Origin of the sequence: Blattabacterium cuenoti (assembly GCF_014252435.1) — a bacterium.
GTDB classification, from domain to species: domain Bacteria; phylum Bacteroidota; class Bacteroidia; order Flavobacteriales; family Blattabacteriaceae; genus Blattabacterium; species Blattabacterium cuenoti_X.
In genome coordinates, this window is sequence record NZ_CP059220.1 from 57672 (window position 1) to 115342 (window position 57671).

The 57671-nt window shown below is 23.7% G+C and carries 53 protein-coding genes, 4 tRNA genes, 1 other RNA gene and 1 pseudogene (2 of these 59 cut by a window edge); 37 read left to right on the forward strand and 22 right to left on the reverse strand.

Annotated features, from left to right (window positions below; translation table 11 throughout):
* From H0H35_RS00250 to H0H35_RS00275, 6 genes are all read left to right on the forward strand, one after another.
* Positions 1-244, forward strand: partial view of a c-type cytochrome gene (locus tag H0H35_RS00250; RefSeq protein WP_185882974.1) — the end only. The gene continues 1079 nt to the left of window position 1, outside the view; only the last 244 of its 1323 coding nucleotides appear in the window; its start codon lies off the left edge, out of view; its stop codon occupies positions 242-244.
* Positions 245-267: 23 nt separating this feature from the next.
* Entirely contained in the window at positions 268-3222 is a 2955-nt protein-coding gene (locus tag H0H35_RS00255; RefSeq protein ID WP_185882975.1) for a 4Fe-4S dicluster domain-containing protein, read from the forward strand.
* Between the two features lie 12 nt (positions 3223-3234).
* Entirely contained in the window at positions 3235-4614 is a 1380-nt protein-coding gene (gene nrfD / locus H0H35_RS00260) for an NrfD/PsrC family molybdoenzyme membrane anchor subunit (protein ID WP_185882976.1), read from the forward strand.
* Entirely contained in the window at positions 4611-5162 is a 552-nt protein-coding gene (locus tag H0H35_RS00265) for a DUF3341 domain-containing protein (RefSeq protein WP_185882977.1), read from the forward strand. The genes nrfD and H0H35_RS00265 overlap by 4 nt, the downstream gene beginning before the upstream one ends.
* Positions 5159-5770 (forward strand): c-type cytochrome, encoded by a 612-nt coding sequence (locus H0H35_RS00270; RefSeq protein WP_185882978.1) that lies wholly within the window; start codon positions 5159-5161, stop codon positions 5768-5770. The genes H0H35_RS00265 and H0H35_RS00270 overlap by 4 nt, the downstream gene beginning before the upstream one ends.
* A 130-nt stretch (positions 5771-5900) precedes the next feature.
* Entirely contained in the window at positions 5901-7007 is a 1107-nt protein-coding gene (locus H0H35_RS00275; protein WP_238892339.1) for a hypothetical protein, read from the forward strand.
* Positions 7008-7025: 18 nt separating this feature from the next.
* Here the strand turns inward: H0H35_RS00275 and H0H35_RS00280 are convergent, their stop codons facing one another.
* From H0H35_RS00280 to tsaB, 3 genes are read right to left on the reverse strand one after another with little or no spacing between them, the layout of a single operon-like run.
* Positions 7026-7715 carry a potassium channel family protein gene (locus tag H0H35_RS00280; RefSeq protein WP_185882980.1) on the reverse strand — a complete coding sequence of 230 codons (690 nt, stop codon included), beginning with the start codon at positions 7713-7715 and terminating at the stop codon, positions 7026-7028.
* 19 nt (positions 7716-7734) lie between these two features.
* On the reverse strand, positions 7735-9498 hold the full coding sequence (locus H0H35_RS00285) for a TrkH family potassium uptake protein (protein WP_185882981.1): 1764 nt from the start codon (positions 9496-9498) through the stop codon (positions 7735-7737).
* A complete protein-coding gene (gene tsaB, locus H0H35_RS00290; RefSeq protein ID WP_185882982.1) occupies positions 9498-10136 on the reverse strand; it encodes a tRNA (adenosine(37)-N6)-threonylcarbamoyltransferase complex dimerization subunit type 1 TsaB in 639 nt (212 codons plus the stop codon). The genes H0H35_RS00285 and tsaB overlap by 1 nt, the downstream gene beginning before the upstream one ends.
* A 48-nt stretch (positions 10137-10184) precedes the next feature.
* On the opposite strand from tsaB, the gene nadE reads away from it, so the two are divergent.
* The 3 genes and pseudogenes from nadE (at position 10185) to cysS (ending at position 13156) form a co-directional block, all read left to right on the forward strand.
* Complete coding sequence (nadE, locus tag H0H35_RS00295; RefSeq protein ID WP_185882983.1) at positions 10185-11000, forward strand: NAD(+) synthase; 816 nt, start codon at positions 10185-10187, stop codon at positions 10998-11000.
* Positions 11001-11104: 104 nt separating this feature from the next.
* Positions 11105-11698 (forward strand): annotated as a pseudogene (folE, locus tag H0H35_RS00300) (GTP cyclohydrolase I FolE); the annotation flags it as partial.
* Between the two features lie 15 nt (positions 11699-11713).
* Positions 11714-13156, forward strand: coding sequence for a cysteine--tRNA ligase (gene cysS / locus H0H35_RS00305; RefSeq protein WP_185882984.1), 1443 nt, complete (start codon positions 11714-11716; stop codon positions 13154-13156).
* Here the strand turns inward: cysS and H0H35_RS00310 are convergent.
* Complete coding sequence (locus H0H35_RS00310; protein WP_185882985.1) at positions 13148-14302, reverse strand: trans-sulfuration enzyme family protein; 1155 nt, start codon at positions 14300-14302, stop codon at positions 13148-13150. The two genes, cysS and H0H35_RS00310, sit on opposite strands and share 9 nt — an antisense overlap.
* A 156-nt stretch (positions 14303-14458) precedes the next feature.
* Between H0H35_RS00310 and atpB the strand changes: the two genes are divergently transcribed.
* From atpB to ilvA, 15 genes are all read left to right on the forward strand, one after another.
* Positions 14459-15529, forward strand: coding sequence for a F0F1 ATP synthase subunit A (gene atpB, locus H0H35_RS00315; protein WP_185882986.1), 1071 nt, complete (start codon positions 14459-14461; stop codon positions 15527-15529).
* A gap of 15 nt (positions 15530-15544) precedes the next feature.
* A complete protein-coding gene (gene atpE, locus H0H35_RS00320; protein WP_185883166.1) occupies positions 15545-15772 on the forward strand; it encodes an ATP synthase F0 subunit C in 228 nt (75 codons plus the stop codon).
* Positions 15773-15782: 10 nt separating this feature from the next.
* A complete protein-coding gene (gene atpF / locus H0H35_RS00325) occupies positions 15783-16259 on the forward strand; it encodes a F0F1 ATP synthase subunit B (RefSeq protein WP_185882987.1) in 477 nt (158 codons plus the stop codon).
* Between the two features lie 19 nt (positions 16260-16278).
* Positions 16279-16800 carry a F0F1 ATP synthase subunit delta gene (locus H0H35_RS00330; protein WP_185882988.1) on the forward strand — a complete coding sequence of 174 codons (522 nt, stop codon included), beginning with the start codon at positions 16279-16281 and terminating at the stop codon, positions 16798-16800.
* Between the two features lie 20 nt (positions 16801-16820).
* Positions 16821-18407 (forward strand): F0F1 ATP synthase subunit alpha, encoded by a 1587-nt coding sequence (atpA, locus tag H0H35_RS00335; protein WP_185882989.1) that lies wholly within the window; start codon positions 16821-16823, stop codon positions 18405-18407.
* A gap of 10 nt (positions 18408-18417) precedes the next feature.
* Entirely contained in the window at positions 18418-19293 is an 876-nt protein-coding gene (locus H0H35_RS00340; protein WP_185882990.1) for a F0F1 ATP synthase subunit gamma, read from the forward strand.
* A gap of 22 nt (positions 19294-19315) precedes the next feature.
* Complete coding sequence (gene trpS, locus H0H35_RS00345; protein WP_185882991.1) at positions 19316-20314, forward strand: tryptophan--tRNA ligase; 999 nt, start codon at positions 19316-19318, stop codon at positions 20312-20314.
* Positions 20315-20390: 76 nt separating this feature from the next.
* A complete protein-coding gene (locus tag H0H35_RS00350) occupies positions 20391-20927 on the forward strand; it encodes a nucleotide exchange factor GrpE (protein ID WP_185882992.1) in 537 nt (178 codons plus the stop codon).
* Between the two features lie 30 nt (positions 20928-20957).
* Complete coding sequence (gene dnaJ / locus H0H35_RS00355) at positions 20958-22079, forward strand: molecular chaperone DnaJ (protein ID WP_185882993.1); 1122 nt, start codon at positions 20958-20960, stop codon at positions 22077-22079.
* 151 nt (positions 22080-22230) lie between these two features.
* Positions 22231-23406 (forward strand): tRNA 2-thiouridine(34) synthase MnmA, encoded by a 1176-nt coding sequence (mnmA, locus tag H0H35_RS00360; RefSeq protein ID WP_185882994.1) that lies wholly within the window; start codon positions 22231-22233, stop codon positions 23404-23406.
* A gap of 195 nt (positions 23407-23601) precedes the next feature.
* Positions 23602-25278 (forward strand): dihydroxy-acid dehydratase, encoded by a 1677-nt coding sequence (gene ilvD / locus H0H35_RS00365; protein ID WP_185882995.1) that lies wholly within the window; start codon positions 23602-23604, stop codon positions 25276-25278.
* A gap of 22 nt (positions 25279-25300) precedes the next feature.
* A complete protein-coding gene (gene ilvB, locus H0H35_RS00370; RefSeq protein WP_185882996.1) occupies positions 25301-26992 on the forward strand; it encodes a biosynthetic-type acetolactate synthase large subunit in 1692 nt (563 codons plus the stop codon).
* Between the two features lie 34 nt (positions 26993-27026).
* Positions 27027-27290: an acetolactate synthase gene (locus H0H35_RS00375; RefSeq protein WP_185882997.1), complete on the forward strand. Its 264-nt coding sequence runs from the start codon at positions 27027-27029 to the stop codon at positions 27288-27290.
* A 15-nt stretch (positions 27291-27305) separates the two neighbouring features.
* Positions 27306-28361 carry a ketol-acid reductoisomerase gene (gene ilvC / locus H0H35_RS00380; protein ID WP_185882998.1) on the forward strand — a complete coding sequence of 352 codons (1056 nt, stop codon included), beginning with the start codon at positions 27306-27308 and terminating at the stop codon, positions 28359-28361.
* Positions 28362-28411: 50 nt separating this feature from the next.
* A complete protein-coding gene (gene ilvA, locus H0H35_RS00385; RefSeq protein ID WP_185882999.1) occupies positions 28412-29683 on the forward strand; it encodes a threonine ammonia-lyase in 1272 nt (423 codons plus the stop codon).
* Between the two features lie 5 nt (positions 29684-29688).
* Here ilvA and H0H35_RS00390 read toward each other — a convergent pair.
* Positions 29689-29774, reverse strand: a tRNA-Leu gene (locus tag H0H35_RS00390).
* A gap of 89 nt (positions 29775-29863) precedes the next feature.
* Between H0H35_RS00390 and dapB the strand changes: the two genes are divergently transcribed.
* Together dapB and lepB are read left to right on the forward strand one after the other, a co-directional pair.
* Positions 29864-30577 (forward strand): 4-hydroxy-tetrahydrodipicolinate reductase, encoded by a 714-nt coding sequence (dapB, locus tag H0H35_RS00395; RefSeq protein ID WP_185883000.1) that lies wholly within the window; start codon positions 29864-29866, stop codon positions 30575-30577.
* A gap of 19 nt (positions 30578-30596) precedes the next feature.
* A complete protein-coding gene (gene lepB / locus H0H35_RS00400) occupies positions 30597-32069 on the forward strand; it encodes a signal peptidase I (protein WP_185883001.1) in 1473 nt (490 codons plus the stop codon).
* A 5-nt stretch (positions 32070-32074) separates the two neighbouring features.
* Here the strand turns inward: lepB and H0H35_RS00405 are convergent, their stop codons facing one another.
* The 3 genes from H0H35_RS00405 to H0H35_RS00415 all read right to left on the reverse strand — a co-directional run bounded on the left by H0H35_RS00405 (position 32075) and on the right by H0H35_RS00415 (position 35418).
* Positions 32075-32764, reverse strand: coding sequence for a rhomboid family intramembrane serine protease (locus H0H35_RS00405; protein WP_185883002.1), 690 nt, complete (start codon positions 32762-32764; stop codon positions 32075-32077).
* Positions 32761-34455 carry a DNA mismatch repair endonuclease MutL gene (mutL, locus tag H0H35_RS00410; RefSeq protein WP_185883003.1) on the reverse strand — a complete coding sequence of 565 codons (1695 nt, stop codon included), beginning with the start codon at positions 34453-34455 and terminating at the stop codon, positions 32761-32763. The genes H0H35_RS00405 and mutL overlap by 4 nt, the downstream gene beginning before the upstream one ends.
* Positions 34456-34794: 339 nt before the next feature.
* Positions 34795-35418, reverse strand: a complete 624-nt coding sequence (locus H0H35_RS00415; protein WP_185883004.1) for a tetratricopeptide repeat protein — start codon at positions 35416-35418, stop codon at positions 34795-34797.
* A 1173-nt stretch (positions 35419-36591) separates the two neighbouring features.
* Here H0H35_RS00415 and H0H35_RS02885 point away from each other — a divergent pair.
* Positions 36592-36717 (forward strand): hypothetical protein, encoded by a 126-nt coding sequence (locus H0H35_RS02885; RefSeq protein WP_262889570.1) that lies wholly within the window; start codon positions 36592-36594, stop codon positions 36715-36717.
* Between the two features lies 1 nt (position 36718).
* Here the strand turns inward: H0H35_RS02885 and H0H35_RS00425 are convergent, their stop codons facing one another.
* Positions 36719-37771: an A/G-specific adenine glycosylase gene (locus H0H35_RS00425; RefSeq protein WP_185883005.1), complete on the reverse strand. Its 1053-nt coding sequence runs from the start codon at positions 37769-37771 to the stop codon at positions 36719-36721.
* A gap of 82 nt (positions 37772-37853) precedes the next feature.
* On the opposite strand from H0H35_RS00425, the gene H0H35_RS00430 reads away from it, so the two are divergent.
* The 3 genes from H0H35_RS00430 to H0H35_RS00440 all read left to right on the forward strand — a co-directional run bounded on the left by H0H35_RS00430 (position 37854) and on the right by H0H35_RS00440 (position 39992).
* Positions 37854-38147 (forward strand): HU family DNA-binding protein, encoded by a 294-nt coding sequence (locus tag H0H35_RS00430; RefSeq protein ID WP_185883006.1) that lies wholly within the window; start codon positions 37854-37856, stop codon positions 38145-38147.
* 178 nt (positions 38148-38325) lie between these two features.
* Positions 38326-39891 (forward strand): Rne/Rng family ribonuclease, encoded by a 1566-nt coding sequence (locus H0H35_RS00435; protein WP_185883007.1) that lies wholly within the window; start codon positions 38326-38328, stop codon positions 39889-39891.
* 17 nt (positions 39892-39908) lie between these two features.
* Positions 39909-39992 (forward strand) — tRNA-Leu (locus H0H35_RS00440).
* A gap of 8 nt (positions 39993-40000) precedes the next feature.
* Here the strand turns inward: H0H35_RS00440 and H0H35_RS00445 are convergent.
* From H0H35_RS00445 to fabD, 3 genes are read right to left on the reverse strand one after another with little or no spacing between them, the layout of a single operon-like run.
* Complete coding sequence (locus H0H35_RS00445) at positions 40001-41266, reverse strand: citrate synthase (RefSeq protein WP_185883008.1); 1266 nt, start codon at positions 41264-41266, stop codon at positions 40001-40003.
* Positions 41267-41318: 52 nt separating this feature from the next.
* Positions 41319-42251 (reverse strand): GYDIA family GHMP kinase, encoded by a 933-nt coding sequence (locus tag H0H35_RS00450; RefSeq protein ID WP_185883009.1) that lies wholly within the window; start codon positions 42249-42251, stop codon positions 41319-41321.
* A 2-nt stretch (positions 42252-42253) separates the two neighbouring features.
* Positions 42254-43132, reverse strand: a complete 879-nt coding sequence (fabD, locus tag H0H35_RS00455; RefSeq protein ID WP_185883010.1) for an ACP S-malonyltransferase — start codon at positions 43130-43132, stop codon at positions 42254-42256.
* Positions 43133-43186: 54 nt separating this feature from the next.
* On the opposite strand from fabD, the gene H0H35_RS00460 reads away from it, so the two are divergent.
* Entirely contained in the window at positions 43187-43978 is a 792-nt protein-coding gene (locus H0H35_RS00460) for a TatD family hydrolase (protein ID WP_185883011.1), read from the forward strand.
* Here the strand turns inward: H0H35_RS00460 and fumC are convergent.
* Positions 43965-45350 (reverse strand): class II fumarate hydratase, encoded by a 1386-nt coding sequence (gene fumC / locus H0H35_RS00465; RefSeq protein WP_185883012.1) that lies wholly within the window; start codon positions 45348-45350, stop codon positions 43965-43967. The two genes, H0H35_RS00460 and fumC, sit on opposite strands and share 14 nt — an antisense overlap.
* 434 nt (positions 45351-45784) lie before the next feature.
* Here fumC and H0H35_RS02835 point away from each other — a divergent pair, with 434 nt between their 5' ends.
* On the forward strand, positions 45785-45871 hold the full coding sequence (locus H0H35_RS02835; RefSeq protein ID WP_238892380.1) for a hypothetical protein: 87 nt from the start codon (positions 45785-45787) through the stop codon (positions 45869-45871).
* A 9-nt stretch (positions 45872-45880) separates the two neighbouring features.
* Here H0H35_RS02835 and mnmG read toward each other — a convergent pair whose 3' ends face one another.
* Positions 45881-47752: a tRNA uridine-5-carboxymethylaminomethyl(34) synthesis enzyme MnmG gene (gene mnmG / locus H0H35_RS00475; protein ID WP_185883013.1), complete on the reverse strand. Its 1872-nt coding sequence runs from the start codon at positions 47750-47752 to the stop codon at positions 45881-45883.
* Positions 47753-47765: 13 nt separating this feature from the next.
* Positions 47766-48146: an rRNA maturation RNase YbeY gene (gene ybeY, locus H0H35_RS00480; RefSeq protein ID WP_238892343.1), complete on the reverse strand. Its 381-nt coding sequence runs from the start codon at positions 48144-48146 to the stop codon at positions 47766-47768.
* Positions 48147-48806: 660 nt separating this feature from the next.
* On the opposite strand from ybeY, the gene H0H35_RS00485 reads away from it, so the two are divergent.
* On the forward strand, positions 48807-49592 hold the full coding sequence (locus H0H35_RS00485) for a 3'-5' exonuclease (RefSeq protein ID WP_185883015.1): 786 nt from the start codon (positions 48807-48809) through the stop codon (positions 49590-49592).
* A 17-nt stretch (positions 49593-49609) separates the two neighbouring features.
* On the opposite strand, the gene htpG is transcribed toward H0H35_RS00485, so the two are convergent.
* From htpG to rpmB, 4 genes are all read right to left on the reverse strand, one after another.
* The gene (gene htpG, locus H0H35_RS00490; protein WP_185883016.1) at positions 49610-51445 is read right to left on the reverse strand and encodes a molecular chaperone HtpG; all 1836 of its coding nucleotides are present in this window, start codon (positions 51443-51445) and stop codon (positions 49610-49612) included.
* On the reverse strand, positions 51442-52389 hold the full coding sequence (ftsY, locus tag H0H35_RS00495) for a signal recognition particle-docking protein FtsY (RefSeq protein ID WP_185883017.1): 948 nt from the start codon (positions 52387-52389) through the stop codon (positions 51442-51444). Before ftsY ends, htpG begins: the two co-directional genes overlap by 4 nt.
* A gap of 164 nt (positions 52390-52553) precedes the next feature.
* Positions 52554-52736, reverse strand: a complete 183-nt coding sequence (gene rpmG, locus H0H35_RS00500; protein WP_185883018.1) for a 50S ribosomal protein L33 — start codon at positions 52734-52736, stop codon at positions 52554-52556.
* Between the two features lie 11 nt (positions 52737-52747).
* Complete coding sequence (gene rpmB, locus H0H35_RS00505; protein WP_185883019.1) at positions 52748-52975, reverse strand: 50S ribosomal protein L28; 228 nt, start codon at positions 52973-52975, stop codon at positions 52748-52750.
* A 66-nt stretch (positions 52976-53041) separates the two neighbouring features.
* On the opposite strand from rpmB, the gene H0H35_RS00510 reads away from it, so the two are divergent.
* The 3 genes from H0H35_RS00510 (at position 53042) to H0H35_RS00520 (ending at position 54217) form a co-directional block, all read left to right on the forward strand.
* Positions 53042-53761, forward strand: coding sequence for a YebC/PmpR family DNA-binding transcriptional regulator (locus H0H35_RS00510; RefSeq protein ID WP_185883020.1), 720 nt, complete (start codon positions 53042-53044; stop codon positions 53759-53761).
* 5 nt (positions 53762-53766) lie between these two features.
* An RNA gene (gene rnpB / locus H0H35_RS00515) (RNase P RNA component class A) lies at positions 53767-54112 on the forward strand.
* 15 nt (positions 54113-54127) lie between these two features.
* A tRNA-Ser gene (locus H0H35_RS00520) sits at positions 54128-54217 on the forward strand.
* A 27-nt stretch (positions 54218-54244) separates the two neighbouring features.
* Here the strand turns inward: H0H35_RS00520 and H0H35_RS00525 are convergent.
* The 3 genes from H0H35_RS00525 to rho form a co-directional block, all read right to left on the reverse strand.
* Positions 54245-55399 (reverse strand): DNA recombination protein RmuC, encoded by a 1155-nt coding sequence (locus H0H35_RS00525; RefSeq protein WP_185883021.1) that lies wholly within the window; start codon positions 55397-55399, stop codon positions 54245-54247.
* A gap of 37 nt (positions 55400-55436) precedes the next feature.
* Positions 55437-55509 (reverse strand) — tRNA-Met (locus H0H35_RS00530).
* Positions 55510-55570: 61 nt separating this feature from the next.
* Positions 55571-57136, reverse strand: coding sequence for a transcription termination factor Rho (gene rho, locus H0H35_RS00535; protein WP_185883022.1), 1566 nt, complete (start codon positions 57134-57136; stop codon positions 55571-55573).
* Between the two features lie 121 nt (positions 57137-57257).
* On the opposite strand from rho, the gene H0H35_RS00540 reads away from it, so the two are divergent.
* Positions 57258-57671 carry the 5' portion of a DUF4293 family protein gene (locus H0H35_RS00540; RefSeq protein WP_185883023.1) on the forward strand. Its footprint extends 3 nt past the window's final position, so 414 of the gene's 417 nt are visible here — the first part of the coding sequence; its start codon is at positions 57258-57260; its stop codon lies off the right edge, out of view.

Below are 57671 nucleotides of genomic sequence, written 5' to 3' on the forward strand. Positions count from 1 at the left end.
AATTAAAAATTTCAAAAAAGTAGATTTAATTTGTAATGCTTGTCATGGAAAAGTTCAAGAAATGGATCAAATAAAAATGACAGAAGATTTTACCATGGAATGGTGTATTACTTGTCATAGGAATGTATCGATTGATCAAAACAATCAATACTATAAAAAATATTTTTTAAATAAAAAAACAAATCCTGAAAAAATAACGGTAGATATGATTGGCGGGACTGAATGTGCTAAATGTCATTATTAATTCATTATTTTAATTAAATATTTATGAAATCAAATAAAAAAAAAGATATTGAAAACATAAAAAAATTTTTTAATATAAAAAGTTCTCGAAGAGATTTCCTAAAATGGATAGGATTTAGTACTGCATCAGTTACATTGGCAGCTTGCAAAGGTCCCGTTATTAAATCCATTCCTTATGTGACGAAACCAGAGCAAATAACTCCAGGTGTACCTAATTATTACGCTTCAACGATGGTTGATTCTTTTGATATGGGATGTGTTTTAGTAAAAACAAGAGAAGGTCGTCCTATAAAAATAGAACCAAATAAAAATTCAAGATATTTTAATACCACTTCAGTGAGAAAACAATCTTCTTTATTATCTATTTACGATGAAGAAAGATTAAAACATCCATATTTGAAAAATAAAAAATGTTCTTGGAACAAATTAGATAATTATGTTATTTCACATTTAAAAAATATTGATCAAAAAAATCAAGATATTTTTATTTTATCTTCTTCTTTTTCAAGTTTTTCTACAAAAAAAATATTTCAAGAATTTCAAAAAAAGTATAAAAAATCTCAATGGATTACGTATGATGCAATTTCATATTCTAAAGTTTTAAATGCTGCAAACAATATTTTTGGAACTCGCGCTATTCCTTTTTTCAATTTAGAACGAACAAATTTAATTATATCATTTGATGCTGACTTTTTATCAGATTGGAGTCCAGAAAATATAGAAAAATATTATACAAAAAATAGAAATCCAGAAAAATCGATGTCTCAACATATCCAAATAGAAAGTAATATGACTATTACTGGAGCTAATGCAGATATACGGATTCCAAAAAAACCTTCTGAGATTAAAAAAATATTAATTGAAGTTTATCAAAAAATTTTGTTTGGTTCCAAACCAAAAAATGATCATGCACAACAAATATCCAATTTAATAATTCAAAAAGGATCAAAAAGTGTTATTTTTGCAGATGGAGATCAAGAAACTTATGAATTATCTTTTTTAATTAACCAAAAAATTAATAGTAATTCTTTAAAAGAAAAAATTTTTATTTTTTTAAAAGAAAGCAATGATGAAAAATTTTATGAATTTCTAAACAAATTAGAAATGAATAATGTAGGAGCTTTATTTATTCATGATACAGATCCTATTTATAGTCTTCCTAAGAATATTCGAGATATATTCAAAAATAATATTAAAAAAATTCCATTAAAAGTTTTATTTTCAATGAAAAGAAATGAAACAAGTAATTTTGTAGATATTTTAGCATCAACACCTCATTGGCTGGAATCTTGGGGAGATGTCAACCCATGTTCAGATTATTATACATTAATTCAACCTACAATATCATCTATTTTCGATACTAGACAATTTCAAGATTCTTTAATGATTTGGTCAGATATCAAAGAAAAAAATTATTATGAATATCTCAAAAAAACTTGGGAAAAATATATTATACCCAAATCATTAGATCAATATTCTTTTAATAAAGCTTTATATTATGGTTTTCTAAAAACGTTTTCAAATAAAAAAAAAATCAATAATACAAAAGAAATAGTTTACAATAAATACAGAAAAAAAATAAATTATCCAAAAATTAAAAATCATAATAAATTTGAACTAAAATTATATACAAAAATAGGAATTGGAGATGGATATCAATATAATAATCCATGGCTACATGAATTTCCAGATCCTATTACACGTACAACTTGGGATAATTATTTAACAATATCGTATTTTGATGCAAAAAAAATAAAATTAAATAACTGGAAATCAATGGATGGATCTTTAAATGGAAATTGTGTAAATATCATCCAAGATGATGAAATTTTCATTCAAGATCTTCCTATTTTTATTCAGCCTGGACAGACTATAGGTACTCTGGGTTTAGCATTTGGATATGGAAAAAAAATGGGTAAATTTTATATTGGAAAAAATTCATATACAATTTATAAAAATTTTAATTCAATTCAAAAAAATATCAAAATTCAAAAAACATTGAAAATTCATAAATTTGCATGTGTTCAATTACAAAATACAACAGTAGGAAGAGATATTATTAAAGAAACAAACATAAATACTTTTCATACCAAAGAAGCAGATATATGGAATAAAAAAGAAAAAATATATACCCATGAAGGATTTGTTCCATTGGATAAAATTAGTTCATATTTAAATAAGAAAAAAAAAGAATATAAAGGACATCATTTTAACTTATCAATAGATCTTAATGCATGCATTGGTTGTGGATCTTGTGTTATAGCATGTCATTCGGAAAATAATGTTCCTATTGTAGGAAAAGATGAAGTATCTAAATTTCGAGATATGCATTGGATTCGTATTGATAGATATTATTCTCATAATAAAATGAAAAATAAAAAAAATTCTAGCTATGTAAAAGAAGATTCAGAAAATGAAATAATTCAATATCCAAAAGTATCTTTTCAACCTGTAATGTGTCAACATTGCGAAAATGCTCCTTGTGAACCTGTATGTCCTGTAGGAGCTACTACTCATGGAAAACAAGGACAAAATATGATGACTTATAACCGTTGTATTGGAACACGATATTGTGCTAATAATTGTCCATATAAAGTAAGACGTTTTAATTGGTTTAATTATTCGAATAATTCAAAATTTGATTTTTACATGAATAATAATTTAGGAAAAATGATTCTTAATCCTGATGTAGTTGTTAGAACTAGAGGGGTTATGGAAAAATGTTCTTTATGTATACAAAGAACACAATTCACGATAAATAATGCAAAAAAAGAAAATAAAATAATAAAAGATGAAGAATTTGAAACAGCTTGTAGTATATCTTGTCCAACTAAAGCCATTACTTTTGGAGATATTAATGATAAAACAAGTGTAATTTCTAATAAAATTAAAGATAAAAGATCTTATAAACTTCTTGAATTTATAGGAATTAATCCTAATGTAACCTATCTTATGAAGATAAGAAATAATAAAGAATAAAATAAATTCAATATGTTAGAAAATCGTCAAAATATAGTTATAAGAAAACGATTAATATTAGGAAATAAAACCATAAAAGAGATTACTAATGATATTCTATCTCCTATAGAAAAAAAACCTGGTACATTATGGTGGATTTCCTTATTATTTTCATTTTTTGCCTTTTTTTGGGGATTGTGTTGTATTATTTATACAATTTCTACAGGAATTGGAGTATGGGGTCTAAATAAAACAATTAATTGGGCTTGGGATATTACAAATTTTGTATGGTGGGTTGGGATTGGACATGCAGGGACCTTAATTTCAGCTGTTTTATTATTATTTCGTCAAAAATGGAGATTATCAATTAATCGATCTGCAGAAGCTATGACGATTTTTGCTGTAATACAAGCTGGGTTATTCCCTATAATTCATATGGGAAGACCATGGAATGCTCACTGGGTTTTACCTATTCCTAACCAGTTTGGATCATTATGGCCTAATTTTAATTCTCCATTATTATGGGATGTTTTTGCTATTAGTACATACTTTTCTGTATCAACAGTTTTTTGGTACATGGGGTTAATTCCAGATTTTGCTATGGTACGTGATAGAATAACAAACCCTTTTCAAAAGAAAATATATACTATTTTAAGTTTTGGTTGGAGTGGAAGTGCAAAAGAATGGCAAAGATTTGAAGAAATATCTTTAGTATTAGCAGGATTGTGTACTCCATTAGTTTTTTCTGTTCATACTATAGTTTCTTTTGATTTTTCTACTTCTGTTATTAAAGGATGGCATAGTACTATATTTCCACCTTACTTTGTAGCAGGTGCAATCTTTTCAGGATTTGCGATGGTACAAACATTATTAGGTGTTGCAAGAAAAGTTCTACATCTAGAAGATTATATAACGAGGGATCATATTGAATATATGAATATGATTATTCTTTTCACAGGAGGAATAGTTATTTTAGCGTATATTTCCGAATATATTCTTGCATGGTATTCTAGTAATATTTTTGAAAAATTTATTTATTTTTCTAAAAAAGCGTCTCAAGGACCATTTTGGTGGGCTTTTTGGGCTTTAATTATTTGCAATGTTATTATTCCTCAATTGTTATGGATAAAAACTATACGTAGAAGTTTTTTCTGTTCTTATTTAATAGCTTTTATTATAAATATTGGTATGTGGTTTGAAAGATTTGATATTATTGTGTTAAATCTCAGTCATGACTACCTACCTTCATCTTGGACTGGTTTTATTCCTTCATTTGTAGATGTAGGTATTTTTATAGGAACAATTGGTTTATTTTTTGTATTATATTTGCTTTATATACGTACTTTCCCAGTAATTTCTCAATCAGAGTTAAAAACAATATTAAAAGAACCTGAAAATTGTTCTAGTAAATGAATCATTATATGTTTTATATACAAATATTATATGATAACGAAAATTTACTTGTAAATAGTATTCAAAATTTATTAAATAAAAAGAAAAAAAATGTAAAAATACATAATGTTTATTCTCCATATCCTATTCATCATATGGAAAAATTAATCCATTTAAAAGAAACAAAATTATCATTTTTATCCTTTTTATATGGATTATTAGGTTTTTCCATTGCAAGTATTTTAACTTGGTACACTATGATTTTTGATTGGCCTCAAAATATAGGTGGAAAACCTTCTTACTCATGGATTCAAAATGTTCCCTCTTTTATTCCTGTAATATTTGAAGTATCAATATTTTTTTCTGCACATTTCATGTGTATCACATATTTAATTCAATGTAAATTATTTCCTGGTTCTATTTCAAAAAATCCAGATAAAAGAACTACTGATAATATGTTTCTTATAGAAATATATAGTGAACAAGAACAAAAAGTAAAAGAGTTAACATATTTTTTTAAACAAAACGGAGCAAAAGAAATAAATATAAAAAAAATACAAAATGTATGAAAAATTTATTTTTTATTTTTATAAAAATATGGATGTTTTCTTTTTTATTCATTTCTTGTAGTTCTTATAAAAAAAAAGTGACTCCTAGTAGAGTATATATGCCTGATATGTATTATTCAGATGCATATGAACCATATTCTGATCCAAATTTCGAATACAATAAAAAAAATAAAAAAATAGAAATTCCTATCTTTTCTAAAGAAAAAACATCTGCACTTATACCTGTACCACATACTATTTCTAGAGAAAATGAATATGAAAAAATTTCATATTTTATTTCAGAAAAAGGATTGAATTATTCTAAAAAAATCAATCACTCTCCTATTATAAATTCCAAAAATAATCAAAAAATAATTAATGAAGGAAAGCTTTTATACAAAATCAATTGTTCTATATGTCATGGTGATAAAGGAAATGGACAAGGTATATTAGTGAAAAATGAAAAAATTTTTGGAATACCAGATTATAAAGATAGGGATCTTACGGTTGGTAGTGTATATTATGTAATTACATATGGAAAAAATAATATGAATTCTTATGCATCTCAATTAAATAAAATTGATCGATGGAAAACATCTGAATATGTCATGTATTTAAAAAATAAATAAAAAAATGCGTCTATTTTTTCAAAAAGAAAAAAAAATAATCCGTTGTATTATTATATTGGGGCTATTATTGATTTTATTTCATAAATGTTATCGACTATTTTTTGATAGTGAAAAAAATTTTATTACTTTCTTGAAAGAAGAAAGTATTTGGTATGGATTTTACATTTCTATTTTTTATTTTATTTCTATATCTATAGGATCATTTTTATTTCTCACAATACAAAATGTTTCAAAATCAGGATGGTCTACTATCATTCATCCTATTATGGAGGAAATTTCTCATTTTATTCCCTATGGATTTACCATGATTTTTTTCATACATATGTTGTGTATTACCAATAATATTCATATGTTCCATTGGATGGATCCATTTGTATATGATATTACTTCATCGAAATATGATGAAATGATTGCGAGTAAAAGAATATTTCTAAATAAACCATTTTTTATCATCAGAAACATTATTTATATAATAATTATTAATTTTTTTTATTTCCAAATAACTAGATTATCTAAGAAAATGAATATATCGTTTTCTATAAAAAAATATAACAAAATATTTTTTATGTCCGTTTTGTTTATCATACTATTTTCTGTAATATCTATTTTTATGTCGTGGGATTGGATCATGTCATTAAACCCACATTGGTTTAGTTCATTATTTGAATGGTATGTATTATCCCATTTTTTAACTACTGGCATAGGAATGATTATTATAGTATCCTTATATCTAAATAAAAAAGGTTTTTTTCCACTATTTAATAATAATCACTTACATGATTTAAGTAAATATTTATTTTCAAGTAATTTATTATGGACTTATTTATGGTTTTCTCAATTTGTTTTATATTGGTATGGTAATATACCAGAAGAAATTTATTATTTCATCAAGAGAGAAAAATTATATTATTTTATTCATTTTTGGATTCTAATACCTAATTTTATCATTCCATTTTTTCTGTTGATGAGCAAAAAAAATAAAATTAATTCAAAAATTGTATTCACTGTATCTTTTATCACACTTATTGGCCATTATATCGATATTTATCATCTAATAGCTCCAGATATAAATCATAAAATAAATTTTTGGATACAAGATATAGGTTTCTTTTTATTGATAGGAGGAATATTTATTTATATATTGGTTCTCAATTTAGAAAAAAAAAGATATTGTCAATATCCTATAGGAAATCCTTTTTTTAAAGAAAGTAAAAATTATAAAAATCCTCATATATAAAAATAGTTTGCATTAAATTTATTTTATTTTTTTAACAAAATTCATGATTGACTTATTTGATCCAAAAATTGTTAAAACATCATTTTTTTCTATAGTTGTATCACCTGTTACTAACCCAATCACTTTTCTTGTTAAACTATTTTTTTTATATTCAGTTTTATTGATATCTCGTATGATTGTTATGAGAGATACAGAATAATTTTTTGTTAATTTTAAACTTTTTACTTTTTCTCCATTAAAAGAAGAAGGAGAAAATACTTCTGCAATAGAATGCTCATTATCTACTCTAAAATAGTCTAATGCATAATTAAAGGATATTTGTTTAGTCAATCTATAAGCAGCATCTTGTTCTGGATGTATTACGTCGTTAATACCCATAGCTTCCAATATAGTATCATGTATTCTTGATAATGATCGACTAATAATACGAAGATGTTTATATTTATTTTTTAAAATAGCAGTTGTAACAATAGATGAACCTTCATTTTCACCTATAGCTATAATACCTAAATTGGCTTGTTGTATTGGTAAAACGTCATAAGCTTCTTCATTATTTGCATCCATGCATACAACATCAGCAATGTGATCTCTTAATAAATTAACTTTCTCCATTTTATGATCTATTCCAAAAACTTCATGACCATTATCAGTTAAATTAATAGCTAAAGATCTTCCAAAATTTCCTAATCCAATAATTACAATTTTCATATTTTATGTTATGTGATCATCAATTAATAATAATATTTCCTTTTGGAAATTTATAATAATGATGATAATGAATTCTATTTTTTCTTAATAAACTAATCATAACATTAAAAATTCCTATTCTTCCCAATAACATAAGAAAAATTAATACAAATTTACTACCATTAGACAAATAAGGGGTTATACCTAAAGATAATCCAGTTGTTGAAAAAGCAGAAAATACTTCAAATGAAATTGATAAAATATCTTTTTTAGGATCTAAAAATAGAATAATCAAAATACTAATATAATTGACAATGAGAGATAACATAATAATTGAGAAAGATAAACGAATATCTTCATAAGATATTTCTCTTTTTTTTATTTCTAAACGATATTTTCCTTTAGATAAAGAAAAAATATTCATTAATGATAAAGCAAAAGTACTTGTTTTGATCCCTCCACCTGTCGATGCAGGTGATGCACCTACCCACATGAAAAAAATAGTAACTAGAATAGTTATTGGATTCATTGTATTCATATCCATAACATGAAATCCAGCTGTTCTTGATGCAGCTGAAGAAAAAAAAGAAATAACTAACTTTCCAAAAAATGAAGAATGTTCTGATATAGCATTACTATATTCACTGATATAATAAAAAATAGTTCCAAAAAAAAGAAAAAAAAAAGTTGTAATCACAACGATTTGAGTATTTAAAGTTACTATATGAACAGGATTTCGTATATTTTGATTTCTAAAAATTTTATAAAAATATTTTTTCAATATTAACCATATATATGTAAAAAAATTAAATAATATATTAAATCCTATTCCTCCTAATATCAATAATAAAGCAATAATCAAATGGAATAAATAATTAAATCTCACAGAATAAGAATAAAGCCCTTTACTCATAGTTGAAAAACCTCCATTACAAAAGGCAGATATAGAATGAAAAATAGAAAAAAATATAGGATTATTGATTTCTATTTTTAGATTATTACTATTTTTAATAGAAAAATATATTAATACTGTACCTAATCCTTCTAATAAAATGGTTAATAATACGACCTTTACTGCGAAAGAAAGAACATTATTTGTTGTTTTCATATTTAAAAAATTACTAATAAAAACAGATTCTTTAAAAGAAAATCCATTTCGAAAAAAATAACTAATAAAAGATGTGATAGTTAAGATACCTAACCCTCCTAATTCTATTAATATTAAAATAATTATTTTACCTAAATGAGTAAAATCTTTAGAAGTATCTAAGACTACTAAACCTGTTACACATACGGCACTAGTAGATGTAAATAATGCATCTATAAATGATATGTTTTTTTCAGTAGTAGATGCTGGAAGCATTAATAATATAGAACCTAAAAAAATAAGAAAAATAAAACTAGTAATAAATATGAAAATAGGATTATGTATTTTTATATATATTATTCGTACAAAATACGTAATACGAACTAACATATGTAAAATTAAACTTATGAATAAGTAAATTTTTTCGTCATAAAAATGATTTTCTTTTTTACAAAAAAAAGATAGAAAAATATGAAATAAAATAGGAATACATAGCATTATAAATGATAAAAAAGTCATAGATTTATAACTACTTGTATTTTGTTTTCCAAAAAAAATAATAATATGTAAAATACTTAAAAAGGATATAATTCCTATTAAAAATTCTATTGTAAAAATTTTATAATGTAATTTACTCCATCCTAAATAAATGATTATATAAATAAATATAATCGGAGTTGTAAAATCAAAAATATCTTTTATTCTAATTTTTCTCATTATAAATATATAGGAATATATTTTTCTAAATCAATAAATTCTTTTTTACAAAATTTAATGTAAGAAATAGCTGCCATATTTTTTGCAGATGGAAAATTACTAAAAAAGTATTTTTTTTGAAGTAATGAAACATTGTTTTCTGGAAAATTTATGTTTCCTATGTAATAAATGTTTTCATGATTTTTAGTTATTTGAAAAAAACTTTTTTCATATTTATTTATAGAAATCGAATTTATTCTTTTTTTAAAATTATTATATAAAGAAGTATAAAAAAATCCTTTTTTAGCATATATCATTGGAATAATAAATCCATTTTTTATATTTATTTCTTGAACTAAAATAGTTAATGAATTCATTGTCAACATAGGAATACCTAAAGAAATACAAAAACCCTTTGCAGAAGATGATCCTATTCTTAAAGAAGAATAAGAACCTGGTCCTTTACTGACACATACAGAATCTAATTTTTTAATATTAATATTAGAAATATCCAAAATATATTGAATAAAATTATGCAATTTTTCTGAATGTAAATATTGCTCTGAATGTTCTTCTATATAAGCTAAACATTTTCCATTTTTAGCAATACTTACAGAACAATTATTTGTAGAAGTTTCTAAATTTAGAATTAAAGACATAAAAAACAGTTTTGTTCAAGAAAACAAAATAAAACATTAATTGAAAAAATGATCAAAGAAAAAAAAATAATAAAACATATTGTATCCTGGTTAAAAAAATACATTAAAAAATCCAAATTAAATGGATTTATTGTTGGAATATCTGGTGGAATAGATTCTTCAGTCACCTCATATTTAACAGCTATGACTCAATATCCAACAATAGTATTAGAAATAATTATAGGGAAAAAAAAATACAAAACATTATCTCAAAAACATGCTGAATTTTTAATATCAAAATTTTCTAATGTTCGTTTTTTACAAAAAGATATAGATTCATTATTTGATTTTTTTTGTGAAAATATTATTTCTAATATTAGTCAAAACAAAAAAAACAAAAAAAATATGTTAGCATTGGCTAATTTAAAATCTCGTATATACATGTTAATTTTATACTATTACGCTAATATAAATAACTTTTTAGTAGTTGGAACTGGAAATAAAATAGAAGACTTTGGAATTGGATTTTTTACAAAATATGGAGATGGAGCTGTAGATATTCATCCAATAGCTGATCTTTATAAAAGTGAAATTAATATTCTTGCAAAAGAACTCAATATTATAAGGGAAATTCAAGAAGCTAAACCAACTGATGGATTATGGGAGGACCAACGTTCAGATGAAGATCAATTGGGAGCAAATTATAAAGATTTAGAATGGGCTATGATAAATGAAAATAAACAAAATAATTTTGTTTCTAAAAAAGAACATCGAATAATAAAATTATATAAAAAACTACATAAAAAAAATCAACATAAAATGATATCCATTCCTGTATGTAAAATACCATTTTGTTTGAAACAAGAAAAAATAAAAATAACATAAAATTTCTATAATAGAATATGGTTTTCGTAACTTTATTTTGGATCATGATTGTATGATCATAGAAAAAAAATCAAAAAAAGAATAGTGAAAATGTTTTTTAAAAAAAAAAAGATATCCTAATAGATGACGATGAAAAAAAAATTCATAAAATAGAAAAACATTTTTTTCAAATTATGAAAACATTAGGTTTAAATATGAATAATAATAGTCTTAAAAAAACTCCAAATAGAGTAGCAAAAATGTTTGTAAAAGAAATGTTTAGTGGATTAAACATCCAATCTTTATCTAATTTATCCGTATTTGAAAATGAATACAAATATAAACATATGTTAATAGAAAAGAATATTACAGTTTATTCTACTTGCGAACATCATTTTCTTCCTATCATTGGAAAAGCTCATGTTGGATACATTTCAAATGGAAAATTAATAGGATTATCTAAAATAAATAGAATTGTCAATTTTTATGCAAAAAGACCCCAAATACAAGAGCGTTTGACAATTCAAATTGTTAATTACCTCAAAAAAATATTAAAAACAGAAGATGTAGCTTGTGTTATAAATGCAAAACACTTATGTGTAAATTCCAGAGGGATAAGTGATATCGATAGTATAACTGTAACTACTGAATTATCAGGCTCTTTTCAAAAGAATATAAAAAAACAAGAAGAATTTTTCTATCACATTCGAATATCTTGAAAAAAGCAACGTACTATGTATCATAATGATTTAATCATATATAATTCTATAAATAAAAAAAAAGAAATTTTTCATCCTATTCATAAAAAATATGTAGGAATTTATGTTTGTGGTCCGACAGTATATAATCATATTCATTTAGGTAATTGTCGTACTTTTGTTTTTTTTGATGTTGTTTATCGGTATTTGAAACATTTAGGTTATCAAGTTCGTTATGTAAGAAACATCACTGATGTTGGTCATTTAGAAAATGATAGACAATCCTATCAAGATGATAAAATTATTAAAAGATCACGAATAGAAGGTCTTGAACCTATGGAGATTGTTCAAAAATATACTATTTCTTTTCATAATTTTTTGAGAAAATTAAATCTCCTTCCTCCTAATATAGAACCTACTGCAACAGGACATATTATAGAACAAATAGATATAATACAACAATTGATTTGTAAAAAAATAGCATATATATCAAATGGATCAATTTATTTTAGTTTAAAAAACTATACGAAATTATATACATATGGTATTCTTAGCAAGAATAAAATACAAAATCTTTTTAATAAAAAAACTCATTTCTCTAATGAAAAATACAGTTATCAAGATTTTTGTCTTTGGAAAAGATCAATTCATAATCATATTATGAATTGGAACTCTCCATGGGGTATTGGTTTTCCTGGTTGGCATATAGAATGTTCAACCATGAGCACAAAATATTTAGGAAAAATTTTCGATATTCATGGAGGAGGTTTAGATTTAAAATTTCCACATCATGAATGTGAAATTGCTCAATCAGTTGCTTTCTATAATGATGAAAATTGTTTTGCACGTTATTGGATGCATACAAATATGTTAACTTTCAATGGACAAAAAATGAGCAAATCTGTAGGTAATACAATAACATTAAAAGATCTCGTTGAAAAAAAAAATATTTCACCAAATGTAATAAAATTTTTTATTTTACAAACTCATTATAGAAATGTTTTAAATTTTTCTGAAAAAAATTTATTAAACGCAAAAAATGGATTAAATCGTATTATAGAATCTATCCAAAAACTACAAAGTTTTGATGAAAAAAACATGTTAGAAAATAATAATAATTTTAATGTATTTATATGGATTAAAAAATGTTATTATGCCATTAATGATGATTTTAATATCCCTTTATTAATTTATTACTTATTTCAAGCTACACGTGTTATTGATTCATTATCAATTGAAAATATGAACAAATATTATTTTAATTTTTTTAAAAGTTATATAATTTATTTTGTTTTTCATATTTTAGGAATTCAAAATGAAACAAAAAATAATTCAGATAAAAAATTACAAATACTTATTGAAAAAATACAACATATTCGACAATACTTCAGAATGCAAAAAAATTGGATCATTTCAGATAAAATAAGAGAAGAACTAGGTTCTATAGGAATTTTATTGAAAGATAAAAAACTATTTTAATTGTAAAAAAGAGTCTTCAAGATCTTTTATAAGATCTGAAACATTTTCTATTCCAAGAGATAAACGAATAAGTGAATCTTTGATACCTGATGAAATTCTAATTTTACTAGGTATAGATTTGTGAGTCATGGTAGCTGGATGACAAATTAAACTTTTTGTTCCTCCTAAACTTTCTGCTAATTTGAATATTTTAGTAGATTCAACTATTTTTTTTGCTGCATTAATCGAATCATTTTTGAGACTAAAAGAAACAATTCCTCCAAAATATCGTTGTTGTTTTAAAGCAACTAGATGATTTTTATGGTAAGATAATCCTGGATAATAAACAATATCTATAATAGAACTTCTTTTTTTATCTAAAAAAGTAGCAATTTGAAATGCATTGTGAGATTGTTTTTTAATACGAAGAAAAAGAGTTTGAATACCCCTGATAACTAACCAAGAATCCATAGGAGATAATACTCCTCCTGTTGCATTTTGAATATATTTTAAATTTTCGTATAATTTTTTATGTTTTACAGTAACCAATCCGGCTAATACATCTGAATGTCCAGATAAATATTTAGTAGCACTATGTATTACTATATCCGATCCTAGTTGAAGAGGATTTTGAATAACAGGAGATGCAAATGTATTATCAACAACAAGTAAAATATCTTGATTAATTTTTTTAGATTTTTTACTTATTTCTTTTATATCAGATATTTTTAAAGTTGGGTTAGTTGGTGATTCCAACCAAATCAATTTAGTTTTTACAGAAATTGATGATATGATTTTATGTATATCAGTTGTATCTACAAATTTAATTTGTATACCTAATTCTTTATATAGGTGTAACAAACGAAATGTTCCTCCATAAATATCATCTACAGCGATGATTTCATCTCCATATTTTAATATTTTGAATATAGAATCAATAGCAGCTAAACCTGAAGAAAAAGCTAAACTAGAATATCCATATTCTAAATTAGTAATCAAATCTTCTAATATTTTTCTAGTAGGATTATTCGTTCTTGTATAATCAAATCCTTTATGAACACCAGGTGATTTTTGAACAAAAGTTGAAGTTTGATATATTGGGGTTGAAATAGATCCAGTAAGAGGATCTGATAAAATATTTTGAATAATTTTTGTTTCTTCCTTCATTATAAAATAATTATCACAATATCAAATACAAATTTACTCTTTTACTATATTAACTCAAAACATGATGATAAAGTTCATATTTCTAATAATATTCACAATCCTTTATAAAAAAAATATTAAATTTGTTTAATACTTTCTTATTGTATATGTAAGTAAATGAACTTAAAAAAGTTAATTCAATTTCTATTGTTTTTATTTTTTATAAAATTTTTATTATTTGCTAATAATGAAAATCAGAAAGATAATAATATAAAGAAAGAAAAATTGAATATTTCTAATGTGATTACTGAACATCTAGGAGATTCCCATGAATGGCTTATAATCAATATAATGAATAAAAAAATATCAATACCTTTACCAATTGTATTATGGAACAATGGATTTGAATTTTTTACTTCTACTGCATTTTTTAAATCAAATGTAATAAAAGGAAAACATGGATATTATAAAATGTTTTCTGATAAAATATACAACACTAATAAAAACGGAAAATTATTGATAGATAAAAAAGGAATTCCATGTAATAGAAAACCTTTAGATTTTTCTATGACAAAAAATGTAGCATCCATATTTTTATCTTCTATTATTTTATGTTTTATTTTTTTGAAAATGAAAAAACGTTATAAATACAATCAAATAAGATGGAAATTAGGAATTTTTCTTGAAGCAATAATTTTATTTATACGTGATGAAATTGCCATTCCATATATTGGAAAAAAAAAATATAAAAAATTTTTTCCATTCTTATTAACATTTTTTTTCTTTATATTGATTAATAATATAATGGGTCTTATTCCAAATTTTCCAAATGTTACAGGAAATATTAATATTACACTTGCTTTATCTCTAATAATGTTTTTTGTGACTAATATTAATGGAAGTAAAAGTTATTGGAAACATACTTTTTTGATGCCAAATGTTCCAAAACTAATTAAGTTGATTTTAATACCTATTGAATTGATTGGCATATTCATACGTCCATTCACTTTGGCAATTCGTTTATTTGCTAATATTACAGCTGGACATATTATTATTTTAAGTTTTATTTGTCTTATTTTTATTTTTAAAAATATATTTGCAATTGGTTTTTCCATTACATTTAGTTTGTTTATATCTATATTGGAAATCATGGTTTCGTTTTTACAGTCTTTTATTTTTACAACAATATCTGCTTTACTAATTGGTATGTCTATTAAAAATTATGAAAAACAAATTCAACAAAAATAAAAAATATATATTATGATGGATATAGATTTAACTTATTCAGGAATAGCATCTATAGGAGCTGGTTTAGCTGTTTTAGGTGCTGGATTAGGAATTGGAAAAATTGGAAGTTCAGCTATGGAATCTATTGCTAGACAACCTGAATCATCCGATAAAATACAAAATGCTATGATTATTGTAGCAGCTTTGATTGAAGGAGCAGCTTTATTTGGAATAGTAACTGCATTATTAGCAGTTTTTAAATAAAAAATAAGTCATGGATTTAATATCTCCTTCTTTTGGATTGGTATTTTGGCATTTCATTATATTTTCAATATTAATATTGTTTTTATCTAAATACGCTTGGAAACCAATTATGGATTTTATTGAAAAAAGAGAAAAAAAAATCCGAATATCTATCGATAAAGCAGATAAATTAAAAGTAGAATTAGAACAAATACAAATCCAAAAAAATGAAATTTTAAAAAGTGCTTATATCGAAAAAACACATCTTTTAGAAGAAGCTATACGTATAAAAAAAAAAATGGAAAATGAAGGTTTAATCAAAAAACAAAAGATTGTTAATAGTGCAAAAAAAGTAATTGCAAAAGAAAAAAAAATAGCATTCCATCAATTGAAAAATGAAATAGGATCTATTTCTATTGAAATAGCAAAAAAAATACTGCAAAAAAAGTTAAATAAAAATAAAAAACAAGAAGAATTGATTAATTCAATTCTAGATAAATTTTATTAAAAATTTTTTTTAAAATACCATGTTTCTTGAAAAAATAATCAAACATTATGCATTCATATTATTTGAAAGTAGTATCATGTTAGATAAAAATTTTTATAAAAAAATAAAAAAAGTATATCAGATGTTTTCTCATGAAAAATTCATGAAAAAAATAATGTATAATGCATTTTTAACTTCTGATGAAAAGATATCAATTTTTAAAAACTCTAGTTTGAATCCTTTCCTTTTTCATTTTATAAAAATTTTAATTTTGCAAAAAAGAGAATTATTATTTTTAGATATTTTAAAACGATATATGATAATATATGAAGAAAATATACAAAATATAATACAATGTGTTATTATTACTTCTATTCCTATAAATGAAAAACTTCAACAAGTTATTCTAAAAAAAGTAGATTTTTATAAAAAAGTGACATTCCATGTAAAAAATAAAATTGATCAATCTATTATCGGTGGATTTTTACTAAGAATAGGATATAAAGAATTAGATTTTAGTATTAAACGTCAGTTAGTTATTTTTGAAAAAAAATTCAAGTGAAAAGTTATTAAATTAAATACATGTCAGATCTAAAATATTCCGAAATTGCGTCCATACTTAAAAAGAAATTATCTGATTTTCAATTTGAATCAAAATTATCTGAATATGGAATTGTAGTTCAAATAGGAGATGGAATAGTAAGAGCTTTTGGTCTTAATTCATCATTTTATGGAGAATTGGTTGAATTTGATTCCAATATTAAAGGAATTATTCTAAACCTAGAAGAAGATCATGTTAGCATTGTATTACTTGAATCATCGAAAAATATTAAAGAAGGTGATATAGTACAAAGAACGGAAAAAACTTTTACATCAAAAGTAGGAGAAGGAATGCTAGGACGTGTGATTAATGTTTTAGGAGACCCTATTGATGGAAAAGGACCAATATCTGGTGAATTATTTGAAATGCCTTTAGAAAGAAAAGCTCCAGGTATAATTTATAGAGAACCAGTAAATGAACCACTACAAACTGGGATAAAATTTATAGATTCTATGATTCCAATAGGTCGTGGACAACGAGAGTTAATTATTGGAGATAGACAAACTGGTAAAACTACAATAGCTATTGATACAATTATTAATCAGAAAAAATTTTTTAAAAAAAATAATTCTATATATTGTATTTACGTTGCAATTAGTCAAAAAGCTTCATCAATAGCAAGAATTCAAAAAATTCTTGAAAAAGAAGGAGCGATGTCCTATACTATTATAGTATTTTCTAGCTCATCGGATCCAGCTTCTATGCAAGTTTATGCTCCATTTTTTGGTACTTCTATTGGAGAATATTTTCGTGACACCGGAAGATCATCTTTAATTGTTTATGATGATTTATCAAAACATGCTGTTTCTTATAGAGAAATATCTTTATTATTAAGAAGACCACCTGGACGAGAAGCTTATCCAGGTGATGTTTTTTATTTACATTCTCGTCTTCTAGAACGTTCATCTAAAATAATAAAAGATAATAACATAGCTAAAAAAATGAATGATATTCCTAACTCTATAAAAGATAGAATAAATGGAGGAGGATCTTTAACTGCATTACCTATTATTGAAACCCAATCAGGGGATATATCTTCTTACATACCTACTAATGTTATTTCTATTACAGATGGACAAATTTTTTTAGAAAAAGATTTGTTCAATGCAGGAGTTCGACCTGCTATTAATGAAAGTATATCGGTTTCTCGTGTAGGAGGAGCAGCTCAAATTGATTCTATGAGAAAAATATCTAGTACTCTTAAACTAGATCAAGCTCAATTTAAAGAATTGGAATCTTTTTCCAAATTTGGATCGGATTTAGATTCATCTACTATGAAAATTTTAAAAAAAGGAAAAATCAATATGGAAATTTTAAAACAATCACCACATAATCCATATGATATAGCAGATCAAATTGCAATTATTTATGTTGGTATTAATAATTTATTAACAAGTATTCCTATTGAAAAAATTTCTTTTTTTGAAAAAGATTATCTTTTATTATTAAATGAAAAATATACAAATATTTTAGATTCTATAAGAATTGGAATATTAAATGAAAAAATCAAAAAAATACTAGAAAAAACCGCATTAGAAGCAATCAAAAAATATTTAGTAGAAAAATAATATTTATTTTATGTCAAATTCAAAAGAAATCAAAAGAAAAATTGTTTCAATGGACTCTGTTATAAAAACAACAAATGCTATGAAAATGATTTCTGTTGTAAAATTGAAAAAAATAAAAATTAAAATACGACATATTCAAATATATTGGAACCATATCAAATCTATATTTATAAATATTTTATTTTTTAAAAAATTAAATAAATCGTGGAATAATAGTAAATATTTTATAAATAAAAAGTTGAACAAAAAATTGTTCATTGTTTTTTCTTCTGAAAAAGGGTTATGTGGTTCATTTAATTCATCAATATTTGATCAAATTGATGATATCATTCAAAATAATCGTTGCATTCATTATCAATGTTCATTTATTCCTATTGGAAATAAAGTTATAGATTTTTTATCAAAAAAATATGAAAAACATATTTTTCATTCCATTGAAAAATTTTCATTAAAAAATGATACAAATTTTATTCAATCTATTATTAATTATTTTTTTCAAAATTTTCATTCTGTATATGTAATATACAATAAATTAAAAAATTCTTTAAATCAAAATACAATTGTAGAAAAAATACTTCCAATTTCTATTAGTGATTTCTTAATAAAAAAAGAAGATCATATACCACCTATTTTAGAACCTAATCAAGAATATTTCATAGATTATATGATACCGAAATTTATACAATTAAAGTTAAAAAAAATATTTTTAGATTCTTCTTATGCAGAAAATACTTTACGAATGATTTCTATGCATAAAGCTTCAGAGAACGCTTCTAATATAAAAAAAAAATTAATATTAGATTATAATAAGGAAAGACAAAACATTATAACTAAAGAAATACTTGAAATTATAGGTGGTCTAGAATCTTTAAAAAATAAAAATTAATAAAAAATTAATTTTAATTAATATGAAAAAGATATTAACAGGAATTCGAAGTACAGGTACACCTCATTTAGGAAATATTTTAAGTGTAATTAAACCGTCAGTATCCATTGCTAATAAAAATAAAAAATATTTTTCATTTATATTCATAGCAGATTTACATTCATTAATAAAAAAAGAAAACATAAAAAATATTAAAAATAATGTTTATCAAATAATTTCTGCATGGTTAGCTTTTGGATTAAATATAGAAAATTGTATTATTTATAGACAATCTGACGTTACAGAGGTGACCGAATTAGCATGGTATCTTAGTTGTTTTTTTCCTTATCAAAGACTTACTTTAGCACATGCTTTTAAAAATGCAATTCAAGAAAAAAAAAAAAGTCAAATCAATGTTGGACTATTTACTTACCCTATATTAATGGCTTCTGATATTTTACTTTATGATGCCGAAATTATTCCTATAGGATTAGACCAATTACAACATATTGAAATTACACGTCGCATAGCTGGTTATTTTAATCAAAAAATAGGTAAAAATGTATTTTTGATCCCTAATGCTTTTTTAAAAAAAAAAACGATGTTTATTCCAGGTACAGATGGAAAAAAAATGAGTAAGTCTCAAAATAATTATATTAATATATTTTCTCCATATCATGATTTAAAAAAACAGATAATGAATATTCATACAGATAGTAAATCATTAGCAGATAAAAAAAATCCCGAAATAAATACTATTATATCAATATACCAGTTAATTGCACCTTCAAGTAAAGTACTAAAAATGAAAAAAAAGTATATCAAAGGAGGTTATGGGTATTTAGAAGCTAAAGAAGCCTTATATGAATATATCATTCAACATTTTGCAAATGAAAGAGAAAAATTTTTCAATTTTATGAAAAAAAAATCTTTTTTAGAAAAAATTTTAATTTCAGGTGCTTATAAAGCAAAAAATATAGCTCATAAAAAGTTAGATATTATTAGAAAATGTTTCAATTTTAATTCTTTATTAAAAAATTAACTCAAAAAAAAGTCATATTGATATAATAATATTTTTTGGAAAAAATCAGTAAATTTATGTGAAATATTTTTATATTATGGATACTAATAATCAAAAAAATGTTGAAAAAAAAGATAATTTTTCCGAAAACAAATTAAATAATCAATGTAATAAAAAAAAAACGGAAAGTATTGAATTTTTTCAAAAAAAATTAGAAAAAGAAAAAGAAAAATTTCTACGTTTATTTGCGGAATTTGAAAATTATAAAAAACGTATTCAAAAAGAAAAATTTGATATTTTTAATATTATTCATGAACAGATTATTGTTGATATTATTCCTGTATTAGATGATTTTGAAAGAGGAATTAAAGAATTAAAAAAATATAAAGATAAATTTTTAATAAAAGGAATTTTACTTATACAAGAAAAACTTATAAAGGTTTTAAAAGAAAAAGGATTGGAAAAAATACAAACCAAAAAAGGAGATAAATTTAATACTGATTTTCACGAAGCGGTTTCTCAAATTCCTTCTGTTACAAAAGATTTAAAAGGAAAAATAATAGAAATTATAGAAAATGGATATTTATTAAAAGAAAAAGTTATAAGACATGCTAAAGTTATTACCGGAAAATAAGAGTATAAATAACGATAATTTTTTTTATTCATGATACAAAAAGACTATTATCAAATATTAGATATTTCTAGAAATGCTTCTTCTGATGAAATTAAAAAAGCGTATCGAAAACTAGCAATCAAATATCATCCAGATAAAAATTTAGATAACAAAAAAAAAGCTGAAGAGAAATTTAAAGAAGCAGCTGAAGCTTATGAAGTATTAAGTAATCATGAAAAACGACAACTTTACGATAAATATGGTCATTCTGGAATAAAAAATAGTAGTAGCGGTTCATCAGGAATGAATATGGAAGATATATTTGCAAATTTCGGTGATATTTTTGCTGATGCATTTGGAGATAGTTTTTCAAATTTTGGATTTGGTCGTAGTAATAGCCATCAATCAATAAAAGGAAGTAATTTGAGGATTCGAGTTAAACTTTCTTTAGAAGAAATAGCGAATGGAGTAGAAAAAAAAGTAAAAGTAAAAAGATTAAAAGTTGCAAGTGGAGTAAAATTTAAAAATTGTGTTTCTTGCAATGGTTCTGGACAAATTATACGTATTACTAATACTATTCTAGGAAGAATGCAAACCTCTTCTCACTGCCATATATGTTCTGGAACTGGAAAAAATATTGAAAATAAACCAAGAGGATCAAATCAACTAGGGTTAATTAAAGAAGAAGAATTAGTCAATATAAAAATTCCTGCAGGTATTACAGAAGGAATACAATTAAAAGTTACTGGAAAAGGAAATCAAGCTCCATTTGGAGGCATTTCTGGTGATCTTATTGTTTTAATTGAAGAAAAACCTCATTCTATACTGAAAAGAGAAGGACATAATCTTCATTATGATCTATATATATCATTTCCAGATGCAATATTGGGATCATTAAAAGAAATTCCAACTATAAATGGAAAAGCAAGAATCAAAATAGATTCTGGTACACAATCAGGAAAAACGCTTAGATTAAAAAATAAAGGATTACCTAATATAGATGGATATGGAAGAGGTAGTTTGTTTATACATGTTAATGTATGGACTCCCAAAAAAATCAATGAAGAACAAAAAGAATTTTTTGAAAAAATCAAACAAGATAAAAATTTTATTCCACACCCAAAAAATTCGGAAAAGTCTTTTTTCGATCGTGTAAGAGAAATGTTTTCTTAAAAAAGAAAAGAAAAATAATAACTCAAATAGTGAAAAAAATTATCAAATTTCTCAAAAAATCGATATATGAATAAAAATAAAAAAAAATATCCATTAAATAACTGATCATCATTATTTCAGTTTTGTTAATACTTCTATTTCTGAATAAAATATGAAAAAAGTAGTTGTAGCGCTTTCAGGTGGAATAGATTCTAGTGTAGCTGCTTTAATTCTCAAAAAAAAAGGATATCAAGTAATTGGTTTATTTATGGATAATTGGGATGAAACGAATTTGATCAATTGTACATGGAAAAGCGACAGCATTGATGCTATGATAATTTCTAACCAATTAAATATTCCATTTCAAATTATAAAAATGAAGAAAGAGTATAAAAAATATGTAGTAAATTATATTTACCGAGAATATCAATTGGGAAAAACACCTAATCCAGATATTTTATGTAATAAAGAAATTAAATTTCACTTATTTTTGAAATTATCTATTGATTTAGGGGCTGATTTTATTGCTACTGGACATTATGTATATAAAAAATCAACAATAAAAAATAACAAAAAAATATATCGTCTTTTCATGGGTATAGATTCAAATAAAGATCAATCATATTTTTTATGTCAACTGAGCCAATATCAATTAAAAAGATCTTTATTTCCATTAGGAAAATTAACAAAAGAACAAGTACGAAAAATTGCAAAAAAAAATGGCCTAAATAATTATAATAAAAAAGATTCTCAAGGAATTTGTTTTATTGGAAAAATTAATTTATCTCATTTTTTATCACAAAAAATACCATTAAAAAAAGGAGAAATCATATGTATAAGTGCTCATTCTCCAATATATCATCAAAAAGTTACATTTTCTTCTTTAGAAGAAAAATTGTTTTTTTTATCCAAAAAAAAACAATACAAAAAATCAGATGGAAAATTAATTGGATACCACCAAGGTGCACATTTATTTACTAAAGGACAAAGAAAAGGAATATCTTTAGGAGGATATTCATCTCCTCAATTTGTTCTCGATACTGATATCAAACAAAATATTATTTATACAGGATTGGGAAAAAATCATCCTGGTCTTTATAGAAAAATATTATTTATTAATGAAGAAAATATTCATTGGATAAGAAATGATCTGATTTTATTTGAAGGAGAAAAAATGAATGTATTTTGTAAAATTCGTTATAGACAACCATTACAAAAATCAATTTTACATAAGATGAAAAAAGGTATGTTTATCGAATTTGACCATTTACAATGCGCAATATCAGAAGGACAATTTGTTGTATGGTACATTAATAATGAATTAATAGGATCAGGGGTTATATCTTAGATAAAAAAATTATATTAATTTTTTTATTATAAAAATTTTTGAATAAACCATTCAAATTATAAAAATATAATTTTTTTTTATATTTTTGCATATTATATAATTTTTTTATTTACAACTCAATTTTAATCAAAATAATCATTTATTTTCTTCTCACTTGATTTTTTCAAAAAGGAATTTGAATTTACAAAATATTTCATGAAAAATAAGATCAATAATTCTAGTAAAGAAATAACAGAAAATTCTCAATTACCAGCTGCTCATGCTATGTTATATGCTATAGGAATGAAAAAATCAGATTTTTGTAAAGCTCAAGTAGGAATTGTTAGTAATTGGTACGAAGGAAATCCTTGTAATATTCATCTAAATCAATTATCAAAAAAAATCAAATCTTCAGTAATTTCTAATGGATTAATAGGTATACAAATCACTACTATTGGAGTAAGTGATGGTATTACTATGGGAACATCAGGAATGAAATATTCTTTACCATCAAGAGAATTAATTGCGGATAGTATTGAAACTGCAATACAATCCCATTTTTATGATGGAGTCATAGCTATTCCTGGTTGTGATAAAAATATAACAGGAGTATTATTGGGAATACTTAGATTAAATAAACCGTCTATTATAGTATATGGAGGTTCTATTTCTTCTGGTTCCTATCAAGGAAAAAAATTAGATATAATTTCTTCTTTTGAAGCCTTAGGTAAAAAAAAATCTGGAAAAATTACTGAAAAAGAATATATAAATATAATAAAAAAATCTTGTCCTGGACCAGGAGCTTGTGGTGGAATGTATACAGCAAACACTATGTCTTCAGCATTAGAAGCTATGGGGATAATGCTTCCATATTCATCTTCTTTTCCATCTACAAGTAAAGAAAAAAAAGAAGAATGTAAAATAGTATCTTATTATATAAAAAAATTATTAAAAAAAGGAATCAAACCCAAACATATAATAACTAAAAGATCTATTGAAAATGGTATAAAGTTAGCTATTTCTTTAGGAGGATCGACTAATTTAGTATTACATATGTTAGCTATATCTAAAGCAGCAAATATTGATTTTTCTTTAACCCATTTCCAAAAAATCAGTGAAAAAACTCCAGTAATTGGAAATTTAAAACCAAGTGGAAATTTTTTAATGGAAGATATACATAATCATATTGGAGGGATGCCTGTTATTATCAAATATCTTATTCAAAAAGGTATTTTATCAGGTCATTGTTTAACAATTACTGGAAAAACATTGTATGAAAATGTAAAAAATGCTCCTGATTTAGATTTTAATAAACAAATTATTTATCCTATAGAAAATCCTATTCAAAAAAATGGACACATTAAAATTTTATATGGAAATATTGCAACAGAAGGATCAGTTGCAAAAATAACAGGAAAAGAAGGTAAATTTTTTCGTGGAAAAGCTATAGTATTTAATTCAGAAGAAGAAGCGAATCAATATATTATAAATAATCAATTATTTCCAAATACAGTAATTGTCATTAGATATGTTGGACCTATCGGTGGACCAGGAATGCCGGAAATGTTAAAACCGACATCATATATTATGGGATCTGGTTTAGGGAAGAAAATTGCTCTCATTACAGATGGTCGTTTTTCAGGTGGATCTCATGGATTTGTAGTTGGACATATCACTCCAGAAGCACAATTAGGTGGAACAATAGCTATAATTGAAAATGGTGATTCTATAGAAATAGACGCAGAAAATAACGTTATAAATCTTGAAATAGAAGAAAATGAAATAAATAGTAGAAAAAATCGATGGAAAGCACCATTATTAAAAATCAATCAAGGATATTTATATAAATATGCAAAAATGGTATCCTCTGCTTCTCAAGGATGTATTACTTAGAGGTTAAATTATTTGTAGTGATATGAAAAAGTTAATTTCTGGTTCTGAAATAGTAATAAAAACGCTATTAAATGAAAGTGTAGAATACATTTTTGGATATCCAGGAGGAGCTATCATGCCTATATATGATTCGTTACATGATTATATTAATCTAGTTTCGCATATTTTAATGCGCCATGAACAAGGTTCCATTCATGCAGCACAAGGATATGCGCGCGTTACTGGTAAAGTGGGTGTATGTTTTACCACATCAGGACCTGGAGCTACAAATTTGATTACAGGGTTAGCTGATGCTTTAATAGATAGTACTCCTATAGTGTGTATTACAGGACAAGTATTTTCTCATTTATTGGGTACCGATGCTTTTCAAGAGACAAATATTATAGACATTTCTCTTTCTGTTACAAAATGGAATGTGCAAGTATTGAGAGCTGAAGATATTTGTGCATCCATTCAAAAAGGATTTATTATAGCTAAAAAAGGACGTCCTGGACCCGTTTTAATCGATATTACTAAAGATGCTCAATTTCAAAAAACTAAATTTAGTTACAAACCTTTTGACCAAATCGAATATTTCAAACCTTATCCATGTATAAAAGAAGAAAAAATAAAAAAAGCAGCACATTTAATAAATAATGCCAAAAAACCTTTAATTATTACAGGGCAAGGAGTTGTATTATCTAATTCAGAAGATGAATTCAAAAAATTTGTTGAAAAAACTGGTATTCCGGTAGCAAGTACTCTATTAGGATTGGGTTCTTTGAATAGTACGCATCATTTATATGTTGGCATGTTAGGAATGCATGGAAATTATGCTCCTAATATATTAACAAATCAATGTGATCTTATTATTGCAATTGGAATGAGATTTGATGATCGTGTAACAGGAAATATAAATAAATATGCAAAACAAGCTAAAATTATTCATTTAGAAATAGATTCTTCTGAAATAAATAAAAATATATTATGTCATATACCAATTATAGGAGATTGTAAAAAATCTTTACAAAAACTAATCTATTACGTTTACAAATCTAATCATGAAAAATGGGTTCAAAAATTTTTTTTTCTGAAGAAAAAAGAAGAAAAAATCATAATTCAAAAAGATCTAAATCCAATAAAAGGAAACATTTCTATGGGAGAAGTTTTAAAGTGGATTAATTTATACAAAAAAAAAAATGCAATTCTTGTAACTGATGTTGGGCAACATCAGATGATCGCTTCTAGGTATTTTAATTTTACTTACAAAAAAAGTCAAATAACATCTGGAGGTTTGGGTACAATGGGTTTTGCTTTACCTGCTTCTATAGGTGCAAAAATAGGTGCAAAAAAAAGACAAGTTATTTGTATAGTTGGAGATGGAGGAATTCAAATGACAATTCAGGAAATGGGTACTATTTTACAAAATAATATTTGTATAAAAATTATTTTATTAAATAACAATTTTTTAGGAATGGTTCGTCAATGGCAACAATTATTTTTCAATAAACGTTATTCTTGTACAAAATTGATTAATCCAGATTTTGTAAAATTATCAAATGCTTATAATATTAAATCTGAAAGAGTAAAAAAAAGAGAAAACTTAAAAAAATCAGTGAAAAGAGCTTTATATAACAAAAAATCTTTTCTGTTAGAAATCGTGGTAAAAAAAGAAGATAATGTTTTTCCTATGATACCTTCCGATTCGGCTGTAGATGAAATTCGTTTAACATAAAAAAAAGAAAAAATTTCATAATCATATATCTATAATGAATAATAATTCTCAATTTAGAATAAGAATATTAGGAGAAAATAACATTAGATTATTAAGTAGAATACTGATTATTGTAAATAGAAAAAATTTAAAAATCAATTATATAAATATGGAAAAATATGAAATTATTCAAAATAAATGTAATCGATATATATTAGATTTAGAATGTAAAAAGACAGAAATCATTCAATTAAAAAAATTAACTGAAAAACTAATCGGAATAATAGATGTTTCTTTTTTAGAAAAAGAAAAAAAATAATTAATTATAAAAAATATGAAAATTAAATTTGGATCTGTAGAAGAAAATATTATTACAAGAGAAGAATTTCCAATACAAAAGGCTAAAGAAATATTAAAAAATGAAATTATATCTGTATTAGGATATGGAGTACAAGGTCCTGGACAATCTTTAAATTTAAGAGATAATGGATTTCAAGTTATTGTCGGACAAAGAAAAAATTCTTCTTCGTGGAGGAAAGCTTTACAAGATGGATGGATTGAAGGAGAAAGTCTGTTCTCTTTAGAAGAGGCTTCTAAAAGAGGATCTATAATCATGTACTTACTATCCGATGCTGGTCAAATTGATTTTTGGCCTAGATTATATCAATATCTTTTTTGTGGTAAATCTTTATATTTCTCACATGGATTTGGATTAACTTTTTTTAATCAAACAAAAATAAATCCTCCTAAAAATATAGATATTTTTTTAGTAGCTCCTAAAGGTTCGGGTACTAGTTTAAGACGTTTTTTTAAAGAACAAAAAGGAATTAATTCTAGTTATGCTATTTATCAAGATTATAGTGGAAAAAGCTTAGAAAAAGCTTTATCAATTGGTATCGGTATTGGTTCTGGATACTTATTTCAAACAAGTTTTAAAAATGAAGTTTATTCTGATTTAGTAGGAGAGAGAGGGACTTTAATGGGTGCTATACAAGGTATATTTTCAGCACAATATCAAATATTGAGGGAAAAAGGACATTCTCCTTCAGAATCTTTTAATGAAACGGTTGAAGAATTAACTCAAAGTCTAATGCCTCTTGTTTCAGAAAAAGGTATGGATTGGATGTATACTAATTGTTCTACTACTGCACAAAGAGGTGCATTAGATTGGTGGAAACAATTTAGAGATGCAACATTACCTATATTTCATAAATTATATAATGAAGTATCATCAGGAAAAGAAGCTAAAAGAATTATTAAATCTAATCTTGATGTAAATTATAGACTAAAATTAAAAAAAGAATTAGAAGAACTAAAAAATAGCGAATTATGGTCAGTAGGAGATATCATTCGAAATTTAAGACCAGAAAAAAAACATGATAAAAAATAATGTTTGAATAATACAATTTTATTACTAGTGTTCATTGGTTTTTTAACAAATTGAAAAATATATTAAAAGGATATTATCCTTCTTGTGAAAATATCATCAAAGCTAAAAATTTATTAAACAATATAATTTATGAAACTCCATTACAAAAAAACTTTTTTTTATCGGAAAAATATAAAGCTAATATTCTCTTAAAAAGAGAGGATTTACAAATTATTCGTTCTTATAAAATCAGAGGAGCGTATAATAAAATAAAAAATCTTTCTCAAAAAAAAATAAAAAATGGAATTATTTGTGCTAGTGCTGGAAATCATGCTCAAGGAGTAGCTTATTCATGTCGTGCATTAAAAATATATGGAAAAATTTATATGCCTAATACTACTCCTAAACAAAAAATTGAAAGAGTAAAAATGTTCGGAGAAAATTATGTTGAAATTATTCTTACTGGAGATACTTTTGATGCGGTACACGATGAAGCAATCAAAGATTATAAAAAAAATAACAAAGTATTTATTCATCCTTTTGATGATGTAAAAATAATTGAAGGCCAGGCTACTGTTGGATTAGAAATCATCCAACAAATAAATAAAAAATTAAATATTGATTATATTTTTATTCCTATTGGAGGAGGAGGTTTAATATCCGGAGTTGGAAGTTATTTTAAACAATTCAGTCCTAATACTAAAATTATAGGAGTAGAACCAATGGGTGCTCCTTCAATGAGTTGTTCTATCAAACAAGGAAAAATAATAGAATTACAAAAAATAGATAGATTCATAGATGGAGCATCTGTAAAAAAAGTAGGAAAACTAAATTTTAGTATTTGTAATCAAATATTATATGATATCAAAACAGTTCCTGAAGGAAAAGTATGTACTACTATATTAGATTTATATAATTTAGAAGCTATAGTAGCAGAGCCAGCAGGAGCTTTATCGATATCGGCTCTGGATTTTTATTCTAAAGAAATAATAGGAAAAACAATAGTATGTATATTGAGTGGAGGAAATAATGATATTACTAGAACAGAAGAAATAAGAGAAAGGTCATTACTTTATGAAGAAAAAAAACATTATTTTATAGTACAATTTCCACAAAGATCAGGATCATTAAAAGAATTTGTTAATAATATTTTAGGAAAAAATGATGACATAACTTATTTTACATATTCTAAAAAAACTTCCAAAGAAGAAGGTCCTGCTATAATAGGAATTGAATTAGCCAATAAAAATGAATTTTCATCTTTGATAAAAAAAATGAAACTATATAGAGTTCATTTTCAATATTTAAATAAAAATCCTGATTTATTTCGATTACTTATATAAGTATATACCCACGACTGGATTCGAACCAGCATATCTTATTTTAGATACCACTCCCTCAAAGTGGCGTGTCTTCCAGTTTCACCACGTGGGTATTCAGAACAAATATAAAAAATTATATAATTTTTTAAAATAAAAATTAATTTATATTTGAATTTATTAATAAAAATATACTAATGTATTATGAATATAGCAATTATAGGATATGGAAAAATGGGAAAAGCAGTGAAAAATATAGCAAAAATGAGGGGTCATAGTATATTATTATGTTATGATCAGTCTCCACATAATCATATATTAAAAAATATAGATGTAGTCATTGAATTTAGCCAACCAGATTCTGCTTTTAACAATGTTAAATTTTGTATAGAAAAAGGTATTCCTACTGTATGTGGAACTACAGGATGGTTAGATAAAATTGGTGATATTAAAAAAATATGTAAAGAAAAAAAGGGTTCTTTTCTTTATTCTTCGAATTTTAGTATTGGAATGAATATTGTTTATGAAATTAATAGAAAATTATCAAAACTTTTATCTTTATATTCTAATGAATATAAAATAACTATAGAAGAAATACACCATAAAAATAAATTAGATCAACCAAGTGGAACTTCTATTTCATTAGCAAATGATATTATTAATAGTCATATGAAAAAAAATTGGATTTTAGGAAAAAGTAATAATCATGATTGTATTTCGATAATTTCAAAAAGGTTTTCAGAAGAAGTAGGAACACATACTATAACCTTTCATTCTAACATAGATGATATTAAAATACAACATAAATCATTCAATAGGAATTCTTTTGCTTTAGGAGCAGTTATAGCAGCTGAATGGATTAAAAATAAAATAGGTTTTTTTTCGATGAAAGAAGTTTTAAAAATAAATGGTAATTAAATAGAACGTTATTTTTTTTATGATTCAATATCTTATTTTCAGTGGTATTTTTCTACTTATTGAAAATATAATTCATACGTTAGGTACATTCCGACTTTATAGAAAATTTGGAATTAGTTTTTGGAAGATTTGTATTCCTATTTATAATATTTTTATACATATAAAAATATATAAAAAATCTATATTTTGGTTATTTTTGTTATTTCATCCTTTAACAAGTATTATTTTATTTATCACTATTTGGATGGATTTAATTCGTTCTTTTGAAAAAAAAAAATTCAACATTTTTATTTTATGTTTGTTATCTATTAGTATATTTTATATTTACTATATTAATTTTATAAAAAATACAAATCCTATAAAAATAAAAACAGGGTCCCATTTTGGATTTTTTTTTTCTTTAATTTTATCATTTTTTACTCAAACTTATATAATTCAACCTTTTATTATTCCTACTTCTTCTATGGAAAAAACATTATTAGTAGGTGATTTAATATTAGTTAGTAAAATTCATTATGGATTAAGACTACCAATTACTCCTATTTCTATTCCATTTATTCATAATCAATTGATAAATAATATGACATCTTATTTATCTTTTTTTCAATGGCCTTATTTTCGTTTTCCTTCTATAAATCCTATTAGGCGAAATGATATGATTGTTTTTAATTTTCCAAAAGATATCAAACATAATATTATAGATAAAAAAGATCATTATGTCAAACGTTGTGTAGGTCTTCCTGGAGATTTATTGTTTATGAAAAATGGAATTTTATTCATTAATAATAAAAAAGAAAAAGAAATAGTCAATCAACAACAATCTTATACAATACAAACATTTCATAGACCTCTAAATATAAAATTTTTGAATCATAAAATGGATATTAAAGATTTGAATCTAGTATGGAATAAAGATGATATGTATTATTATCAAATAATGTTAACTAAAAATAGTGTGATTCAAATGAAAAGAATATTTAAAAATACAATTTTTATTCAAAAAAATATAATACCATGTTCTTTTCAAGAACAAAATATATTTTTTAATCCAAATTGGAATATAGATAACTATGGTCCATTGTATATTCCTAAAAAAGGAGATTTAATAGAGTTTAAATCCAAAAATTCTCATATATATAATGAAATATCTCATTATGAAAAAATTCAATATGTAAATATTAATTCAAAAAAATATTGTCGAGTACAAAAAAATTATTATTTTGTAATGGGTGATAACAGACATAATTCTTATGATTCACGCTATTGGGGTTTTGTTCCAGAAGATCATATAGTAGGAAAACCAATTTTCATATGGTTAAGTATTGATTGGAATCAAAATAACCCATTGTACTTACTAAGTTGGAAAATACGTTGGAATCGTACAATGAAAACAATAGAAGAAAAAAGTTCCTATTTACCACTATTTTTTTTATTTTCTTCTATGATTCTTTTATATTTTACATTTGTTCCTGAAAAAATAAATAAAAAATAAAAAATTTATTTTTTATAAAAAAAACATCCGATTAAATAACCAGATAAAAGACCTCCAATGTGTGCAAAATGAGCAACACCTGGTGCTAAATCAAAAATAATGGAAATTAGACTTCCAAAGATGAAAATTATAATAGCTTTTCTAATTGATATTGGAAATGGAAAAGGTATAATAAAAATTTTTTGTTCTGGAAAATATTTTGCAAAAGCTCCTACTACACCACTAACAGCACCAGATGCTCCCATCATAGGAGAGTACATATAACTATAAAAATTCATCTTTCCATTATCATATAAATAAGTTAAAATTTCTTTTGTTTTCAATAAATTTAAAATATTTATAAAATAATACATTGCTCCAGTATTAAAAAATATTTGAAAACATGCTGCGAATATACCGGATAAAAAATACAAAAATAAAAATTTTTTTACTCCTAGTACTGTTTCTATCTGTCCTCCAAACATAAATAAAGCTATCATATTAAAAAATATATGCAAAAACACACGTTTAGAATGTAAAAACATATGAGTTAATATTTGATATAATTCAAATCTATCATCAATAGGATGATATAATGAAAATATATCTTCTATTCTATAATGAGGAAAAACAATGCTAGCTGTAAACACAAGTATATTAATACTAATTAAATGTTTAACAGCATATGAATTAAAATTTGTTGTAGAACCATTCACTTTTCAAAAAGTTTTGAAAAAAAATTTTTATTAAAAATAAAATAAACTGGTTTTCCAGAAAATGTATATAATGGATTATCACAAGAGAATAATTCTTTGATTAAAGATTTTCTTACATGAGAATGACATTTTTCCTTATACTTTATCGAGGCCGATTCAGTAATAGACCGAATAATGATTTTTTTATTATTATGGTCACCTTTAATAAAATTATTTTGTAATATATTTTGAAAAATTTCATTTAACATATTTTTTTCTATTTTTTCAGGTATTGAGTATAAATAAACAGATTTATTCCAAAAATACAAACGAAAACCAAAATTTTCTAAATCATCTTTAATATTTTTTAATATAAAAATTTTATTGTATGTATTCCCTATTTCAATAGGAAAAAATAAATGTTTACTTACAATTTTTTTTTCTTTTAAAAAAAATTCAAATAATATGTTTTGACTAGCTCTATATCGATCTAATAATATCATGATGTCCTTTTCGTAAGTAAATATCATATATCTTTTATTTATTTGAAATGATCGTATTTTTGTTTCATCCAAAATAAAATTTGATATTGATTTATTTATTAAAATATTGTTAATAAAAAATTCATTTATATGAAAATGACTATTATAATTTATACAATTTTTTTCAAAAAAATTATAATGAAAAGCAATATTAGAATGATTCAATTCTAAATTATGATTTATTTTATATTGATTAAACAAATTTTTTTTTATTTCTCTATAAATTTCATCACTTATTATTTTTTCATTTTCTAATTTCACTTCTTTTTTAGAAGGATGAATGTTCCAATTTACTAAAGTTGGATTGATATAAATGAAAATAAAATAAGAAATTGTTTTAAATTTATTTAAAAATCCATCATAAGAACGAATAATGTGATTATGTATTAAAGAATAATTTACACATCGTTTATTTACAACAATAAATTGATCACCTTTTTTCTTATCATTATCCGGAATGCTGAAATATCCTTCTACAAAAAATTGATCTCTGTTGATCGAAACAAATTTCAAATTTTTATTATTATTTTTGATAATTTCTTTGATTCTTTTTTTTAAAGATTCTTTCTTAAAAAGAAATAACATTTTATTGTTATGATAAAAACGATACGAAATCGTTCTATGAGATAAAACAATTTTATAAAATTCGTCTATAATATGTTTGAGTTCTATACGAGATGATTTTAAGAATTTTCTTCTGGCAGGAAATTTATAAAAAATATTTTTTACGGATATTCTTGTTCCTTTTAACATACTTATGGATATTTCTTTTTTTATAACTCCATCTTCAATAAACATATAAGAACCTATTGAGTTTCCTTTATATCTAGTTTGTATTTCTAATTGAGAAACTAATGCTATAGAAAATAAAGCTTCTCCTCTAAATCCTTTTGTCCTAATATGGTAAAGATCATTCGTTTCCTTTATTTTTGATGTTGCATATTTTTTAATACTCATCTTAGCATCAAAAAAACTCATTCCATCTCCATTATCTACTAATTGAATTAATGTTTTTCCTGAATCTTCAATAAAAATATCAATTTTACTTGCATTTGCATCTATCGAATTTTCCAATAATTCTCTTACAACGGATGATGGTCTTTCAATTACTTCCCCAGCTGCTATCTGATTAATTATTTTTAAAGGTAAAATATGTACGGATTTATTCATTAAATTTGTTCAAAATCTTTATGAAAAAAATAAATAAATAACATCATTTTTATTTGTATTCTTTTTAAAAGATGGATCAAAAAATATTTTTTATTTACATATTTTAAATAATATAAAAAATACTATTGTAATAATAAACTTATGCATCCTTACTAAATATTTGAGTATTGAAAATTTTGTTTACAAAAAAACATTAATCAATTCAATAAATATTTTAACAAAAATTTATCATCGAAAAATATATATATTTTAGTAATTTTTTGAAATTTACGTTTTTTTTATTTTTTATAGATAGAAAAAAATAAAAAACCAACAAAGAAATATATTCAAACTCGATATTTATGATTTGTTTTGGATAAATACAAGATATTTTTCCACTTCTTTTCTATATAAAAAGAATGGATATTGTTTGTATATCTTTTCCAAGAAAAATCTAGATTTTTTATATTTTTTCATATACAAATGTAATAATGCTATTTTATAATAATAAATGGGAGTAGTAATATCATTTTTTTTAATTTTTGCAGCTTGCATATAATTTTTTATAGCTTCTTTATATTTTTTAATATATATAAAAGAATCCCCTATATATCCATATTTCATAGAAGATAAAAATTCATCATTTGTAGAAAAATGGTTCATCATATTGATAGATTGTTGATATTTTCTCAGTTTATAATAACAAATCCCTGCATAAAATTTTGATATATTACTTGCTTTTGTATATGGATATTTTTTCATTATTTCCAAAAAACCACGTATTTTTTTATTCTTATTTTCATTCAAAGCTTCTTTGATTAATCCTTTAGATAAAAGCTCATTTGCATAATTCAATTCATTCATAGATTGATTTTCTAATGAATGAAATGGATGTCTTTTGATAAAGAAAAAAGAAAAATAAACTATTATTACTAAAAAAATACAAAAAAATATGTACTTTAATATAGTGTTTATTCTTTTCATTTTTTTTCAAAACTTGAATTAACTTTTGTTTTTTACTACTTCTACTGTTTTAATTTTTTAATTATCAATATTTATAATAATAAAATTATAATTGAAAAAATTAATATTTTTTTTTAGGAAAATATTGATTGATACCCATAACAACCTTCCCTAAAATATTTTCATTACATTTTTTTTTCAAAATATAATTCTTATTTAATTTTCATAATTTGATACAAATTAATTAAAAGAAATTTTTCCATAAAATAAATAATCGTTTTGATTCAATTTTGAATATGATAAATATTCTTCATCAAATTCATTTATAATATCACCTACCATTTTTTCAATAAAATCTTCAATAAAAACTAATATTCAAGTACTTATACTATTATAAACTACTATTGCTAGATGTATGTTTTTTTCTTAAAATCATTTAAAAGATCATATATTTTTTTTCTGGAACAAAAAAAGGAAGATATATTAATCGATTCCAATAAAATTTTTTTCATATGAATAAATGATGATAAATTTTTGAAAAATAAAATACTTTCTATATCATCTATATTATTTTGATAAATAGGTTTGTGAAAATATCTTAGATAACAAACTAATTTTAATACATGAAAAAATTGATTTTTTTTATATAAAGAAAACATATCTATCCTAGGAGTTCTAATACAATGAATTTTTTTTTACAAAATCAATAATTCTAGATAAAAACTGATATTATTCAATATTTTATGTATATGTTCTTTTCAAAGATTTTGAAAAATAATTAATAAATATCAAATGATTTTTTTTCATGATTTTCTTTTCTAGTAATTTTGAAATGCATATCCTTATTCTAATAATAGAATGTAATATGTTTTCAATAATAAATAATGATTTAGACATAAATATTGAAACACAAATAGTATTGTGACTATCATATATTTTAGGAATGATTTCTCCAAAAAAAAACAAAATAAAAATAATAAATATTACTTTGACAAAAAATAAATAGGAATCACAATTATGTTATACATTGTAATATATTTTTTTTTAAAAAAATCTCTTCTTCAAAAAAAAGGGAATCAAACAATATTTACATTAAAAAAAATGATTACAAATGAATATAGTATCTAATCGTTTTTCTTATTTCTAATAATTTTTAAAATATTATCTCTTTTATGAATATGATTTTTTATTTTTTTGGTAATAGTTTGTTTATCAATACAAAAAAAAATGGGATCTGATCCAGATATCATTGTAGAACATAGTATCAATATTAATATTCATAAAAAACAAGAAATCAAATATAAAATATTCATAAAATAAATTATAGAATTCTTTGATGTTTTAAAAAAGAAATGATAGGAATAGGAAATGGATAGTTTTTCATTTTATCATATGCGATAAAAAAATATTTTTTGTATAAGATATTGTTTTCAAAATTTTTTAACATTTTATAACAAAAAAAGTTGATGAATAAATTTATATGACTTAATTTATGTTTTATTTGATAAATGGATCTATTTGGTATTACTATTCGAAATTTATTCCAAACTTTGAATTTTAAATCATCAATATTTAAACAATTTTTGGATTTAATCAAAGGAAAATCATAAAGACCACCCCATATTCCTTTATAATCTCTTTTTTTGAAACATATATGATTCTTTCCTTTATTAATATATATGTAATAATAAAAATTATTAATTATATTTTTTTTTTTTGTTTTAATAGGATATTTATTTACAATATGATTGTTTCTTGAAAAACAAAATTTTTTAACTGGACATATTTCACATTTCCATTTTTTGATAGTACAAACCATAGCACCAAGATCCATAATGGATTGATTAAAAATACCCGGATTTTTTGAATCCATCATTTTAGTAACAAAAAATTGAAATTTGATTGATCTTTTAATAATATTTATACTGTGATTTATACCAAAAAACCTAGAAAATACTCTATAAGCATTGGTATCAATTGCAGGAACAATTTCTTGAAAACATATAGAAGAAATAGAAGCAGCAATATAAGGACCTATTCCCTTATATTTTATTAAATTTTTATAAGTTTTGGGAAAAATTCCTCTTTTATTATTAACAATTTCTTTAGCAAAATAATATAGATTTATTCCTCGAAAATAATAACCTAACCCCTCCCATGATTTTAATATACTTTTTTCATTTGATTGAGACAATTTTTGTATTGTAGGAAATTTTTCTATGAATTTTGAATAATAACGAATAACAGTTGAAACTTTCGTTTGTTGTAACATAAATTCCGATACTAGTATATGATAAGGATTATTGGTTTTTCTCCAAGGAAGATTTCTTTTATTTTTGTTATACCATTTTATTATTTTTTTAGAAAAATTCATGAATATTTAATTTTAAAGCAATTTTATAAAAAATTGGTATATTTAAGAAACTAAATTTTGTTATTTGATATAATGATTTAACATGACAAAAGCAGATATAATAACAGAAATCATATTAGAAACTGGTTCTGAAAGAATTGATACACAAAAAGTAGTAGAAGTATTTATGAAAAAAATTAAACAAAGTCTTACATCAGGAAAAAATGTTTACTTAAGAGGTTTTGGTTCTTTTATTATTAAACATCGAGCGAAAAAACTAGGTCGTAATATATCTAAAAACATGTCTATCGTTATTCCAGAACATAATATACCGGCTTTTAAACCATCGAAATCTTTTACTGAATTGGTAAAGAAAAATGTTCCTATTGAAAAATAACAATTTTTTACAATAATATATAAAAATGATGCCAAACGGAAAAAAAAGAAAAAGAAAAAAAATAGCTACTCATAAAAGAAAAAAAAGAAATAGAAAAAATAGGCATAAAAAAAAGTAAAATTTTTTCAAAAAAAATTATCTATTCTAATATTACAATAATTTTTTCTTTTTTTTATGTATGAATAAAGAATTGATTATAAATGTAGAAGAACAAGAAGTAAAAATAGCTCTTCTAGAAGATGGTTTACTTGTAGAACTTCATAAAGAAATTTTAAACAAAAAATTTTCTGTAGGGGATGTTTACTTAGGAATAGTAAAAAAAATTTTACATGGTTTGAATGCAGCTATTGTTGATATAGGAAATTCACAATGTGGTTTTTTACATTATAGTGATTTGGGATATCAAATAAAAAATATGTTTTATTTTATTTCTGCAGAATCAATTCCATTTTCATGTCAAAATAAAAATATTGGAAACGAACATATAAATTTTGAATGTGAAAAAGAAGAAAAAGAAATTTCAATAGACGATATATTATATTCTGGACAAAAAATATTAGTTCAAATTGCAAAAGAACCTATTTCAAATAAAAAAATAAAACTTACTTCTAAAATTTGTATTCCCGGAAGAAGTCTAGTCTTAATACCTTTTTCCGAAAAAATATCTATATCAAAAAAAATAAAGGATAATAAAGAAAAAGAACGGTTGTTCTCTTATATAGACAAAATTAAACCTAAAAATGTTGGAGTAATTATTCGTACTGCTTCAGTATATGAAAAAGAAAAAAATCTTAATCAAGAACTCACATTTTTGATACAAAAATGGGAAAATGTCATAACAAATTTAGTCAAAAAACCACCAGTACGTATATTAAGTGAAACAAATAAAACTCATATTTTTTTGAGAGATGTATTTAATGATGATTTTAAATTTATCTATTGTAATAATCGTTTTCTATGTAAAGAAATTCATTCCTATTTATCTTTAATTTCTCCAAAAAGAACTAGTATAATACAATTTGATCCAGGAAAGATTCCAATTTTTGAAAAATATGGAATAGAAAAACAAATCCAAACTTTTTTAGGAAAAAATGTTCCTCTTGAAAATGGTGCATATATCGTTATAGAACATACAGAAGCATTACATGTAATAGATGTAAACAGTGGTATGAGCAATCATATGAAAAAAAATTGTACAGAATATGAAAGAATGAACAATATTTTTAATATAAATTTATTGGCAGCAACCGAAATATCTAGACAACTTCGATTAAGAGATATGGGAGGTATTATTGTAGTAGATTTTATAGATATGGAAGATCCTGATCAAAAAAAGAAATTATATGATCATTTAAAGGAAAAAATGAAAAAAGACAGAGCAAAACATCAAATCCTACCACCTAATGAATTTGGCTTAGTAGAATTTACAAGACATCGAGTACGACCTGAATTAAAAAAATTTCAATATAACAATAAAAATTATACATTGAGTTATATTTTCTGTTTAGAATTTATCATAGAAAATATTTTAAAAAAATATGAAAATGATATAAACATTCAACTTCATATACATTCATTCGTTTCGGCTTATTTAAAAAAAGGATTTCCATCTATACAACAAAAATGGTTTGTAAAATATAAAATATGGATTAAATTAGTTTCTCAAGATTCATTTAAATATACAGAATACAAGATCATTAATAATAATCGTGAAATTTTATATTCTATATTTCCTTTGAATTAAAATAAATATACAAATATGTGGGCGTGGTGGAATAGGTATACACGTCAGACTTAGGATCTGATGCCTTTTTAGGCATAAGGGTTCAAATCCCTTCGCCCGCACTATGAATTTAATTGGATTTATCTATATTTCTTTTTTTATATCCTATATAAATTTGTCTAGGTCTTCCTATCGGATCGTTATTTTTTTTCATTTCTCTCCAATGAGCTATCCATCCTGGTAATCTTCCTAATGCAAACATAACAGTAAACATTTCTTTTGGTATTCCTATAGATTGATAAATAATACCAGAATAAAAATCAATATTTGGATAAAGTTTTTTTTCTTGAAAATAAGAATCTTGTAACGCTGTTTCTTCAAGTTTTTTTGCCAATTCTAAAATTGGATCATGAATCCCTAATTTATCTATAAGTTTTTCTGCTACTTTTTTAGCAATAACAGCTCTAGGGTCAAAATTTTTATAAATACGATGACCAAAACCCATTAAACGAAACGGATCTTTTTTATTTTTTGCTTTATTGATCCATTTATTTATGTTAGATCCATTTTGTAACATAATTTCTAACATTTCTATTACAGCTTGATTAGCACCTCCATGTCGTTTTCCCCACAAAGCATTGATACCTGAAGATATAGAAGAAAATAAACCTACATGAGCTGATCCTAATAAACGAACAGTTGTTGTAGAACAATTTTGTTCATGATCTGCATGCAATATTAAAAGTTTATCTAATGCATCTTCTATAATTGGATTATGATGATACAACTTATTTGATACTGAGAAAAACATTTTTAACAAATTAGACGTATAATAAATATTTGTATCTGATAAAATAGGTGGAATACCTATTTTTTTTCTATATATCAAAGCAACTAATAAAGGAAATTTAGATAATAAATCTATGTAAATATCGTTCCCTTCGATCAAATTACTTTTTGTAAAAGCCGTCATGATATGCGTTAAAAATGATAAAAAACCCATAGGATGATAAAAATTAGGAATTTGATTTATGATTTCATAAAATTTTGGATGAAGAAAATTAAATTTTTTTATTTTTTGAGAAAAAAATTCTAATTGTTTCGAATTAGGAATATCTCCATTTAAAATTAAATAACATGTTTCTATAAATGAACATTTTTCGATGATTTGTTCAATAGGATATCCTCTGTATAAAAGTTTTCCTTTTTCACCATCAATAAAACTAATAGAACTTTTAGTAATTCCTGTATTTTTAAAACCTGGATCAAAAGTAATAAAACCTGTATTTTCTACTAATTTTGAAATATTAATAGCTTTATTATTAGAATAAATTCCATTAACTACAGGTAGTTGATAAGTAGATCCATTGATATCAATATCAACAAAATCGCACATAATAAAATAATTTTTTAAAGATCCATAAAATTAAATAAAATATAATGATCTTTTAAATGATCATTTCTTCAAATGAAATAATAGTATGAAAACCTTTTTGAGAAAAATATTTTTTCATTCCTTTTCTAGAACTTATCAGAACAAAATCTCCACCCCAAGCTCCGAGACTTTTTACGAGTCCTAAGTAATCTGGAAAATATATTTCTTTAATAGTAGGAATATTTAATATTCTAGATATAATCATTTCATGTTTCAACAATAAATCTTCAAATTCTTTTAAAGTTTTACATAATGTAATTTTTAATGTAATAGAAGATATTAAATTAATACTATTTTTATGAATAAAACTTTTTGAAGAAAACAATCGAATGCTTTCACTAGTATTTTGTTTTTTATTAAGATATAAAAAAAATAATTTATCCTTAAATGGTGGATTGAATTCTATAGGTTTAATATATGGTTTTTTATTTACAATTTTATAAAATATTGGTTTAAAATTTGATACACAAGCTAAATCATAACCACTTCCTGTAAAAGGTGGTCCTATCAACATATAGGGATTGATTTTAGCCCATTTGGAAATATTGTTTATTAAAGTAGAACTACTACCTAAACCCCAGTCAAGAGGAAATTCTAATTTTGAATGAGCAGTTATTTCAAGTGAATTTACAAGAAAATTTTTTCGAATTTTTTTTGATTTTAATAATAAATTTTTTAACCGAACAGCAATATTTTTTTCCGTATTATAAAAAATATCTAAATAAGGAAGTTGAAAAATTCCTTCAAACCAAATATGATTTATTTTATCAAAACTGATCCAATGTAAAATAGAATTGGAAGATGAAGGTATATTTTTCTCAAAAATAGAAAGAGATTGTCCTTGAATTGTAGGTAAAGCTAAACCTAAAGCTCCATACAATATAAGATATTCTCCTGTTAATAATAATTTTCCATGACTATGAAAAAAATGTTTACATTGATACATTTTTAAATAATTTTGTATCTTTTTTCAATATTTGTTAAAATTTTTTTAACAATTCCTTTTAATATATTTCCTGGTTCTATAATTTGAAATGAAGATGCTCCATTTAAAATCATATTTTGGATAGATTGTTTCCATTTTACCGCACTTGTTAACTGATTGATGAGATTATTTTTTATTTCATTAGGTCTATATACTGCTTTTCCATTGAAATTTTGATAAATTGGACATTTTGGATTTTGAAATGAAATATTTTTAATTATACTTTCCATCTTTTTTCTTGCTGGTTCCATGATTGGAGAATGAAATGCTCCATCTACAGATAGATAGATTATTTTTTTAGCTCCTATTTTTTGTAAGATAGAACAGACTCTTTTCATCGATTGTTTATCTCCTGAAATAACTAATTGTCCATTATAATTATAATTAGAAGGTACTATGATTCCTTTATCTTTTTTACAAATTTTTTCGATCATATCATCTTCTAATCCAAAAATAGCGGCCATTATTCCATGAGAACTTTTGCAAATTTTTTGCATTATAGAAGCTCTTTTATAAACTAACATCACACCATCTTCAAAAGAAAGAACATTAATTGCAGTTAATGCAGATAATTCACCTAGGGAATGTCCAGCTACCATATCTGGTTTAAACTTTTTTGAAATTTTTATTTGTATTACGGAGTAAATATATAGTGCAAGTTGTGTATATTTTGTTTGTTCTAAAATATTATTAGGATTGTTAAACATGATATATGTTATTTGAAATCCCAAAATATCATTATAATATTGAAAAAGTTTCTTTGCCAAAGAATTACTTTCATACAAATCTTTTCCCATTCCCATAAATTGAGAACCTTGCCCAGGAAATAAATATGCTTTCATTAAAAAAAAATTTTTTAATTAAAATTAAAAATTATCAAAATTAATAATCACTTTATGAAAATAACAGATACTCATGCTCATTTATATATGAATGAATTTCAAAAAGATTATAAATTAGTAATAAAAAAATCATTGTCTCAAGGAATACATAGAATTTTACTTCCTTCTTTAAATAAGAATAGTATAATAAAAATATTAAAATTAAAAAAAAACTTTCCAACTATATGTTTTCCTATGATAGGATTACATCCTAATTATATTAATTCAGATAATCTAAAAATAGAATTGAATAATATAATGAATTGTATCGAAAAACATTATATCATTTCTATCGGAGAAATTGGAATAGATTTACATTTATCAAAAAAATTTTTTTTTGAACAAAAATATGCTTTTCAAATTCAAATAAAATGGGCTAAAGAACACAATATTCCTATAGTGATTCATTGTAGAAATGCATTTAACTATGTTTTTGATATTCTTTCAAAAGAAAACAATCCTAATTTAAAAGGGGTTTTCCATTGTTTTAACGGTACCTTGGAACAAGCAAAAAAAATTGTAGACCTAGGAATGAAATTAGGCATTGGAGGTATCGTTACTTTTAAAAAAAATAATTTAGTTCCATTTTTACATAAAATTAAACTAAATAATATTTTATTAGAAACGGATTCTCCATATCTTTCTCCTCATCCTTTACGGGGAAAAAGAAATAATCCATCTAATTTACGTATCATATTAAAAGTATTATCAAAAATTTATTCTCTCTCAGAAGAGAAAATGGCAATAACTATTGAAAAAAATGTAAATGAACTATTTTTTGATAATTCTAAAATTAAATCATCTTAGATGGATCTACTATTTTATCAAATTCTTCTGAACTTAAATATCCTAATCGAATAGATTCATCTTTTAATGAACTATTATTAGCATATGCTGATTGAACAATTTTTGTTGCTTTATCATATCCAATATGCGTATTGAGAACTGTAACCAACATTAAGGACTTATCTAAAAATTCTTTAATCCTTTGATGATTTGGTTTTATACCCTTAATACAAAGAGATGAAAAAGAAGTACATGAATCTGAAAGGAGAAGAGCAGATTCTAAAAAATTATATATTATTAATGGTTTGCATACGTTTAATTCATAATTTCCTGAAGATCCAGCTATGGATATAGCAACATCATTACCTATAATTTGTGTACAAACCATGATAAGAGATTCACATTGAGTAGGATTAATTTTTCCAGGCATAATAGAAGAACCAGTTTCATTTTTTGGTATATGAATTTCTCCAATTCCTGAACGTGGACCTGAAGCTAAAAAACGAATATCATTTGATATTTTGATTAAAGAAACAGCTATTTGTTTTAAAGAACTGTGATTTTCTACAATGGCATCATGAGATGATAAAGATTCAAATTTATTTTTTGCAACTTTAAATGGATATCCGGTTTCAGATTTTAATTTTTCAACAACTTGTAGATCATAACCATGTGGTGCATTTAATCCTGTACCAACTGCTGTACCTCCTATAGGTAAATCCAATAAACGATTTAATGAATTTTTTAAAGATGTTAATCCATTTTTGATTTGTGACACATACCCAGAAAATTCCTGTCCTAAAGTAATAGGTACGGCATCCATTAAATGAGTCCTTCCTATTTTTATAATGTGTTGAAATGAATTTTTTTTTTTTTCTAAATTATTCATTAATTCTTCTATAGATGGAATGGTTTTTTCTACTAATAATTTATATGAAGCTATATGCATAGCTGTAGAAAAAGTATCATTAGATGATTGAGACATGTTTACATCATCATTTGGATGAATAAAAGGTTTTTCATCTCCCATATTTTTTCCTATCAAAACATTTACTCTATTAGATATAACTTCATTTACATTCATATTCGTATGCGTTCCAGATCCAGTTTGCCATATAACTAAAGGAAATTGATCGTCTAATTTTCCATTTATAATTTCATCACAAACTAAAGATATGAGATCTTTCTTTTTTTTACACAAAAAACCTAATTTAAAATTAACATAAGAAATTGCTTTTTTTAAAAGTCCAAAAGCATAAATAATCTCTATTGGCATAGATGATTTTTTACCAATTTTAAAATTTCTTCTTGATCTCTCTGTTTGCGCTCCCCAATATTTATTTTTCGGAACTTGAACTTTTCCTAAAGCGTCCTTTTCTATTCTGTATGTCATATTTATATTTTTTTTTCATGGAATTGAAAAATCAAAAAAAATACTGTATTTTGATCATTTTATATTTTTATCAAAAAAACATAATGATAATTAAATTTTTGGGATTTTTAATGTTTTTATTAATATTTATATCTGGTTTTTGGTGTATCATATTTTTATCTTTATTTAGTTTTTATTGGTTTATTACCTATTTTATACATGTGTTTCAAACATATTTTGATGAAAAAAAAAATAAAAATACTTATTAAAAATAAATATTTTTGGATGAGTATCATGTTTCTTATATGGATATCTTTTTTTGATACTAACTCTTTATTATTACATTACAAATTTAGTAAAGACATCGATAATATGACAAAAAGTAAAGAATATTTAAAAAAAAAGTACATATAAAAAAAATTTTATTAAAAAAACTTCAAACGGATCTTGAGTATATTGAAAAATACGCAAGAGAGAAATTTTATATGAAAAAAAAAGATGAAGATTTATTTGTTATAACAAAAAAAAGAAATTTAGATTAATAGGTCATTTCATCTTCCCATATACAATAATAAAATACTTAAATCTGAAGGCGATATACCACTAATTCTTGAAGCTTGAGATAATGAAATTGGTCTATAATATTCTAATTTTTCTCGAGCTTCTATAGATAAAGAATGAATTTTGTTATAATTAAAATTATTTGGAATTCGAATATTCTCCAATCTCAATAATTTTTTTGCATTTTCTTTTTCTTTGTCAAGATACCCTTTATATTTGACACGAATAGAAACCTGTTCTAATATTTCGTTATTAAAATTATTTTTTATAATTTCATTCATTATAAATGGAATAGATTTCATATCTTCTATATTAATTTCAGAACGAGATAATATTGTATCTATTTTTTTATTACAATTTACTTGAGAAGAAGATTTCTTATTTAGAATAGGATTTATTATTTTTGGTTGGATATAATTTTTTTGAAAAAAATGTAAACATTGATTGATTTTATTCTTTTTTTCATTTATTATTTGCATATAACGAATAGGAACAGACCCTATTTTATATCCTATATGAGTTAATCGTTCATCTGCATTATCTTGTCTCAATAACATTCTGTATTCAGCTCTTGATGTAAACATTCTATATGGTTCATTTGTACCTTTTGTTACTAAATCGTCTATTAAAACTCCAATATATGCTTCATTTCTTTTTAAAATTAAAGGTGGTTTGTGATATACCTTTAAATAAGCATTAATTCCTGCTATTAAACCTTGACCAGCCGCTTCTTCATAACCAGTTGTTCCATTAATTTGTCCAGCAAAAAAAAGATTATCCACAATTTTACTTTCTAATGTTCCTTTTAATTGTTCTGGATGAAAGTAATCATATTCAATAGCATATCCAGGTCTTAATATTTTAATATTTTCTAATCCTTCTATTTTTCTTAAAGATTCATATTGTATGTTTTCTGAAAAAGAAGTAGAAAATCCATTAATATACATTTCTACTGTATTTAATCCTTCTGGCTCTATAAAAATAGGATGTCTATTTTGATTAGGAAATCTGTAAATTTTTTCTTCTATTGATGGACAATATCTAGGACTTATTCCTCTAATTGATTTCAAAATCAGAGATTCTTTCACTTTTTTTCGAAGAAAGTCATGTATGGTTTCATTTGTATAAGTAATAAAACATTTTTTTTGTTTTAAAAATTTATTTTTTTTATGAAAAAATGAAAATCTTTTTGGATATTTATCTCCATATTGAGTTTCCATTTTTTTGTCATTTAAAAACCGACCATCAACTCTAGGAGAAGTTCCAGTTTTCATTTTACCACATTTTAACCCAAAAGACTTATGTAATTGTTCTGTTATTCCTTTGGATTCCTTTTCGGATATTCTTCCACCATTTATTATTTTATTTCCAATGAATATTTTTCCATTTAAAAATGTTCCATTTGTCAGAATAACTGTTTTTGATTTAATTTCCAATCCTAATAAAGTTTGTACTCCTTGAATTTGATATTTATTTTCAATTAAAGAAATCACTGTATCTTGATATAAATCTAATTTGATATTTTTTTCTAAAAATTGTCTCCAATAATAAGAAAATAATCTTCGATCACATTGAGATCTAGGACTCCACATCGCAGGTCCTTTTGATTTATTTAACATTCTAAATTGAATACTACTATAATCAGTGATTACTCCAGAATATCCTCCTAAAGCATCTATTTCTCTAATAATTTGACCTTTTGCTATTCCTCCTATAGCTGGATTACAAGACATCTGTCCTATGGTTTGTAAATTACTAGTAATAAGCAACGTTTTTGCGCCCATTCTAGAAGATGCGGATGCTGCTTCTGATCCAGCATGACCTCCACCAACTACAATGACATCATATATACTAGAAAACATTTGATAATATTTTTTATTGAAATAAAATTAAGTAAAATTCTTCTTTTTTTTTCATGATATTTTTTTGTATTTCCTGATCATCATTATATCCTAATAAATGTAACAATGAATGTATCATGACTCTTTTTAATTCATTGATCAAAGTCTGATGCCATTTTTTAGAATTATCCAAAACACGATCAAAACTTATATAAATATCTCCTGATATATATTTTTTTTCAGTATAATTAAAAGTAATAACATCTGTATAAAAATTTTTTTTGAGATATTTATTATTCATTTCCAAAATAAATGGATCATCACAAATAATATAATTGATATCTCCTATAGATAAAATACTTTCATTTCTTAATAAAATAATAATTTCCTTTAAAAAAGAATATTGATTTTTCATTTTGAAATAAGAAATTTCGTAGAATATATTAATCATTATTAGATTGACTATAAAAATACATTGTGATAAAATAAAAAAAATATTTTCTTTTATTGAATTTATTTTCAATAGACTATCCACCTTTTTATAACATGAAATACTGCAACTATTTTGTAGAAACAAACTTATTTTTCTATATTATTGGATTCTTTTCATGTTTTTTTTTCTAAATTATGAAAAACAAAAATTTATATTTTATAGTATCATTCATTTTTATAACATATTTATTCCTATTTACGTAAGTAATATTTTAGAAAAAAATATTGTAATTGGTTTTATTATATAGAATATAGTTTATTGTCAATTTTTTATATTTTATTCAAAAAAAACAAAAAATTGGTATATTAATTACACCAATACATATTTTGTTTTGGATTCATATCTATAATTCAATGTTAAATATTAATGTTTTTTCTATGGTTATGATATCTATCATATTTTTATCATGTGATTTTTGGATATATAAAGTACTTATGATTTATCAAAAATTTTAAGTATTTTCTCGAAAAAAAAAGAACATTTATGATATTTTTATTAAATTTATTATCTCTTTCATATATTATAATTGAATATGTAATAACTTCTATTTATCTTCATAAAAAAATTTTATATCATTAAATAATGAAATTAAAACTTTACCGACCTATATGTTTTTTTGACATAGAAGCAACAGGAATAAACATAGGAAAAGATAGAATTATAGAAATTTCTATATTAAAAATATTTCCAAATGAAAATAAAGAAAATAAAACTTGGCTAATTCATCCTGGAATTCCGATCCCTCCACAATCAACTGCTATACATGGAATAACAGATGAAGATGTGATAGGAAAATTGCCATTTAAAGATATAGCTTATTCTGTATTTCAAATGATGGAAAATAGTGATTTAGCTGGATATAATTCTAATAGATTTGATATTCCAATTTTAGCGGAAGAAATGCTTCGTGCAGGAATATCTTTTGATATAAAGAAACACAAAACAATAGATGTCCAAGTCATTTTTCATAAAATGGAACCAAGAACACTTTCTGCTGCTTATAAATATTTTTGTCAAAAAACGATTAATAAAGCTCATAGTGCTAAAGAAGATGTTTTTGCTACATATGAAATACTTTTAGCTCAATTAGATAAATATCAAAATTTAAAAAAAGATGTGAAAAGTTTGGATCAATATTCTCACCAAAAAAATATTGCAGATCTTGCTGGATTTATCAAAATGGATGAAAATGGTCATGAAATATTTAACTTTGGAAAATATAAAGGTAAAAAGATAATAGATATATTTGATATAGATCCAAATTATTATGCATGGATACAAAATTCTGATTTTCCTTTATATACAAAAAAAATATTAACAGGAATTAAACTGAAAAAGTTTAATACAAAAAAAAAAAATTCATTTTGATCACAAAAAATAGGAAATTATTGAATTAAGTCTTTCAATTTTTCTGAAATAAAAATATCCAAATTTTTTCCCCGTAACATATTTTTATATAAAAGAGTTAAATTTAATGCTTCTTTAAGAATTTTGATTTGTTTCTTTTCATTCATTTCTTTTAATATATTTTGAATCAAAATATGATTAGTGTTTACTATCATTTGATAGTAATGATCTTTTTGTTCTTCTTCTTTTCCTAATACATTTTTCATTTCTTCCATTCTTCTTATCCATTCTGGAATGATTATCATAAACGGAGCTTCATCTTTAGATAAACGTTCTAATTTAATGGAAAAATGAAAATTGTTTATTAAATTATTTTTTATCATATTTTCCAATTTCTTTTTATTATCATCGGATAATTCAGTAACTAACTTTTCATTCATTTCATCAATGAATATTAACTCATTAATGGAACCTGAATCAATTCTTACAAAAGAAATATTTTTATCATACAATTCCAATTTTTGAATAATATGAACCAAAAGTGGACTGTCCATTAGTAATACATCATATTTTTTATTTTTTGCATTTTTAATATAACTATATTGTTCATCTTTATTTGATGAATATAGAAATACTACTTTTCCATTCTTATCTTTTTGCGATTTTTCTATTTTTTTTTTATAATCTATAAAAGAATAAAAAATATGATCTACAGTAATAAACAAATAAAAATTGATAGCTTGATCAAAAAAATTAGGTGTACTTATCATTCCATATTCCACTATAATTTTGATATTATCCCATTTTTTTTGAAAACAAGTGATATCATTTTGATACATTAAATGTAATTGATCTGATACTTTCCTTGTTATATATTTAGATATATTTTTTACTAGATTATCATTTTGTAAATGAGAACGTGATACATTGAGTGTTATATCTGAAGATTCTATTACACCTTTTAATAAACTTAAAAAATCTGGTACAATTTCATCTAAATTATCTGTTACATAGACCTGATTTTGATAAAAATGTATTTTTTCTTTTTGTAAATTCATTTTTTTCTCTATTCTAGGAAAGAATAAAATACCTGTTAAATGAAATGGATGATCTATATTTAGATGAATCCAAAATAAAGGATCATCTAATTGATTTGGATAAAGTTCTTTATAAAAATGTAAATAATCTTTGTCTTTTAATTCAATAGGTTTTCGTTTCCAAGCAGGATACGTGTTATTAATCAAAACGTTATCTTTATTTTCATCTTTCGAAGAAAGAAAAATTTTCACAGGCATGAATTTACAATATTTTTTAAGTAATTGTACAATATTTTCATATTCTAACAACTGTTCATTATTTTTATCAATAAATAAAATCACTTCGGTTCCTCTATTTTTTTTTTCAGTTTCTTTCATGAAAAATTTGGTAGAACCTTGACAAACCCAACATACAGATGGATATTTTTCTTGATAAGACTGAGTTAGTATTTTTACTTTATCTGAAACCATAAATGATGAATAAAAACCTAATCCATAATGACCAATAATATCTGAGTTTTTATATTTTTGAATAAATTCTTCCGCACCGGAAAAAGCTATTTGATTAATATATTTTTCTACTTCTTTCTCATTCATTCCGATTCCATTATCGATAATATGAAGTGTTTTGTTATTTTTATCTATTAAAACCTGAATTTTCCATTCGTTATTAATATTTTCTATATTAGAAACATTACATAATATTTTGAATTTGATAATTGCATCTGTAGCATTAGAGATCAGTTCACGTAAAAATATATCTCGTTCTGAATATAAAAATTTCTTAATAATGGGAAAGATATTTTCTGAAGAAACCCGAATTGTATTTTCTTTCATAATCTTAAATTTTTTTCAAAAAAAGAATCAACGAATTTAACTTCGTTAAATTCTTTTAAATCTTCTATTTTTTCTCCTACTCCTATATATAAAATAGGTATTTTAAATTGATCTGTTATTTTTATAATAAATCCTCCTTTAGCCGTTCCATCTGTTTTTGTTAGAATAATAGAAGATATTCCAATGAAAGAAATAAATTGTTTTACCTGTTCAAAAGCATTTTGTCCATTAGTTGCATCTAAAATTAAAGTGATTTCATGAGGAGCTTCTGGTATAACTTTTTTTATAACTCTTTTCACTTTAAATAATTCCTTCATCAAATTGGTTCGATTATGTAATCGACCAGCTGTATCAATTATTACTACATCTCTTTTTTTTGAAATAGCAGATTGTAATGTATCATAAGCTACAGAAGCGGGATCTGAATGTATACGTTGTTTCACTAAAGGAACATTTGCCATTTTTGACCATATTTCAAGTTGATCAATAGCTGCTTCACGAAAAGTATCTGAAGCTCCTATAATTGGATTGAATCCCATTTTTTTTAATAGAAATGACAATTTTCCAACAGTAGTTGTTTTACCTACTCCATTTACTCCTACTATTAGAAATACATATGGTTTTTTATTTTTGTCAATCGTATTTTTTAAAGATTCTTTTTTAACATGAATAAATGAACGAAGAATTTCATGTTTAATCACATCATGTATATGTTCATCTAATATCTTATTTTTTTCAATTTTTTTTTCTAAACTTTGAATCAACTTTATTGTCGTTTCTGTACCTATATCGGACGTTAATAATATTTTTTCAATGTTATCTATTTCATCTATTTTAATTTTTGATTTTTTGGAAAAAAATGTTTTAAGTTTGGAAAAAAAAGATGATTTATTTTCTTTATATCTTTTACATAAAAACTTTTCTTTTTTTCTGAAAAAAAACATATAATTATTTTTTGGAAAAAAATTTTTTAACTTCTTTTTCCGAAATCATTTTTTGTTCAAAACTATAAAAGTGCCTTTTATTAGATTTAATCATTTTTATGGCTAAAATCATTTTATTTTTTTTCTTTTTTATATCACTCAACTTATTTTTAGGCATATAAAAATTATTTAATTTCTTTATGTATTGTATATTTTTTTAAAATTGGGTTGAACTTTTTTAATTTCATTCTATTTGGGTTATTTTTTTTATTTTTTGTTGTAATATATCTAGAGCACCCAGATAATCCTAATTTTCTGTGCTCAATACATTCTAATATTACTTGAATTCTACTTCCTTTTTTACTCATATAAGTTATTTTTAATATTTATATTTAAAACGTTTCAATGCATTTTCTATTCCGATTTTATCGATGATCCGAATAGCATAAGCACTGATTTTTAATGTAATCCACTTATTTTTCTTTATTAAAAAAAAACGTTTTTTGCATAAATTGATATTGAAACGACGTTTATTTTTGTTATTTGCATGAGAAACACGATTCCCCATCATAACTTTTTTTCCTGTCAATTCACAAATTTTTGCCATAAAATTTTTTTAAAAAATTGAAAATACTATTTTATATTTAAATATATATAAAAAGAAACACTTTTTATGTCAGGACATAGTAAATGGGCTAATATACAACGAAGAAAAAATAATCAAGATTTTCGAAAATCAAAAATTTTTTCAAAACATATCAAAGAAATATTTATGGCTGTCAAAAAATCAGGAATTAATAATTTTCGTATCAAAAACGCTATTATAAACGCAAAATCAGTAAATATTCCAAAAAATACAATAGAAAAAACTATCCAAAAAGCATTACAAATAAAAAAAGAAAATTATACAATTCTAAATTTAGAAGGAAAAATAGATGGAATAAGTATGATTATAAAATGTAATACAAATAATAAATTAAGAACTATTTCCAGCATAAAACATATGTTTCATAAAAAAGGCGGTACTTTATGTAAAAAAAAAGAACTCATTCATTTTTTTCATAGAGTTGGATTTTTTATTATAAAAGAAAAAAATATTCACCAATCAATCGATGAATTTGAACTTACGTCTATCGATTTTGGAGCAAAAGATTTTTTAAGAAAAAAGAATAAAATTTATATTTATACAGATTTTAAATATTTTGGGAATATGAAAAATCATCTAGAAAAACTCAATATATTTTATACATGTCAAGTCAATATTATTCCTAAAGAAACCAAACATGTTTCAAAAGATCAAAAAAAAAAAATTTTTAATTTGATTGAACAAATTGAAGAACATGATGACGTAGAAAATGTATATTCAAATTTATACGAAGAAAAAAGTCATTAATTAAAAAAGAAAAATGACCTATCGCATGAAAAAATGAGGAAAGTCCGGACACCATAGAGCGTCGTAAAGGGTAACACCCTTCCATTGTAAAATGAGGAATAGTGCAACAGAAAGAATGTATAGTACTATATAAATATTTTTAGTATAGTAATCTATAGTGAAATCATGTAAACTCTACGAGGTGAAATGCCATATATACCGGTAGTAATTTGCTCGGTTGATGCCGAGGGGTAGGCAGATAAAAATTTAGGGTAACTTAAATTTTAGATAAATGATAGGAATCATATAATATATATTCATTTATGAATTATTATATCAAAACAGAATCCGGCTTATGATTTTTCTTTTTGATTAATCTTTTTTTTAGGAGAGATGGCCGAGAGGTTTAAGGCGCACGTCTGGAAAGCGTGTTCACAAATGAAAATAGTGTCAAGGGTTCGAATCCCTTTCTCTCCGTTTTGTTTATTTATTAAACACTTTGATTTAATTCTTTTCTATGTCTCGAAATTTTTTATAGATTAATTGAGTTCTTACTCCTAATAATGTTTCTATATCTCTTGATGCTCCCTGCAATTTATCTTGAACTTGATGTAGTAATACACCAAATTTTTGAAATTCTTGCTTCACTGATTCTAATACTTTCCAAATTTCAGATGTTTTTTTTTGTATGGTTAATGTACGAAATCCTATTTGTAAACTATTTAATACAGCTGCTAAAGTAGAAGGACCGGCTATAACCGTTTTATATTTTCTAAGCAATTCTTCTAATAAGCTAGAATGTCTTGTAATCTCTGCATATATTCCTTCAAATGGAAGAAACAAAATAGCAAAATCAGTAGTATTTGGCGGATCTATATATTTTTCTTTAATATCTTTAGACATTTTTTTCAATACAGATTCCATATTCTTTATAGCTATTTCTATCGATTTTTTTTCACCTTGATAATAAGCTTCTTGCAATCTTTCATACGTTTCTTTTGGAAATTTCACATCAATTGGAAGCCAAATGTTTTTATCACCAACACCTGGTAGTCTAATAGCAAATTCTACTACAAAATTTGTATTAGATTTTGTGATTACATTGGAGGAATATTGTTCTGGAGATAAAATTTGTTCTAATAACATAGATAACTGCATTTCACTAAAACTTCCACATATTTTAACATGATTCAATGTTCTTTTCAAAGAACTCACATCTTTTACTAATACTTGCATTTCTCCTAAACCATTTTGCAATGACAATAATTGTCCTCCTATTAATTTAAATGATTTCTCTAAATGAAAATTTAGAGAAGCCTGAAAATTTTCATTTAGAGAATCTCTTATTTCATTTATATTCTTTTCTATAGAATCAAAAATTTTTTGATTTTTTTCATAAAAAGAATTTAATTTTTTAGAATTATGATCAATATAAAGTTGAATATTATTTTTTATAGAACTTTGAAAATCAATAATGGATTGACCATATGTTTCTTTTATATCTTTCAATGAATTATTCATATAACGATAATTATATTGATATAATTCATTATTTTCTCTTCTTTGATTTTTGAATTCTTCGCGAATCAATAATTCAACTTTTCTTAAAAAATAGATAAATGCAATAAAAATGAACAATAGAAATAAATACAAAGACATAAATAATATTCTTATACAGAGAAATCCTAAATAAAAATAGCGGGAATAGGACTCGAACCTATGACCTTCGGGTTATGAGCCCGACGAGCTACCAACTGCTCCACCCCGCGATATATGAATCCAATATAATATTTTTCATTTACAAAATCAAATATTAATTAGAAATTAATTTTATCCATTCATAGATATTAAGAATTCTTCATTATTCTTAGTTCTAGAAATTCTAATTCTTAAAAATTCCATAGCTTCTACTGGATTCATATCCGAAAGATGTTTTCTTAAAATCCACATTCTTTGTAAAGTTTTTCTATCCAATAACAGATCGTCTTTTCTTGTACTAGAAGATACTAAATCAATAGCTGGATAAATTCGTTTATTAGCTATTTTTCTATCTAATTGAAGTTCTTTATTCCCTGTACCTTTAAATTCTTCAAAAATAACTTCATCCATTTTTGATCCTGTATCAATCATTGCAGTAGCTATAATAGATAAAGACCCCCCATTTTCTATATTTCTAGCTGCTCCAAAAAATCTTTTGGGACGATGTAAAGCATTTGCATCAACACCACCTGATAATACCTTTCCAGAAGTAGGTGCTACAGTATTATAAGCTCGTGCTAGTCGGGTAATAGAATCTAATAGTAGAACAACATCATGAGAACATTCTACCATTCTTTTCGCTTTTTGCAATACAATGTTTGCGACTTTTACATGTTTATCAGCAGGTTCATCAAAAGTAGATGCAATGACTTCTCCTTTTACATTTCTTTGCATATCTGTTACTTCTTCTGGACGTTCATCGATTAACAAAATAATTAAATATACCTCTGGATGATTTGCTGCAATAGCATTAGCTATTTCTTTTAATAAAGTAGTTTTTCCCGTTTTAGGAGGAGCTACGATCATACCTCGTTGACCTTTTCCAATAGGAGTAAAAAGATCGACAATTCTTGTAGAAATAGTTGCATTTTTTTCAGCTAATTTAAATTTTTCATTTGGGAATAGAGGTGTTAAATGTTCAAAAGAATTTCTATCTCTAACAAAAGATGGCCTACGTCCATTTACTTCAAGAATTTTAATTAAAGGAAAGTATTTTTCTCCTTCTTTAGGAGGTCTGACTTCACCTTTTATTGTATCTCCTGTTTTCATTCCAAAAAGTCTTATTTGAGATTGAGATACATAAATATCATCAGGAGATGATAAATAATTAAAATCTGAAGATCTTAAAAATCCATAATTTTCTGGCATGATTTCTAGTACTCCTTCACTAGTTACTATTCCTTCAAATTCATATTCTGGTGTTCTATATTTATTAGATGCATGATGTTTCTGCATTCCTCCTGATTGATTTCCATAATGAGACATATAATGATGTTCATGTCGATTATCTTTTTTCCAATGAAAATTAGAAAAATTTTGATTTTTTTTTTGAAATCTATCTTCTGAATTTTTATTTATTTTTAAATGTTCCTGAAATTTTTTTTTTTTCTTGTTTTCTGTAAATAAATGTTTTAATTCCACTTTTTTTCTTCGATCCTTAAATATTTTTTTTATAGAATTTTCTTTTTTTAAATTTGAAGGAGAATTCGTTGATATATTTCTATTATTAGAAATAGAAATAATTTTTTTAAGAAGTTCGTTTTTTCTTAATTGTGTACATTTTTTTAATCCTGAAGAACGAGCTATCTCCTGTAATTCAAAAAGTTTTTTACTTTTTAATTCAGTAATATCAAACATAAAGTAGTTGGATTATTTTTTTATTGTTTGGATGATAATATACCCTTTTTATTTGGTATAAAATTATAAATGACGAATACAAACAAAAAATTAAATAGAACTTAAAAATAAAATATTAAATATGTTATACAAATTATGTAAAATACAAACATTATATTTAATAATATCTATTATAATAGATATTGTTTCTTTATATATTCTGTATCCTGTAGAAAAAAAATATTTTTTTTCATTACAATCGAATATTTTTTTTATATCCTTATGTTTATTATTATCTATATCATATTTTTTCTTCTTTCATAAGAAAAAAATACAAATATTATTGAATAAAATTAATATACTTGTCAATATATCAATTAGCATAATCAAAGTATTTTATTTTTTTTATGATGATAAATATTTTCATAACATTTTAATAAAAAAAAAATGGATTTTTTTATTAATATTATTCATTTTCAATTCAATAGTATTGAATATTGCAAATAAATCTATCAAAACAGATTTGAAAATTATAGATTCTATGAATAGAATACGA

Bases quoted from the DNA above. Each gene is read 5' to 3' on its own strand.
- fabD (WP_185883010.1), bottom strand. From the start codon at position 43,132: ATGAAAGCATATTTATTTCCTGGGCAAGGTTCTCAATTTATGGGAATG.
- atpA (WP_185882989.1), top strand. From the start codon at position 16,821: ATGTCAGATCTAAAATATTCCGAAATTGCGTCCATACTTAAAAAGAAA.
- dapB (WP_185883000.1), top strand. From the start codon at position 29,864: ATGAATATAGCAATTATAGGATATGGAAAAATGGGAAAAGCAGTGAAA.
- H0H35_RS00270 (WP_185882978.1), top strand. From the start codon at position 5,159: ATGAAAAATTTATTTTTTATTTTTATAAAAATATGGATGTTTTCTTTT.
- dnaJ (WP_185882993.1), top strand. From the start codon at position 20,958: ATGATACAAAAAGACTATTATCAAATATTAGATATTTCTAGAAATGCT.
- H0H35_RS00435 (WP_185883007.1), top strand. From the start codon at position 38,326: ATGAATAAAGAATTGATTATAAATGTAGAAGAACAAGAAGTAAAAATA.
- ftsY (WP_185883017.1), bottom strand. From the start codon at position 52,389: ATGTTTTTTTTCAGAAAAAAAGAAAAGTTTTTATGTAAAAGATATAAA.
- H0H35_RS00265 (WP_185882977.1), top strand. From the start codon at position 4,611: ATGAATCATTATATGTTTTATATACAAATATTATATGATAACGAAAAT.
- H0H35_RS00510 (WP_185883020.1), top strand. From the start codon at position 53,042: ATGTCAGGACATAGTAAATGGGCTAATATACAACGAAGAAAAAATAAT.
- fumC (WP_185883012.1), bottom strand. From the start codon at position 45,350: ATGACATACAGAATAGAAAAGGACGCTTTAGGAAAAGTTCAAGTTCCG.
- ybeY (WP_238892343.1), bottom strand. From the start codon at position 48,146: ATGAAAAATCAATATTCTTTTTTAAAGGAAATTATTATTTTATTAAGA.
- ilvB (WP_185882996.1), top strand. From the start codon at position 25,301: ATGAAAAAGTTAATTTCTGGTTCTGAAATAGTAATAAAAACGCTATTA.
- H0H35_RS00430 (WP_185883006.1), top strand. From the start codon at position 37,854: ATGACAAAAGCAGATATAATAACAGAAATCATATTAGAAACTGGTTCT.
- H0H35_RS00460 (WP_185883011.1), top strand. From the start codon at position 43,187: ATGAAAATAACAGATACTCATGCTCATTTATATATGAATGAATTTCAA.
- ilvC (WP_185882998.1), top strand. From the start codon at position 27,306: ATGAAAATTAAATTTGGATCTGTAGAAGAAAATATTATTACAAGAGAA.
- htpG (WP_185883016.1), bottom strand. From the start codon at position 51,445: ATGAAAGAAAATACAATTCGGGTTTCTTCAGAAAATATCTTTCCCATT.
- mnmG (WP_185883013.1), bottom strand. From the start codon at position 47,752: ATGTTTTCTAGTATATATGATGTCATTGTAGTTGGTGGAGGTCATGCT.
- rpmG (WP_185883018.1), bottom strand. From the start codon at position 52,736: ATGAGTAAAAAAGGAAGTAGAATTCAAGTAATATTAGAATGTATTGAG.
- H0H35_RS00255 (WP_185882975.1), top strand. From the start codon at position 268: ATGAAATCAAATAAAAAAAAAGATATTGAAAACATAAAAAAATTTTTT.
- mutL (WP_185883003.1), bottom strand. From the start codon at position 34,455: ATGAATAAATCCGTACATATTTTACCTTTAAAAATAATTAATCAGATA.
- H0H35_RS00310 (WP_185882985.1), bottom strand. From the start codon at position 14,302: ATGAAGGAAGAAACAAAAATTATTCAAAATATTTTATCAGATCCTCTT.
- atpF (WP_185882987.1), top strand. From the start codon at position 15,783: ATGGATTTAATATCTCCTTCTTTTGGATTGGTATTTTGGCATTTCATT.
- lepB (WP_185883001.1), top strand. From the start codon at position 30,597: ATGATTCAATATCTTATTTTCAGTGGTATTTTTCTACTTATTGAAAAT.
- H0H35_RS00330 (WP_185882988.1), top strand. From the start codon at position 16,279: ATGTTTCTTGAAAAAATAATCAAACATTATGCATTCATATTATTTGAA.
- nrfD (WP_185882976.1), top strand. From the start codon at position 3,235: ATGTTAGAAAATCGTCAAAATATAGTTATAAGAAAACGATTAATATTA.
- tsaB (WP_185882982.1), bottom strand. From the start codon at position 10,136: ATGTCTTTAATTCTAAATTTAGAAACTTCTACAAATAATTGTTCTGTA.
- H0H35_RS00375 (WP_185882997.1), top strand. From the start codon at position 27,027: ATGAATAATAATTCTCAATTTAGAATAAGAATATTAGGAGAAAATAAC.
- mnmA (WP_185882994.1), top strand. From the start codon at position 22,231: ATGAAAAAAGTAGTTGTAGCGCTTTCAGGTGGAATAGATTCTAGTGTA.
- nadE (WP_185882983.1), top strand. From the start codon at position 10,185: ATGATCAAAGAAAAAAAAATAATAAAACATATTGTATCCTGGTTAAAA.
- H0H35_RS00340 (WP_185882990.1), top strand. From the start codon at position 18,418: ATGTCAAATTCAAAAGAAATCAAAAGAAAAATTGTTTCAATGGACTCT.
- H0H35_RS00445 (WP_185883008.1), bottom strand. From the start codon at position 41,266: ATGTGCGATTTTGTTGATATTGATATCAATGGATCTACTTATCAACTA.
- H0H35_RS00425 (WP_185883005.1), bottom strand. From the start codon at position 37,771: ATGAATTTTTCTAAAAAAATAATAAAATGGTATAACAAAAATAAAAGA.
- H0H35_RS00350 (WP_185882992.1), top strand. From the start codon at position 20,391: ATGGATACTAATAATCAAAAAAATGTTGAAAAAAAAGATAATTTTTCC.
- H0H35_RS00285 (WP_185882981.1), bottom strand. From the start codon at position 9,498: ATGAGAAAAATTAGAATAAAAGATATTTTTGATTTTACAACTCCGATT.
- H0H35_RS00415 (WP_185883004.1), bottom strand. From the start codon at position 35,418: ATGAAAAGAATAAACACTATATTAAAGTACATATTTTTTTGTATTTTT.
- trpS (WP_185882991.1), top strand. From the start codon at position 19,316: ATGAAAAAGATATTAACAGGAATTCGAAGTACAGGTACACCTCATTTA.
- H0H35_RS00280 (WP_185882980.1), bottom strand. From the start codon at position 7,715: ATGAAAATTGTAATTATTGGATTAGGAAATTTTGGAAGATCTTTAGCT.
- atpE (WP_185883166.1), top strand. From the start codon at position 15,545: ATGGATATAGATTTAACTTATTCAGGAATAGCATCTATAGGAGCTGGT.
- rho (WP_185883022.1), bottom strand. From the start codon at position 57,136: ATGTTTGATATTACTGAATTAAAAAGTAAAAAACTTTTTGAATTACAG.
- atpB (WP_185882986.1), top strand. From the start codon at position 14,459: ATGAACTTAAAAAAGTTAATTCAATTTCTATTGTTTTTATTTTTTATA.
- H0H35_RS00450 (WP_185883009.1), bottom strand. From the start codon at position 42,251: ATGTATCAATGTAAACATTTTTTTCATAGTCATGGAAAATTATTATTA.
- ilvD (WP_185882995.1), top strand. From the start codon at position 23,602: ATGAAAAATAAGATCAATAATTCTAGTAAAGAAATAACAGAAAATTCT.
- H0H35_RS00485 (WP_185883015.1), top strand. From the start codon at position 48,807: ATGAAATTAAAACTTTACCGACCTATATGTTTTTTTGACATAGAAGCA.
- H0H35_RS00525 (WP_185883021.1), bottom strand. From the start codon at position 55,399: ATGTCTTTGTATTTATTTCTATTGTTCATTTTTATTGCATTTATCTAT.
- rpmB (WP_185883019.1), bottom strand. From the start codon at position 52,975: ATGGCAAAAATTTGTGAATTGACAGGAAAAAAAGTTATGATGGGGAAT.
- cysS (WP_185882984.1), top strand. From the start codon at position 11,714: ATGTATCATAATGATTTAATCATATATAATTCTATAAATAAAAAAAAA.